The organism is Sphingobacterium psychroaquaticum (genome assembly GCF_900177625.1).
GTDB lineage: Bacteria > Bacteroidota > Bacteroidia > Sphingobacteriales > Sphingobacteriaceae > Sphingobacterium > Sphingobacterium psychroaquaticum.
Map to the genome: position 1 here is coordinate 427,407 of NZ_FXAU01000002.1, position 56,792 is coordinate 484,198.

Consider the following 56,792-nt stretch of genomic DNA (forward strand, 5'->3'; position numbering starts at 1 on the left):
TTGCGATAGTCCATCTTCAATGCTTTCCGAACGAAATAAGACTTCAGTTCCTGAAGCGACAAGGTCTTGGCAGATACCATCTAAAATAGGGCTTTTGTCGTTGATAAATGCGAGAGTGATTTTTTGTTGTGCTGTACCAGTTTCCATAATATTGTCAGATTTTGAGTTAATGGAGTTTCCTGCACAAAAAGAAAGCGCAGGCAACTACACTTACCGCACATTGAGGTACTGGTATACCCGACAACGAATAAGCGAGCGCCCACGCCTATGGCATGAGCGTTCTTCCTTATTGTCCCGTTGTCTAAAAATTACCAGTTTTCAATGTGGGACTTAAAGCAAAAACACTTTAAGTATTTCTATATTTAATAAAGCAAATGTACGAATGTTACAGATTATATACAATTATGAACAAGGGGCAACAGCAATTTTGTAAATTTACAACAAAAGGAAGCAAATGTTTAGACATAAAGGCAAAGGTCGTACTTATACGCACAACCTAAAATTAGCCTCAATATTATCCGGTGTAGCAGGTGTCGTAAACATTACCGGTGTTTTAGAATTACATACGCTAACTACTAATGTAACAGGTCATTTTGCTTTTTTTTCTGAGGAACTTGTTTTAAGAAATTACAGAATGGCTTTTGCATATTTATTTTACATTTTGTTTTTTCTGTTTGGAGCGTTTGTTTCAAGTCTTCTTATGGAGTGGGTTTCAAAATACAAACCACAAACACCTTATATTATACCCATATTCCTTGAAATAATCATATTATTGGCGGTGAGTTTTTCAGCATTTTTACTACCGAATGAATATGCCAGGTTTTCAATTCTATTATCGTCAGCTCTACTTTTTTCTATGGGATTACAGAATGCATTGGTAACGAGGGTATCCCAATCGGTGGTAAGAACTACCCACCTAACGGGTTTGTTCACGGATCTGGGAATAGAACTGTCACAGCTGTTCTTTTACAGAGATCGGCCAGAACGGATACAGTTGAATAAAAGTATATTCTTAAAGCTGGCAATCATCTGTTGTTTCTTTTTGGGTTGTATAATAGGTGGCTTTACTTATTCATATCTTGAATTAAGAACTCTTTTGCTTCCGGTAGGATTGTTAATTTTCGCTTTATGGTATGACCGGTTATTGTTTCGGTACTATTATCTGAAAAGAAAGTTCAGAAACCATCATTGACCGTATTCTTCCCGGTATAGTTCTCTTCCAGTATCCTTACCAGATCTGTTTCATTATAGATTATCTTACCCCCAATTTGTATAAATGGCAGGATATTATCATCACGATATTGCTGTAAAGTCCTTTTGCTGATATGGAGTAGCCTACACACATCTTCGCCCGACAAGTAGATTTCTCCATTCATTACAGGACGATAGTTTTTCAATATTTCTTCAATACGGTTTCTCAACAGCATTATCATTTGCTGTTGTTCGATTACTTCTTCAGCTTCATTCGTCAGTAAATCCATTGTATTTGATATTATACGGTTGTCCGACTCCGAGTAAAGCCTGTACATCCGAGAGTTTGTAATAATTCTTGCGGTTCAGTTTGGAATAAGGCAACAATCCTTTGTCTTTATAGGTCTGCAATGTCCGTTTGGTAATACCCATCATCAGGCACACTTCCTGGTTATCCAGCCACTTTTCTTTGTTGAAAATCGGTACATATTTCCGAGTGGCATTTTCGGTCAATTCCAAAAGTGCTTTCAGTTCCATTTTCATCCCGTCCAATACGGACTTTTGTATTGCGATAACTTCCATTTTTTGCTCATTTTTTCTGTGGAAGTCGAAGATATTAAGGGGTGTTACAGGGTTGGAAAATGTAGTATTGATTGGCGTTGAAAGGTAGTGTTTGGCGTTTTACGTTTGCTACAAACGAAAAATCGGATAACCTTTTGGGCTATCCGATTTATTCAAAATATTGTTAGAAAAAAGTCAGTGTTGAGCAGGTTGCTCTGTCTTTACTTCCTGTTTTTCCTTATCCTTTTTCATTTGGCTGTAAGTCCATATACAGACAATACCGACAACAATTAAAGCATAGGCAATCCATTTGCCGATACGTTCTATAAAACGGGTAAATACAGATGCTTCAAAACTCGAAAATCCCTCTGCACCCATACCATTACGCCTGTAAAATTTCCTGCGGTTTATCCAATAAATAAGCACTATCGCAATAACGATAACAATAATACCAAACACCAATTGAGCCGTAACTGTATCCATACCCGTTAAGATTATAATTCAAGTAAATTTAAACAAAAAACAACGTACACCGAAAGCTGAAAAGCAAAAAACCGACCTGTAACAGTCGGTTTTGCTTTTATATAAGTAGCATTAATCACTACTGTTGAACTGAAAGCTCAACTGCTTTTCGTTACCGAAGTTATCCGAAATCCAAACCTCAAAGGATTGTGATACGGTAGATGACGAAGTGTAATACAACCGGAACTGCTCCGTTGGCAACGAATACAAATCGTTTGGCAAATACGGTGGTTCGTCATAATACCGCAATGTGCCTTGACCGTCAAATTGGAAGTAGCGGAGAAAATATTGCGTGTTGCTGTAATTGCCTGTTCGCTGTATGGTAATCCGTATCTCTACGGTCTGCCCACTGGCAACATCTTTGGGTACAGGCATTACTTTGACCTCAAAAGGGAAATCGTTCTGTATTTCGAGTTCATCGTCTTTGCTACAAGATACCAACGTAACCGAAGCTGTGAGGATTGCCAAGAGTACATATATTGAGCTTAATCCTATCCTGAATTTATTGAATATTGCTATCATTGTTTTTACGTTTTAAAAATTAAACCTTAATCCCACGCCTGCGGACGGTCGGAACTGTTCCAAGTCTGTACCCCACAAAACCTTTGTACGCCCTTGCAGGACTAACACAAAACGGTCGGACAGGTACGTTTCAAATGTGAGCCGTCCACCAGCTCCGTAGATAAAATTATCCTCGCTCAAAATTTTTGCTCCATCATACAACATTGCTTCGCCACGGTTGATACTTTCGTAACCGACTACACCTGTTATTCCGAAGTTCAGCGTGATGTTCTTACGGGCATCGCCCAAGAGGAAGAAGCTGTAACCGCCCTCTGCGGTATAAGTTTCCTGCGGTATGCGGAGGTCTTTATAATCGTGGTATTGATGAGTGTATTCCAACGCCCAAAGCTGATAGTTACCATTTTTGCCGTTTACGGTCATTGCTACATTGATATAATAATCGTTACCGATTTTATCATCGGACAGCACACCCGTACTCACTTCCAATCCTTTCTGTTTAGGTAACATTCTTTGTGCCTGTGTGACCGTGATGGCCATAAAGATGAGCATCACGGTATAGATATACTTTTTCATATTATTTACTTTAAAAGGTTATTAAAATTTCAGGTGCATATCGTTAATCAAACGAGCTTTGATTAAGTCGGAATTTTCTATCTGGAGCGTTTGATGCCTGCCTCCGTTTTTCTCGAAAATCTCAATCAGCAGTACCTTGTCATCGGCAATGGTAAATTGGTCTAACAGGAAGACGTTTTGTTCGATTGTTTTTCCAGCAATGTCGTCCAGTGGCTTGTAAGTCCTAAGCGGTATCATCGGGCGTTCCTGCACTACGGTACGTTTGGCTACCTTTTTATCCACTACCTTGAAATTCATAAAATCAATCTGAAATGGCACATTGGTACGGTTTCTCAATTCCGTATGGAAATAGTATTTGCCGTTGTGTATGTAAATGCCTTTGAGGATAAACTGAATACCGAAGCTCTTAGCCCCGATATGCTTTACAATACGTTTGTCTTTCTTGTAAATCGTTTCCAACAGCAAGCCTGCCAATGACGGAGAATTGTTGCCCAATTCTTCAAAAAGCACATCGTTACCATTGGCTTTATCTACTGCCTTTTGCATCGTGAGCAGGTCATAGCTCATTGCCTCCGGATAGGAACTATAATACACATTGAAGCTGTAAAAACGTCCGTCATTCGTAATGACTGAAAAATTGGTTTCTGGTTCAAAATCCCTTACCGTTGCTTTTACACGCAACACGTTTTCTGCATCTTCTGCTTTTCCTGCAATCAGATATTCGCTGCCTAAATCCACGTAACGGATAGCGGTCGGAAAAATCAGGTGTGAAGTCTTATCATAGGTAACTTCCATTCTATACGGTTGTATCTTGCCCAATGCAAGTTTAGTTCTTGCACTATCCTGTGCGTAAGACTGTACGGCAAAGCCGAGTATCAGGGCAAATGCCCAAAAGGTTTTTAAATGATTTTTCATTGTTTAAATTATTTGAGTTCAATATTATTTTTTAGATACAAGGAAGACCTGATGCCCCGCTTTTAGCGTAACCTTTGGGGTTCTTACCTTTTTGGCGAAATAGCCCGAAACACCCTGTACCACGCCACGGCTTAAATCAGCAGCAACCTGTTGTCCTGCATTCTGCGTGAGCATTATGCTTGTTCCCGAAGTCTGGCTCATATTGCCCGCCATTTCGGTAAGGGCGTTCATTTCGGGCGAATACGGAACGTACAAGCCTTGCTGTCCGTCCAAATCGTAAATGGTTATATCCACCGGAATGATGTTGCCCTCTAATTCTACGGAGGTAATTTTTAGCTGTAATCGACCTCCCTGAAATTTAGCGTTAGCTGTTACAATCGTTCCTTTTGGAATGGTACGTTGAGGCGTTTGGGCTGGCTCTAACAATCGCAATCGTACCCCTGTTTCGCCGATAACCGTTTGTGCATCGTGTACACAGGCTTTGATACTGTTTTTCGGTTGTGCCGTTTGCTCAATAGAACCTGCGGTATAAAAGCCCCGGTTTCTTGTTTCGCTCCAATCGGCTAAAAAGGCACTGTCCGTAGGCTCACGATACAAAGCGGAAACGGTGTTCTTTCTTGTAGGTGTGAATGCCACAAAATGCTCCTTTTGAGTTGAACCTGCGGTAGCCGTACCTGCATCCTTAGCAGGTGGGGCTTCTGTCGAATTTGTACCTGTTGGCAGATACTTTGCCGCCATCTGGTAGGATTTCTCCATTAGGGCAAGCTGGTCATCAACGGTTACAGATTTAGGTACATCTTTCTCGGCTAATTGTTCTTTTAGTTCGTCCAATTGCCTGCGGAGTTCTGTTGTTTCAGAGTTGTTATCCTGATAAAATGAACCCAATGTGCTTTGTGCATTGCGGTAACTGCTCAATGCAGGATTGCCGTTTCTTCCCGAACCTCTGCCAACGCCATAGCTGCTGTTTTCGTCTTCTTCGGGAAATTCATCATTAGGCTCTTTTTTGTCTTCAGTATTCCAATAGTCAGAAAGCGTGGTAAGTGCATTGCGTTTTTCTTGCTCTTTGCGTTCCAGCATTTCCAACTCGTAAGCCTTGCCTTTGTCGGCAGGCATTCCTGCTCCGGTAGCCTCCGGTACTGCATCGTTCAGCCCAATGTTCTCAATTTCCTTTTTGTCTGCGGATGGTTTAAATATGAGGTACATACAACCTACGAAGACAATTCCCATTAAGCCAAAGATGAGTGGCTTTTTGAGCTTTTCGGCTTTGTTCTGTGTACCGTCTTGCAGTCCATCAGTGGTTGCTGCCGGGCTACCCTCGGTTACCCGAACAACCGACTTTTTGTTCTCATTTTCTTTCATAAATCTTGTTTTTTAGAATTGTTGATAATGTGTCCTGCAATCTTGCAGGACTTTCACTTTTTTTGAGGACAGGGTTTTCGATATGCTCGATGACCATATCGTTACCCGACTTTGAGGTATCGTACCATACTTTGCAAATGACACCTGCCGTAAGCAGTAGATACCCCACAAAAAAGTAAAGTGTGTATTGGTGCTGTTTCCGCAAGGGCAATGCCCGCCAGCGTTCGTCCAGCTTGTCAAAGTACCTGTCCATATTTGCTCTTAGTTTTTTCATAACCTTACTATTTCTGTTGTTATAGCTTGAAACGCTTAGGACTTTGACCTGCCTTTTGCTTCGGTTCTTCATTGACCAAAGCGACTGCCTCAACCGCTTTGGGTGCGGATATGACTGACAGGTTTGTCAGTTCCGATTTTTTCAGCAGTTGCCCAAATTGGTCTTTCCTTGCAACCTCCATTCTGTTAAGCGAGAATTTGCCGTTCAGGTATTTTACCCACATACTGCATTCTACACTTGGCTTGTCTTCGCCCGACCATTGCAGGTAGCCCGTCAGCAACAAGTCCTGTTTAGGCAAACTATCTGTACCTTTTTGGCAGTTTTCGAGGTATTCGCCGATACTTTCCTTCAACTTTCCAGCATACGCTCCCTGCGTATGGAAATAGCCGTTATATCCTTTATCGGTAAGGATTTTTGCAAACGTGTTTAAATCTGATAATGCTTCCATAAGATTGTTTTTTTAGCGTTCGATAACTTCTATATCCCTGTTTTCTATCACTGCAAACTTTTCGATGTTGAAGCCTTGCGGGTTGTTGTCCGAACGGACAGAGTTCACGAGATAGCAGGAAGTAATCAGGTTACGCCTGGTCACGTTGCTCGAACGGATAATGAATTGTTTGGCGTAGGTACGCACCGCATAAGGATAGGTGTCGAAATTGCACACGACACTATCCACCTCAATGCGTTGCTGTACATTCCCCGAAATAATCCTGCTGTAATAGCCCTTTTCCGACAGGTCTTTGTAATAATCAAAAGCTGATTTATCGGCAAGGTTGAATGCCCTGCTCATATTGCTTTCGATAGCGTTCTTGTCGGGAGCAAGCGTAAAAAAGAGTTCGTGAAAACGCCTGACGTGTTCCCTTGCTTCCACAGGTCGGTTGATACTTGCATCTTGCGATAAGGCAAGCATCAACGATTTTCCATTATCCAGCACATAGATTTTTTGGCGTTGTTCGTCTGCAAAGCTGTAAGATTTCCAAAGTGAAAATCCTACCACGCTTAGGCAGAGAACGGCAAATACAATGGCATACAGCCGTATTTGCCTAAAACTGTTTTCGATATTTCTTAATGTTTTAAATTCCATTTTTAAATGATTTGATTGTTTTTATTTCCCCATTAACTTGCCACCGATATTTCCAACTGCCGAACCTGTTCCTGCTCCGGCGATATTTCCGGTTTTCATTGCGGCTTGGTTTACGTTACGGGTAAAGTTCCCTGCACCGCCTGCCTGAATAATCCAGCCTGTTACCGTTGGGATAGTGAAGTAGCCCACGATACCGATTATCATAAAGATGATGTACACGGTATTTGAGGTATCAGGAATGTAAGTCGGGTCGGCAAGCATTGCTATATCCTTTTCGATAATGAGGGATTGTATTTTGGCAAGCATAGAGCTGAACAGGTCTGCCACAGGCAACCACAGGTAAACGCTGACGTATCGGGTCAGCCATTGCGTGAGCGTGGACTGAAAACCGTCCCACACGCTTATCGCAAAGGCTATCGGACCGAGTATGGACAGGACAATGAGAAAGAACGTCCTTATGGTATCAATAACCAAAGCTGCCGCCTGAAACAGTACCTCTAACAGATTGCGAAACCAATTCTTAATAGCTTGTTCGGTTTGGTAGGCAAACCTATCCATATACATTCCCGACATCGTAATCAAATCGCCGGGCGACCAGCCCAATTCTTCGAGCTTTTTATCAAATTCCTCATTTGATACGAGATAGGCTGTTTCAGGATTTCGTAGCATAGCTTCCCGTTCGAGCAGGTCTTTTTTCGCCTGCAAATCGTTGAGGTCAAGCACCTGATTTTCGAGGATTGTGTGAGTACCCTGTACCACCGGACTTAACACGGCATTGATTGTTCCCAATACGATAGTTGGGAAAAACATAATGCAAAGCCCCAAAGCGAAAGGACGGAGCAAAGGGTACATATCAATGGGTTCAGCCCTGCTCAAAGCCTGCCATACTTTTATGGCAACATAGAACAAAGCCCCCAATCCGGCTATCCCTTTAGCCACTGCCGCCATATCGGCGGACAGTGGGAGCATCTCATCATATAATGAGCGTAGGACTTCGTGAAGATTTTGAAATTCCATAACTACCAGTATTTTTGGTTAGGAGTTCCATAGAGGTCAAGCACTCTTTTGGTATTGTTCTGCTTTTTTGCTCTTAGAATACTTACAGAGATATTCTTATTGGTATAGTAGCGTACCAAGCTGTGGTATTCCTTTACTTCTTTGTACACTCTATCAATAATATCCATACGCTCTTTGTCGTTCAGCGAAAGGCTTGATGAGGTTACAATCTGTTTGAGTTCTTTCAGCAGTTCGGTACTTTCATTCAGCAATGCCGAATAACCATTGCTGATAGCTGCCAATTCCTGTGCAGAAAAATTCGGGTCGTTCATCATCTTACCGAAGTTGGTAACATACATTTCGGATACGTCACCGACAAGCAATACAGTCTGCTGTACCTTACGTGCATCTTTTACAAGATTATTTACAGCTTGTAGCTTGTCGTAATACTCCTTACCCTGTTTATACACCTTTTCCACTTCCTTGAAATTTTTAATTACATTGGATACCGTGGAAGAAGTCTGTACGATTTCATTCGCACTGTTGAGAATACCTGATGCCAGATTTGTGGGGTCGGTTACTACCCATTGTGCTTTTGCGGACGGTGCTACGGCGAGCATTAGTGCCGTACACACCATAAAAAGGAACTTTTTCATTTTTATGAATTTTAAAATGTTAATGACTATTGATTTGCTTTGTCACGCCTTTGCATTGCGATATGCTTAATGGCGAGTTCTACGTTACCGTCCAATTCGGAAGCTAATTGCATTACCTCCATTTTTTCGGTTTCTTCTGTCGTGTATGCGAGGTATTCCTCCAAACTAACTTCGGTGGCATAGACTGCCGAGTTCGTACCACCTAAGCCAATCCAAACCTCTTTGTACAGTCGGCTTGCATCGTTGTTCATATTGATAGAAAGTACCTGACCTTTTTCCTTATCTGTAAGCCCCAACATTGCCTGTATGTCATCGAATTTATTCATATACTTACGCTGGTCTAAGAGGATTTTACAGTCGGAATTGTTGATGATACTTTCTTTTACAATGGGCGACTGGATAATATCATCTACCTCTTGCGTAACGACAATCGCCTCTCCGAAGAATTTGCGGACGGTTTTAAATAAATATTTTATATACTCCGCCATTCCTTCTTTGGCAATCGCTTTCCACGCTTCTTCAATCAGGATGAGTTTTCGGATACCTTTCAGCCTCCGCATCTTGTTGATAAAAACTTCCATAATGATAATTGTGACTATGGGAAAGAGGATTTTGTGGTCTTTAATCGCATCAATTTCAAACACGATAAAGCGTTTGGAAAGCAGGTCTAACTGCTTATCGGAGTTCAACAGATAATCGTACTCTCCACCTTTATAGTAGGGTTCGAGAACGTTTAAAAAATTTGCTATGTCAAAGTCTTTTTCCCTTACCTGTTTTTCTTCGAGTACCTTGCGGTAATCGCCCCGTACATACTCATAGAAACCGTTAAATGATGGGTAAACATCGTCCGTTTTGATACGTTCGATATAGCCGCTTACGGCATTGGAAAGAGCAACCTCTTCAGAACGGGTTGGCGGTTCATCATCACGTTTCCAGAGTGTCAGTATTAAAGTCTTGACACTTTCACGCTTCTCAATGTCGAACACGCCATCATCGGTATAGAAAGGGTTAAAGGCAATGGGATTGTCTTCGGTGTATGTAAAATACACGCCGTCTTCGCCTTTGGTCTTTCCTTTGATGAGTTCGCATAAGCCCTGATAACTATTCCCTGTATCCACCAACAGGACGTGAGCACCCTGTTCGTAGTATTGCCTTACCATATGATTTGTGAAGAACGATTTTCCCGAACCCGATGGCCCCAAAATGAATTTGTTGCGGTTCGTGATAATCCCACGCTTCATTGGCAAATCCGATATATCCAAATGGATAGGCTTTCCGGTCAGGCGGTCAGCCATTTTGATACCGAACGGAGAGGGCGAATTGTGGTAGTTGGTTTCTTCCGTGAAGAAGCACAAAGCAGGCTCAATGAATGTGTAAAAACTTTCCTCGCTCGGAAAATCGCCTGCATTGCCCGGCATTCCAGCCCAAAACAAAGTGGCTACGTCCGTAGTGTTGTGGCGAGGCTTACACTCCATCAATGCCAATGCACTACCGCAATCGTTCTTTAACTGTTTCAGCTCCGCAGGGTCTTCCGACCACGCCATAATGTTGAAGTGTGCCCTTATGGAAGAAAGACCGAACGAATGTGCTTCGTTCAGGTATTTTTCTATCCACTCTTTGTTGATTTGGTTTGCCCTGCTATACCTTGCCAAAGAGTGCATATTCCTTGCAGACTTTTCAAACTTTTGCAGGTTGTCTTCGCTGTTATCCAAAAACAAATATTGGTTGTAGATATGGTTACAGCTAAGGAGTAATCCCACAGGAGCAGCGAACGACAAACGGCAGTCGCTCCGGTCGGTGGATAGCTTTTCAAAACGGGTATCAGCCGATACCGTTCCGGGCAAATCGTCTGTATCGGACAAGGTGTGCAGGCTCAACCTTTTGTTTCCGATACGGACTTCTTCCGTTCCGAGTGCGATGTCCTGCATCGGTGTTCCGCTTTCCCTTGACAGGGTTAGGTACTGTTCCAACAATCCCTGCTTTTCGTCCGTTCCGATGATTTCATCTTCGGTAAGGCGTTGCAGGGTTATGAAACCGCTATCGTTCACGATACGCTCAAACTGTGCCACGGCTTCCATAAAGCGGTGTATCGTTTCCTTGTTCCTGATTTCCTTTGGTATGAGCGTACCTTTGCAAAGCGAACTGAAGTTGCTTTGCATACGCATTCTTTCCTTAGTGGTCTTGGTCAGGAACAGGTAACAATAATGGTTCAGAAATGGTCGCTCATTAAAATGGCGTTGGTAGGATTTAGCCAAAAAACTTTGGTCTTCCTTTGCCAAATCGGGAGCATAGCTTTCTTTGATGTACCAATCCTGTTTGTGGATGACCGTAAAATCCGGCAAGGTCTTGATAGCCTTATGCCAGGCGGAGTGAATAGCTTCGTATTCCGCCGATGCTACCGTAAACAGTTCCGGCAAACGAACCTCAAAGCAGGCGGTAATGTCCGCATCTTTGGAAAGGATGCAGTTGTTTTCTACTGCCAACAAAGGAAATTTGTTTTCCAGCGTTGTTGTCTTTGCAACGTTTCTCATAGGGCATTCGATTTAGGAGTGAATTTTAAATAGCGGTGTACAGGCTTGCGACAAATGATGTATCGGGGATGTCTTTTTCCTGCCCCGATTTTCATTAGCCCGTGCTCGCCATATTTCCTGTTCAGTGAAAAGGTCTGCCATACAATCAGCGAAGCACCACCAGCACCGAGAAACAGGCAGATGTAAGAGTTTATTCCTGCCATATACAGTATCATCACGAAGATGAGCGTGCCGAGCAGCCCACCTGCGAAAATGAACAGGTATTGTGCTTTCAGACCCTTAAATTCCACCGTTCTTCCTATGCCTTTGTTTATGTTGTAATTGTTCATAAACTAGAGGATTAAAGAAAGAATGAACGCAGGATGGTAGCTGCCACGATTAAAAAGATACACGCACCAAACCAGCTTGCCGCAGTTTTGGATGTATCGGGGTCGCCCGAACTGAATTTGTTGTACACCTTAACGCCTCCGATTAACCCGACTACTGCACCTATGGCGTAGATTAATTGGGTTGCGGGGTCGAAATAAGACGTTACCATTTGGGTAGCCTCGTTGATACCTGCTGTACCGTTTCCCTGTGCGAAAGCACCAATTCCTGACAGCATAGCCACGGCTGCCAGCAAAACTTTTTTTCTCTGTTTTTCCATAACTGAAACACATTAATTTGTTATTGTTATCCCGCACCTTGCGGGCTTTCGGGACAAAGGTGTTTCAGAAATTAGAGCGTTATAAGAAAGTGGCAGTCAGTGGAATTGTTTGGCGGTGGGTGGCGTTATAGAGATGAAAAAAAGAGGATATATATTTATTGGACAATGTTTATTTACTATCTTCGCAAAATGAAATTTATATCTTTAATATTAGCCGTTTATGTATTGCTGTTATCAGCAGTACCGACTTTTATTGAGGATAAATGTATGCAGGAGCATACAACCGAGCAAGGACAAAACGGACAGGAAGACCAAGATTGCAATAAGGGTTGTTGTTCGCCATTTTTTAGCTGTAATACCTGTACGGGATTTGTTTTAATTACTTTTCATTTTTCGGTTACACATTCAGTAAAAGAACCGCAAAGAAAATTAGGAACAATGCCAACACCGCCTGTTTCTGATTTTCCCTTTTCCGTTTGGCATCCCCCACAGCTTGTTTAATATCTAGTGCTTTCAGCACAGTTTATTTCCTGCGGTGCTTAGCACCGCTATAATCCATTTATTCATATTAAGCATCATTTTTACAATGAAAAAAATACTTATTGTGTCATTTTTTATGGCACTAAACCTTTGTGTATATGCACAAAATACGTTCAAAGCTGTAATTAAAGACAGTGAAAAAAAAGAGCTTTTAATGGGCGTAACCGCACAGGTTACGGGAACTACAATCGCAACAACTTCAGATGAAAACGGACAAATCATATTAACAGGTATTCCAAACGGTTTGCAGGAAATTCAATTTAGTTATGTTGGTTTTGCCCAACGTACCGACAGCTTTAATTTTCCGTTAAAAGATACAACCCCGATTGAAATCCTACTTTCTGAACAATCGGAAGATTTGGAAGAAATCGTTATTTCATCAACAAGAAGTACAAGAACTATCCAAAATATCCCTACAAGAATTGAATTTATCGGAGGTGAAGAATTGGACGAAAAAGGCAATATGAAAGCAGGGGATATTCGTATGCTTTTGAGTGAGAGTACAGGTATTCATGTACAAACCACATCGCCCACAAGTGCCAACGCAAGTATTCGTATTCAAGGGCTTGACGGACGATATACGCAAATCTTAAAAGACGGTTTCCCGATTTATTCGGGTGCTTCAAGTGGGTTAGGTTTGTTGCAAATCCCACCCCTTGACTTAAAGCAGGTGGAAGTTATCAAAGGTTCAACTTCCACGCTGTATGGTGGTGGAGCAATAGCAGGTCTGGTCAATCTGATTTCCAAAACACCAACGGAAGAAAGGGATTTACGCTTTCATTTAAACGGAACATCGGGCAGAGGTTTAGACATCAACGGTTTTTACGGACAGAAGTTTAAGAAAATCGGAACGACAATATTTGCTTCGCACAATCGCAACGGAGCTTACGACCCTGCACAAATCGGGCTTTCTGCCATTCCCCAATTTGAAAGGTATGTACTGAACCCTAAATTATTTGTTTACTTCAATGATAAAACAAAAATGAACTTTGGTATCAATACCACCATTGAAAACCGTTTGGGTGGCGATATGCTCTACATCAAAGGCAAAGGAGATAACACCCATCAATATTTTGAAGAAAACAAAACACAGCGTTATTCCACTCAATTTGTTTTTGACCATACTGTAAACGAAAACAGTTTTGTACAATTCAAAAACAGCGTAAGTTATTTTAACCGCAATACGGCTATTCCGAATTACGAATTTGAGGGAACGCAGACCGCTACTTTTACGGAAGCAAGCTATACGCACAGCAAAGAAAAATCGGAATGGGTAACAGGCGTTAATATTTGGACTGATAATTTTAAAGAAAAACAGATTACTGCATTTCCGTTGAGGGATTATACTCATACCACATTCGGGGCTTTCGTTCAAAATTCTTTTAAGGCTACCGATTGGCTTCAATTGGAAGCAGGTTTAAGGACGGATTATGTGATTGATTATGGAGCTGTTTTTTTGCCAAGAGTATCGGCATTGTTTAAGATTGCAAATGGATTGACTTCACGTGTCGGGGGCGGATTTGGCTACAAAACACCAACCATTTTTACCGAAGAAAGCGAACGCATACAATATCAAAACGTAATGCCTATTAACGATAAAACCAATAAATTAGAAAGGAGCTACGGAGCAAATGCAGACATCAACTACCGTACTAATATAGGCGATGATTGGACATTCAGCATAAACCAATTGTTTTTTTATACTTATCTGGATAATCCTTTGTTGCTTCAAAATCCATCTGCTAATCTTTATCAGTTCATCAATTCATCGGGCTACATACATACTAAAGGAACAGAAACCAACGTAAAAATAGGATATGATGATTTGAAACTGTTTCTGGGCTACACCTTTACCGATACCCGATTGATTGAAAACGGAACAACTACCGAAAATCCATTAACCCCAAAACACCGTATTAACTCTGTACTGATGTATGAAATTGAGGATAAATGGAAGATTGGTTTAGAAGCCTATTATTTCAGTCCGCAAAAGCTCAATGACGGAACAATAGGAAACGATTATTGGACATGTGGCTTTATGGCTGAAAAGATTTGGGAAAGATTTTCTTTATATATCAACTTTGAAAACTTCCTTGATACAAGACAGACACGTTTTGATAACATTTATACAGGTACTATAACCAACCCTGTTTTTAAAGATATTTATGCACCATTGGACGGATTTGTAATTAACGGAGGAATAAAATTTAAACTTTAAAAGATGAACAAAACAATATTCAATATTACAAAAATGGATTGCCCAAGTGAGGAGCAGTTAATCCGTATGAAACTGCAAAACTTTGATACGGTAAAATCATTAGAGTTTGATATTCCAAACAGAAAGCTGAACGTTTATCACAATGGAAATCCCGACCCGATTTTAACGGCTTTGGGAACACTAAACCTGAATACTACATTGATTTCAACTGAAGAAAGCAATGCAATTTTTGAAACAGATACAAATAATAACCAACGGAAACTACTTTGGACTGTACTGATTATTAATTTCGTTTTCTTTGGATTGGAAATGGTGTTTGGCATTTTTTCCAATTCAATGGGTTTGGTAGCTGATAGTTTGGATATGCTTGCGGACAGTATCGTTTATGCTTTGGCTTTATTCGCTGTGGGTGGAACAATAGCAAGGAAAAACAACATCGCCAAATTTGCAGGGTACTTTCAAATCCTATTGGCTGTTATTGGTTTTGTTGAAGTTATCAGGCGTTTTTTAGGCTTTGAAAAAATGCCCGATTTTCAAACTATGATTATCGTTTCTGTTTTGGCACTAATGGCAAATATATTTTGTCTTTACCTGTTGCAAAAGAACAAAAGCAAAGAAGCCCACATACAGGCAACTATGATTTTTACATCAAACGATGTTATTATCAATTCGGGTGTTATCGTTGCAGGGCTTTTGGTTCATTGGCTCAATTCAAGCTATCCCGATTTGATTATCGGAGCTATTGTATTCTTAGTTGTGGCAAGGGGGGCATACAGAATATTGAAGTTGGCGAAATGAGTGAGAAAAAATTGAGCCTGAAAAACTAAATTTCAGGCTCATTTAAAATCTTCTATTTTTTTACACAAACTCCCCAATGTCAAAATCACTCAAATCACTTTTCCGCAAAGTGGAAGAACCGGCTTCCGTTTCAGATGAAAGGGTGCTATCCAAAAGCTCGGCTATTTTTCGGGAAGCATCTTCCATGGAATTTTCCAATAGGTTGAATAACTCAGTTCCCTGTATTTTTTGAACTATCGCTATCGCTGTTTCCTTTTGGGCTGGTTCCAATTCTTCTTTTTGGAGCAACACCCCCACGGAGCTTAGTTCTTCAAAGGTAACCCCTTGGGCAAAACCGTTATCACCACCGGATATTCCGTACCTGTTCCATTCTTCTTCCTCTTCATCCAAATCAGGCATATTTCTGAAAACTTCGTCCAGCTCTTCCTGCGGAATTTGAACACTTACGTTTTCATTTTCGTCGTACTCAATGTCTAAATTAGCAGGGTTTATTTCGTTTTCCTGAATTTGGCGTTCAGTGGCAGTGTTTGGCAGGGAAAGGCGTTCTACAGGTTTGGGCTGTCCCATAATATCGGGTAAGTTCGGGTTGACTTTTTTATGCGGAGGGTCTTGTTTCGACCTTTTATGAATTACAATTTTATCCTGCAATAGCAGGACAATGACTATGAGTAGGCATATCACAATTACTATTTCCATAGCTTATAGAATAGGTTTAAAATGTTCGTTGAAATAATCGGTAATATCTTCACGGTACTCCCTGAAATGATGTTCGAGAATGTTGTCAATGTAAGAGTAGAGCGTTGTTCTTTCTTCCCTTGTCAGTTGAACGATGCGGAGCAATCTTTCGTGGTATTCAGGGCGTATGTAAACGACCTTGCCGTTACGCCCCGATGGAAACCGATTGACCAAAAACGTTTCCTCATAGTCCACTTTTTTTGATGAACTGTTACGGGCTTTTTCCCTTGGCTTGGTTTCCTTTGGTACATCCTGCTTTTTGTTATTGCTCGGTGGAGCTACAAGCTCATCGCCGCTTATGATGTTCATAAGGTATTCCTCATCAACATTGGGCTTTTCAAAATCGTTGTTTTTGTTATTTGAAGCCATACTTTACTGTTTTTATAGATGAGTGATTTTTAAAAATTCCTCGACAAACAAATCCATTTTCGTTGCTTTCATCAACTGTGGTTCAGCAGGCAGCAAACTTGATCGGAACACATAACTGCCTGTGTCGTCTGTTTCCTTTCGGAAACGTTTGCTGTCCATTATCCTTGTTTCCATTATGGGCAGATTCAGTGCATTGATGACATTTTGGTATGCCGCGTACAATCCTGTTCTTTCCCTCCCGTCCACTTGGTTCCAAAATAGCCACATCTCTTGTTCGGGATTTCCCTCGTCCGTTTGGGGAAGTCCGAGAAAGGCCTTGGTAAAGCCCAATGTACTTTCCACTACCAAACGATCGGCAGTAATGGGCGAAAAGATAAAGTCCATTTTTTTCAAGGTAGTCAGTACGCCTTTGGTATTGGCTGTTCCGGGCAGATCGAAGAAAACCACATCCGGTTCAACCGCCGACTGGCTTGTATATTCCGATGCTTTATCCAAAGCCGTTTCAGCCTTGCATTTAATAATCGGGTACGCTTTTTTGTTGATGGTTTGAAACTGCTTCATTGCTGCCTTTTTATGGTAGTCGTTCTGCATTATGGTTCTCTTATCCCTTTCACGCATATTTGTCAGGCTGTGTTGTGGAAAGTCGCAGTCCATCACCAGTACATTAAAACCTAAACGGTAATGAAGCACACTTGCCAGCAAGGTGGTCATCGTGGATTTTCCCACACCGCCCTTTTGGGTGGAGAAGCTGATTTTTAAAGTTTTCTTTGTTGTTTCCATTATTTAAAAATTTATTGTTACACACTTTATCTGTTTTGTAGGATTGAATATTGGTTTATCTGATTATTACCTCGTTCATATATTCCTGCATTCCCTTTTGGGTGCTTTCCTGCACAGGTATTTGCTTTCATTTTTGCCTTGTTAGGTACATTCTTTGGCAAGTGGAAAAACTTGCAACAGGTAAATTGCTTTACCGCTTTTATGCTTTTACACTTTTATTGTTTTATGCTTTTAAAACCTTATGCTTTTATTCCAAACTATCTGTTTGCAAACCTGATTTTCTTCTTTGTTTAGATACATTTTTTACTACCTGCACTAAAATTCTACGGCAAATAAAGCGATTGATTTAACCGCTGATTGAGCTGTGGCAGTGTTTGGCGTTCAAAGGCAGTGTTTGGTACTGCTATACAGTACAATGCTTTCGTAAACAGGGCTTTACTTTGTAAAATGATTTTTATTAACGGATTTATGCAAAAGTCTTTTGACAAAATGGAGGGTAACGGGAACGGCTTCTATCCGTTTTTCCCTGTTACATCCAATCCGTCCCGCAGGGCGGATTTTTGTGTTCAACAGAACACGGCAAGTTGTGTTTTGAGGCACTCGAAACCGAGTTAGTGCCTCAAAACAACTTGCCCTGCTGGGAGCTTAAAAAACGTCTTCCGAAGTCAGCGTTTTGTGTGGATTTAAAAATGGATTAGTGATGAACGAGAACAATAACAAAAAACAGAATAAGGGCGGACGGAGAGCTAAGACCGACCCAAGCATCCATCGCCACGTTTTCCGCCTTACAGACGAAGAAAACGCCAAACTTTTATCGCTTTTTGAAGCATCGGGAATGCCCAATAAAGCAAAGTTTATTATTTCCCTGCTGTTTAGTAAGGAAATGAAATCGGTTAAAATTGACAAAGGAACAGTTGATTTTTATATGCGACTGACTTCTTTTCACAGCCAGTTTCGCTCCATAGGTGTAAACTATAACCAGATTGTAAAGCTGTTGTACAAGAATTTTTCGGAGAAAAAAGCCGCAGCGTTCCTTTACAAATTGGAAAAACAAACGGCTGAAATGGCGATGCTATGCCAAAAAATCATTCAGATAACCGAAGAATTTGAAGCAAAGAACCTGAAAAAATAGCAGTACAGATGATAGCAAAGATTGGCAGAAGCGGGAATTTATACGGTGCATTGGCGTACAATCAGCTCAAAGTAGAGAATGAAAACGGGAAAATTCTGTTCGCAAATAAGATAATCGAAACGCCAACTGGAGCATATACTGTTGCACAATTAGCACAATCTTTTGCACCTTACCTGATTGCCAACCGCAATACGGAAAAGCATACGTTGCATATTTCGCTCAATCCCGACCCGAAAGATAAGGTTAGCGATGACAGGTTTCGGCAAATGGCGGAAGAATATATGCGGGAAATGGGCTACGGCGAACAGCCTTTTGTGGTATTCAAACATACCGATATCGACCGCAGCCATATACACATTGTATCGGTTTGCGTGGACGAGCAGGGCAAAAAGATTTCGGACAAATTCGAGAAAATGCGGTCTATGAATGTGTGCCGTGAACTGGAAAGACAACACGGCTTGATACCCGCAACCGATAAAGAACACAAGCAGAACGACAAGATTTTCCGTCCGGTAGATTATCGGGCAGGCGATGTGAAAAGCCAAATCGCTTCGGTTGTCCGCCACCTACCGAATTATTATAAGTTTCAGACTTTGGGCGAATACAATGCCTTGCTTTCCCTGTTTAATGTTACCACCGAAAAAGTGGAGGGCGAATTGCAGGGAAAAATGCGGCAAGGCTTATTATATATTCCTTTAAACGAGAAAGGCGAAAGAGCCGGGCATCCGTTCAAGGCTTCGTTGTTTGGTAAAAATGCAGGGCTTCCGGCTTTGGAACTGCATTTTGCAAAATGCAAAGAGGATTTAAAAGACCACCCAAGTAAGCAGACCCTAAAAGCTGCAATTTCTATTGCTCTGAAATCCACAAATGATGAGCAGGCTTTTAAAAAGCAGTTGAGTGAACAGGGCATTAATGTAGTGGTCCGCCGGAACGATACAGGTCGTATTTATGGTATCACTTTCATAGACCACAATTCAAAGGCGGTTTGGAACGGTTCACGCTTAGCAAAGGAACTTTCTGCCAATACCTTTAATGATTATTGGAACAATAATATCAAACCGGAGATTAAAGAACCTGTCGTACAACTTCCAAAAACATCCACATCAAATGATGCAGATCTTCCTGCGGAAGAACCTCATCATTTGTTCGACTTCCTGAATACTACTGAAAAAAACGAAGACGGTTTGATTGAGGCATTTGGCGGTTTGTTACCCGAAGCACAGGGCGATGATTACGAGGAACAGGATTTTGCTAACAAAATGAAGAAGAAAAAAAAAAGAAGACTGTAAGAGGTCAGATTTTGGAATTAAAAATCTGTTTTTAAAAAGATTTATTGAGCTGTCACTTTATAATTCTGAAAGAATTTGAGTTGTATTTAAGTAATTGCTTAAATAAACAAATTGACTATCTTTGTGCTATGGACAATAATTCTTGCATACGACAACAAGCAGACATTAAACAAATAAACCGCTGTAAAGACCGAGTTTCAGAACTCAACGGTTCTTTTGACTATTTATCGAACGGACTTGAATTAGCGGGAAACAATGTAAGACTGAAAATACTCTTTCTACTTTATGAAGAAAAACGACTTTGTGTTTGTGATATAAGTGATATTCTTGGTATGACAATTTCAGCGGTTTCACAACACTTGCGGAAACTCAAAGACAGAAAACTTATTGAAACCGAACGAGAAGCTCAAACTATTTTTCACTCACTGACTAAAGAGTATGAAAAAATGCTGAAACCATTTTTCAAAATACTTGACGAAAACAAAATATTAGAAACAATATGAAAACTGACAAAAAATTAATTGGTGCAGGACTTTTGACTACAATTGCAGCTTCTCTTTGTTGCATCACACCAGTATTGGCTCTTATTGCAGGAACAAGCGGTCTTGCTTCCACTTTTTCTTGGCTTGAACCTTTTCGACCCTATTTTATCGGGTTGACAATTTTGGTTCTTGGTTTTGCTTGGTATCAAAAGTTGAAACCCAAAAAGCAGATAGATTGCAATTGTGAGACAGAAGAAAAACCAAAATTCATTCAGTCAAAAATGTTTTTAGGAATTGTAACAGCATTTGCAATCGTAATGCTTGCCTTTCCATACTACTCAAGCATTTTCTACCCAAAGACAGAAAAGCAAATTATAGCGGTGGACAAATCCAATATTCAAAAAGTAGAATTTACGATTAGCGGAATGACTTGTGCAAGTTGTGGCGAACACGTAAATCACGAAGTAAATAAATTGACAGGAATAATAAGTTCAAACGCCTCATACGAAAAAGGAAACGCAATCGTGGAATTTGACAACTCAAAAACGAATATTTCTGAGGTCGAAAAAGCAATTAACTCAACAGGATATTCTGTAACCGACAAAAAATAAAACCAAATGGAAATCATATTGCAATCAACAATTACTTGCCCCAACTGCGGACACAAGAAAGAAGAAACAATGCCGACAGACGCTTGCCAATATTTCTACGAATGTGAAAAATGCAAACAAGTTCTTAAACCAAAACAAGGAGACTGTTGTGTTTATTGTAGTTACGGAAGTGTTCCTTGTCCACCAATTCAGCAGGACAAAAAATGTTGCTGACGGACAGAAAACAGAAGAGCAACTAAAAGTATTTTTTATTTGGATGCTTCATAAATGTTACGATACAAAAGGATCATAGAAGCTACAACTCTTATCACTTCGCCAAACACTGCCACGCACCGCCATTGACTGCCACATTCTTATAGCCGCTGTGTAGAGCCTTTAAATTCACGCCCGAACATTAAAACTAAAAAAGAATGCAGGGAGAAGACGATTTAAGAGGTTTAGCCAAAATAATGGCTTTTATGCGGGCAGTCAGTATTCTTTTGGTGCTGATGCACCTTTATTGGTTCTGCTACGGGTTCTTTTTAGAACGTGGTTGGACGTTGGAAATAATCAACAAGATATTAGGCAATTTCGACCGGACGGCGGGCTTGTTTTCACATACCCTTTATACCAAGGCGTTCGCTTTGGTTTTGCTTGCTTTGAGTTGTTTGGGAACGAAAGGCGTAAAGAATGAGAAGATAACCTGGGCTAAAATCTACGTGGCTTTGGGCGTTGGTTTTGTGCTGTTCTTTCTGAACACGCCGTTGTTAAAGCTATCTCCGGTAATAGGCACATTTCTGTATATCCTTACTATCTCGTTAGGTTATATTGCTTTGCTGATGGCGGGCGTATGGATGAGCCGCTTGCTTCGTACCAACTTAATGGACGATGTTTTCAACAACGAGAACGAGAGCTTTCAACAGGAAACAAAGCTGATGGAAAATGAATATTCCGTTAACCTGCCCACCAAATTTTACTACAAAGGCAAATGGAACAACGGGTGGATAAATATTGTAAATCCTTTCAGGGCATCAATCGTATTGGGTACTCCTGGTTCCGGTAAATCGTATGCTATCGTGAACAACTACATTAAGCAGCAGATTGAGAAAGGTTTCAGTATGTATATATACGATTTTAAGTTTGACGACCTTTCAACGATTGCTTACAATCACCTACTGAAGAACAGGGATAAGTATAAGGTACAGCCGAAATTCTATGTTATAAACTTTGACGACCCACGCAAGAGCCACCGTTGTAATCCACTTAATCCCGACTTTATGACGGACATATCCGATGCTTATGAAGCGGCTTATACGATAATGTTGAACCTTAACAGGTCGTGGATACAGAAGCAGGGGGATTTTTTCGTAGAAAGTCCGATTATCCTGTTAGCCGCCATTATTTGGTATCTGAAAATCTACGAAAACGGCAAGTATTGTACATTCCCACACGCTATTGAATTATTGAATAAAAAGTACTCGGATGTCTTCACTATATTAACGTCCTATCCTGATTTAGAAAATTATTTGTCACCCTTTATGGATGCGTGGCAAGGCGGAGCACAAGACCAATTACAGGGGCAGATTGCATCGGCTAAAATTCCATTATCAAGAATGATTAGCCCTCAGTTGTATTGGGTTATGACAGGCGATGATTTTTCATTGGACATCAACAACCCAAAAGAACCAAAGATATTATGTGTAGGTAACAATCCAGACCGCCAAAATATCTACTCCGCAGCTTTGGGTTTGTACAATTCCCGAATTGTAAAGCTCATCAATAAAAAAGGGCAATTGAAAAGCTCGGTAATCATCGATGAGCTGCCCACAATTTATTTTAGGGGGCTGGATAATCTCATCGCAACTGCGAGAAGTAATAAGGTGGCGGTTTGCTTGGGCTTTCAGGACTTTTCGCAATTAACGCGTGATTACGGCGATAAGGAAAGCAAGGTTATTCAGAACACTGTAGGCAATATTTTCAGTGGACAGGTTGTAGGCGAAACTGCCAAAAGCTTATCGGAACGTTTTGGAAAAGTGTTGCAGAAACGCCAAAGTATGACCATCAATCGTAATGATAAATCAACCTCCATATCCACACAATTAGACAGTCTTATCCCGGCTTCCAAAATTTCAACACTTACACAGGGTATGTTTGTTGGATCTGTATCGGATAACTTCGATGAACGCATTGATCAAAAGATTTTCCACGCTGAAATCGTAGTGGATAATGAGAAAGTAGCCGCAGAAACCAAAGCCTACCAAAATATTCCGGAAATTTTATCCTTTGTAAATGAGCAAGGCGAGAACAAAATGAAGCAAGAAATTGAAAGTAACTACCGCAATATAAAAACTGATATTCTGAACATCGTTGAAAGTGAATTGGAGCGGATTAAAAATGACCCCGATTTACAGCATTTGGTGCAAAAGGATTAACTAACAATATACATACTAAATGAAACTACAAAAGTGTAAGCCGAAGCTATAAAAACTTCGGCTTTTTGCTTTTGTATATTTCTAATGTCTAAAAACAATTTGTCTAATTATTTTGTTAGGTCATTCTAACTTATTATTTTTGCTAATCTAATTTATAGAAATTCAGACTATGGACTACGTGATAAAATTATTAGAAGAGAACCAAAGGTATCTTGAAAGACATATCAGAGATAGTAACCTTATGCAGAACAATATGAAGAAAGCTACCGAGGAATTGAGCCACGTCAGTCAATTAAAGCGGGCAATAAAAATTTTAAAACTAAAGAACAATAAGAGATGAGAATTACACAAGCATTACCGGAACTTCCGTACGACAAAAACGCACTTAACCCGATTATTACGGAGGAAACGTTTGATTACCATTACGGCAAGCACCACGCTACCTATGTCAATAACCTTTCAGGCTTGGTAAAGGACACCCCATTGGAAAGTGCATCCATTGAGGAAATTATCCAAAAAGGGTTTGCGGAAAACAACGCCCCGTTATTTAACAACGCTGCCCAGCACTGGAACCACAGTTTTTTCTGGCACTGCCTTTCTCCGAATGGCGGAAAAGCACCCGATGGGAAAATTGCAGAGTTTATAACTCGTGATTTTGGCAGTTTTGAAACGTTTAAAAACACATTTTCTGAAACAGCCGTGAAGCTATTCGGCTGCGGGTGGGCTTGGCTTGCTCAGAATGAACAGGGCATACTGGAAATAGTGCCGATGAAAGATGCACACACGCCACTGACCGAAAACAAAAAACCAATCCTTACGCTGGATGTTTGGGAGCACGCCTATTATATAGACTACCGAAATGCCCGTCCAAAGTTCGTAGAAGGATTTTGGGAAATCGTAAACTGGGATTTTGCCAATCAAAATTTAAAATAAATGAGTGATACCTGTATGAGCCACATAGAACGATATTGGCAAGCGTTAACCGTCGCCAACAATGAACTTTTTAATAAAGGAGATTTTGAAAAAGCACTATCCGGTTACAAAGATGCTCTGTACAGGGCAGAAGTACTGAATAATCATATTCCGGATTGCATCCGTTTGAAAATCCCGTTCATACAGGTGTACATCATTTCCTGCAATAACCTCGCAAACACCTATGAGGAATTGGGAAAGCTTGAAGAAGCTGAAAATATGCTCAAACGGACGGTCTATTACCTCTTGCATCTGGCAGGTAATAAAGAACTGAATATGGATGAGATACAATCGGAACTGAAAAGAGCCACCCTCAGTTACGTACGGTTTGCAGAAAAAACCAACTCCGGAAAAGTAAAGCAGGAGCAGCTATTCAGAACGCTTAAAGAACAATTAGTAGAAAACAATTTAATAAAAATAGATTAAAGATTATGTGCAATTCAGTAAAGAAATTAATGAACAATCAGCAGATGCAATTGGTACAGAAAGGGATACTATCCATTGGCGATAAGCTACCTGATTTTGTAAAGAAAGCCGTAGTGACCACCGATAACGGAATTGAAATTACGGATATTAACCAAGGGCACGCATCACAGCAGGGAAAATGGACCGTGCTGTTCTGGTGGCCAAAGGATTTTACATTCGTTTGTCCAACCGAGATCATCGAGTTCGACAACAGCAACGCAGCATTTGCAGAACGTAATGCAGTAGTAATAGGTGCATCCACCGACACCGAATTTGTCCATTTAGGATGGCGACAAAATCACCCTGGCTTGGCAAACCTTACCATTCCAATGCTGGCAGACACTTCCAAATCATTAGCTGAAGAAATGGGCATTTTGGACTGCAACGAAAAGGTAGCCTACCGTGCTACTTTCATTATAGATCCAAAAGGAATTATCCAATGGGTAAGTGCATATCCGATGAATGTAGGCAGAAATGTAAGCGAAGTAATCCGTGTATTGGATGCCTTGCAGACAGAAGAATTGACAGGTTGTGGTTGGACACCCGGACAACAAACGGTAACGGCAAAATTGAAAGAACAAAATGCAGGATAATTACTTATATATAAACTTTATACCCTACGCAAAAAAAGAAGATGTCCCCGACGAGGCTGATAACATTGTACTTATTGTAACCAAAGAGCAGGCAGACCGATTTGAATTTCAAAGCTCATTAGCACAAAATATAGACAAGGCATTCTCTGAAAACAAAACGACTGTCATTACCACACTTGGAGAACAACGAAACTTTATCGCCGTAGCACCAGACAGAGAAAAAGAAGCATTACGCTTGGCGGGAGCCTCTGTGTATGCTTCCCTAAATAAGCAACAAAGCCAGACAGCAAGGCTGCGGGGATTGGATGAGCTTACAGAAGACCAGCGATATGCTTTTCTGGAAGGAATGCTTTTGAGTAGCTACGATTTTGACAAATACAAAGCAAAGAAGAAAGTACAACCGATAGCGGTTTATATCCGCAGGCGTTCATTTCCCGAAGTCAAGATTGAAGAACTGAAAATGCTTGCAGAAGCCGTTTCGCTGACAAAAACCTTAGTGAACGAACCTGTCAACTATATGGATGCCCTGCGGTTTTCCGAGGTAGCCACCGATGTAGGAAAACAGTTCGGTTTTGAAACAGAAATCCTGCACAAAGAAAAGATACAGGAGCTGAAAATGGGTGGTTTGTTGGCAGTCAACAAAGGTTCGGAAACACCACCTACGTTCAATATTTTCCATTACAAGCCCGAAAATGCCTTTAATGAAAAGCCATTGGTATTGGTGGGCAAAGGCGTGATGTTCGATACAGGTGGTTATTCGCTAAAAATCAGTGGCAATATGCTTACAATGAAATGCGATATGGCAGGTGGAGCAGCCGTTTTAGGAACAGTGGCTGCTATTGCCGGAAACAAACTGCCTTATCACGTAATTGGTCTTGTGCCTGCCACAGACAATAAAATTTCAGCCAATGCTTTGGTGGTAGATGATGTGATTACGATGATGGACGGTACAACAGTTGAGGTGCAGAATACCGATGCCGAAGGGCGTTTGGTCTTGGCAGATGCTTTGACCTATGCCAAAAGATTTGAGCCGGAACTGGTCATTGATATGGCAACTTTAACAGGAGCTTCGGCTGCCATTACGGGTTCGTTCGGCATAGCCGTATTGGGAAACAATCAGGAGAAAATAGATGAACTAAGAGAAGTCGGCGAACAGGTTTACGAACGCCTACTACAATTGCCTCTTTGGAAAGAATACAAAGACTTATTAAAATCTTCGATTGCCGATATGAGCAATCTTGGCGGTCCGATTGGCGGAGTAAGTACATCATCTATTTTCCTTGAACATTTTACGGATTATCCGTGGGTACATCTGGACATTGCAGGAGCAGCATTTGTCAAAGAAGCTAAAGGTTACAGACAAAGCGGGGCTACTGCTGTACCTGTACGTCTGTTGTATGAATTTGTCAGAAGAATGAGCAGGAATGATTGAACCACTATTACAAGATAACAAAGACCGTTTTGTAATCTTTCCCATTCAGCACGATGACATCTGGCAGTTTTACAAAAAAGCTGAAGCCAGCTTTTGGACTGCCGAAGAGGTGGATTTGTCGCCGGATATGAATGATTGGCAAAACAAGCTGAACAAAGACGAACGCTATTTTATATCGCACGTGCTCGCATTTTTTGCAGCAAGTGACGGTATTGTGAATGAAAACCTTGCGGTCAATTTCATACAGGAAGTACAATATCCAGAAGCACGCTGCTTTTACGGCTTCCAGATTATGATAGAGAACATCCATTCAGAGATGTACTCATTATTGATTGACACCTATGTAAAAGACCCAAAGGAAAAAGATTACCTGTTACACGCTATTGAAACTATACCCTGCGTAGGAAAAAAGGCAGATTGGGCTTTACGATGGATTGAGAGCGAAAACTTTGCCGAGCGATTGATCGCTTTTGCTGCGGTGGAGGGCATTTTCTTTTCAGGTAGCTTCTGCTCCATTTTCTGGCTGAAAAAGCGGGGATTGATGCCGGGGTTGACCTTTTCCAATGAGCTTATCAGCCGTGACGAAGGATTGCATTGTGATTTTGCCTGTCTGCTCTATACCAATCATATGCAAAACAAATTGCCGGAAGCAACCGTAAGGGAAATCATCGTAGATGCGGTAGCCATTGAGAAAGAGTTTGTGACCGATGCCTTGCCCGTTCGATTGATCGGTATGAACGCAGAGCTGATGTGCCAGTACATCGAATTTGTAGCGGACAGATTGCTTGTTGCATTGGGCTGTAAAAAAGTTTGGAATGCGACCAATCCGTTCGACTTTATGGAACTCATTTCCTTGCAGGGCAAAACCAACTTCTTTGAACGCCGTGTGGGTGAATATCAGAAGACAGGCGTAGCACAGGGAGCAAAAGAAAATAACAGCTTTTCACTGGATGAGGATTTTTAACAGTATATATAAAAATGAAATTAGCGGTTTACGGATATGGAAATACGGTATTGAAAACCGAGGCAGAGAAAGTCGGGAAAGACTTTCCTGACTTCCATCAGCTTATTGCCGATATGTGGGAAACAATGGAGCAAGCCCAGGGATGCGGATTGGCTGCACCGCAAATCGGAAAATCACTCCAACTCTTCGTAGCAGACAGCAAGGTTTTGTATGATAATATGGATGAAGCCGAACGCAAAGCAATTTTTACAGAAGGCGATACCGGCATAAGGGAAGTTTTTATCAATGCCGAAATCATTCGTCTTTCTGAAAACAAATGGGAAGAAACCGAAGGCTGTTTGAGCCTGCCCTTTCTTTCTGGAAAAGTAATCCGCTCGTGGTCGGTGGAACTGCAATATCAAAATCAGGATTTTGAAACCGTCAGAAAAACATTCAACGGAATGACCGCCCGTGTCATCCTGCACGAATACGACCATACGCAGGGCATACTTTATATAGACCGTGTAAAGCCTTTGAGTAAAAAGCTGATGGAAGCCAAATTAAAACAGGTACTCAAAGGCAAGGTAAACACGCACTATAAAATGAAATTTAGGTAACAACATAATTCAACGCAACTCAATGTATGTAATAAAAAGAAACGGAAAACAGGAAGCCGTACATTTCGACAAGATAACGGCAAGGGTACATAAATTGGTGTACGGGCTTTCTGTAACAGAAAAAGATGTTATCGAGATAGCCAAAAAGGTTATCCAGGGCATTTATGATAATGTAACCACTACCGAGCTGGACAATCTTGCCGCCGAAACTGCGGCTGCCTATACCACGGTACACCCCGATTTTGCAGTTCTTGCTGCCCGTATTGCCGTGAGTAACCTGCATAAAAATACTTTAAAGTCATTTTCTAAAACGGTTAAACTGCTGTATGAATACAAAGATCCGATAACGGATAGCCACGCACCGCTGTTATCAAAAGAAGTGTACGACATCATTCGCAAAAATGCCGATGAGATCGACAGCAGCATCATTTACGACCGGGATTACAATTTTGATTACTTCGGATTTAAGACACTCGAACGTTCCTACCTTATCCGAACCAATGGCAAAGTAACCGAACGCCCGCAGCATCTTTTTATGCGTGTAGCCATCGGCATTCACAAAGAGGATATCAAAGCTGCCATAGAAACCTACAACCTGATGAGCGAGAAATGGTTTATCCACGCCACGCCCACGTTGTTCAATGCTGGCACACCCAAACCGCAGATGTCTTCCTGTTTCCTTTTGAGTATGACCGAGGACAGCATTGCAGGAATTTTTGATACTTTGAAACGTTGTGCTCTGATTTCACAGTCTGCCGGAGGCATCGGTCTGAGCATTCACAATGTAAGGGCAACAGGCAGCTATATCAAAGGAACGGGTGGTATTTCCAACGGCATTATCCCGATGCTCCGTGTGTTTAACGATACGGCACGGTACGTGGATCAGGGCGGCGGCAAACGCAAAGGAGCGATTGCGGTCTATCTGGAACCGTGGCACGCCGATATTTTTGACTTTCTCGACCTCCGCAAAAACCACGGCAAGGAAGAAATGCGGGCAAGGGATCTGTTTCCTGCACTGTGGATACCCGACCTCTTTATGAAGCGTGTTGAAGCCAATGCCGACTGGTCTTTGTTCGACCCCAATGAAACGCCCGGATTATACGATGTGTACGGCAATGCCTTTGAAGAACTTTATGAGCATTATGAAGCTGAAGGGAAATACCGAAAACAGGTAAAAGCCCGTGAACTTTGGAATGCCATCTTGGAAGCCCAGATTGAAACAGGTACGCCCTATATGTGCTATAAAGATGCCGTCAATGAAAAATCCAACCAGAAGAATATCGGTGTCATCCGCAGTTCCAACCTGTGTACGGAAATAATGGAGTACACCAATGCAGATGAGGTAGCCGTGTGCAACCTCGCATCGCTGGCATTGTCTCGCTATGTTTCCGAAAATGGTTTTGACTTTCAGAAACTGTATGAGGTAACTAAAATCGTTACCCGAAATCTGAATAAAGTCATAGACGGCAATTACTATCCCGTACCCGAAACCGAAAACTCCAATTTCAAACACCGTCCGATAGGTTTGGGTGTACAAGGATTGGCAGATGTATTTATCCTGTTGCGGTTGCCATTTGAAAGTGAAGAAGCCAAGCAATTGAATATCGACATTTTTGAAACCATATACTTTGCCGCAATGGAAGCCTCTATGGAATTGGCAAAAGAGCAAGGTGCTTACGAGAGCTTCAAAGGTTCGCCTTTGTCCGAAGGCAAATTCCAATTTGACCTTTGGAACGTAACAGCTTCGGAACGTTGGGACTGGAACAGATTGCGGAGAGAAGTAATGGAATTTGGCGTACGCAATTCGTTGTTGCTTGCCCCAATGCCAACGGCTTCTACCTCGCAGATATTGGGCAACAACGAATGCTTTGAACCCTATACCAGCAACGTGTACAACAGGCGTGTACTTTCAGGTGAATTTGTCGTGGTGAACAAACATCTGCTTAATGACCTTACAGGACTTGGGCTGTGGAGTCCTGCAATGAAAAACAAGCTGATAGCCGAAAATGGTTCGGTACAGAACATCGCCGAAATTCCGGATGATTTAAAAGAGCTATACAAAACGGTATGGGAGATCAAGCAGAAAACCATTGTGGATATGGCAGCAGACCGGGGTGCGTTTATCTGCCAGTCACAGTCACTGAACCTGTTTATGGCGGAACCGAATATGGCGAAGCTCACCTCAATGCACTTTCACGCCTGGAAAAGCGGTCTGAAAACAGGAATGTACTACCTGCGTACCAAAGCGGCGGCAGACGCTATCAAATTTACTGTAGAAAGCGTGCAATCGGCAGAAGAGAAACAGGCAGATATTTCCTGCTCGCTGGACAATCCGGAGGAATGTATCGCTTGCGGAAGCTGATAGTGAATGGTTCACTATCGACTATAAATTTTTACCATTAACACAATAAGTTATGTCAATAACAGCAGAAACCGATATGATCGGGATGCAGGCGGTTAGCAAAGCGGTTGCCCTTACTTTAAGGGCGATGCAGAGCTACGCAAAGCCGGGAATGTCCACCAAAGAGCTGGATGATTTCGGAGCACGGATGCTTTACAGCTTCGGGGCTAAATCAGCTCCATACTCCACCTATAAATTTCCGGGCTGTACCTGTATCTGTGTCAACCACGAAGTGGCACACGGTATCCCTTCAGCATCAAAAATATTAAAAGACGGTGATCTGGTGAACGTAGATGTATCTGCCGAAATGAATGGCTTTTGGGCGGATAACGGAGGCTCATTTGTATTGGGACAAGATATTCATAATCACAATTCCCTTGTAGAGGCATCCAAGCAGATATTGAAGAAAGCCATTAGTAATATCAAAGGAGGTGTACGGATAAAAGACGTAGGGTATATCATAGAAAAGGAAGCCGATAAACGGGGCTACAAAGTGATACACAACCTTACTGGACACGGCATTGGAAAAAAACTGCACGAAGAGCCGTCCATACCCAATTATCGGGATCAAATGAATTTCAGCCGTTTCAGGAAAAATTCGGTCGTTGCAGTGGAAACCTTCATAGCTACGCATTCAACATTAGCCGTATTGGATAACCCAAAACTGGACGAATGGACACTGGTAGGAAACAAAGGAGGCTATGTAGCCCAGCACGAACATACCATTGTCGTGACGGATGGTGCACCGGTAATATTGACGGAAGCCAACGGAATATGGAATTTATAGAAGATTAAGACTGTGCAGCCAACGATAATAAAAAATATAAGTATTGTCAATGAAGGTCAGATTACTATTGCTGACTTACTCATTGAAAATGGAATAATCCAAAAGATAGGTTCTGCAACTGCCTTTCCTGATATAAAAACCATTGACGGCAACGGTAAATATCTGTTACCGGGCATTATTGATGCACAGGTTCATTTCCGTGATCCGGGGCTTACGCACAAGGCAGACCTCTACACCGAGAGTAAGGCAGCAATTGCTGGTGGCGTAACCTCTTTTATTGATATGCCCAACACGAAACCCAATGTGCTTACGCTGGACATTTGGAAAGAAAAATACCGAATAGCACAAAGTAAATCCCTGGCAAACTTCGGCTTTTTTATGGGCGTGAATGCAGATAATATTGATGATATAATTCAGATGGATATCGCACAGTTTTTAGCGGTGTCAGACGACGGCTTGTATTTTACAAAGAAAGGGAATTTGCTTGCAGATAATCCGCAGGTAATGGACAAGTTGTTTGCCAACTGCAAATGTATCATTGCCGTACACGCCGAAAAGGAAACCATCGTTGCTTCAAACGAAGAAGTGTATAAACAGCAGTATGGAGAACAGATCCCTTTTCATCTGCACCCACTCATACGAAGTGAAAACGCCTGTATAGAAGCCACCAAAGATTTTATCGCATTGGCAGAGAGATACAAAGCACACCTTCATATCCTGCATTTGAGCACATCGGCAGAAGCACGCTTGTTCCGAAATGACATCCCTCTGAAAGACAAGAAAATCACGACCGAAGTCTGCGTACAGCACCTGTGGTTTTCGGAAAAGGATTATGACCGTTTAGGGGCATTGATAAAATGGAATCCAGCTATAAAATCTGAAAATGACAGGAAAGGCTTGATGCAAGCTCTTTTGGATGACCACATTGATCTGATTACCACCGATCACGCACCGCACACACTTGAAGATAAAGATGGCAACTATTTTACCGCAGTGTCAGGTGCTCCAATGGTGCAGCATTCGCTGAACATTATGCTGGAATTTTATATGCAGGGAATTATCCCGATAGAAAAAATTGCCGAGAAAATGTGCCACAACCCTGCTATTCTTTATCAGATCAAAGACAGGGGCTTTATCAGGGAAGGTTATGCCGCAGATATGGTGATAGTGGATATGGACAGCAAGTGGAAAGTTAGCAGAGATAATACTTTGTATAAATGTGGCTGGTCGCCAATGGAGGGAACTGTATTTCAATCAAGGGTACCCACACATTTGTAAACGGGCATCTTGTGTATGAAAACGGAACTTTTTATGAAGAAATAAAGGGGCAGGCATTAGTTAAGTATCAATAAATCAAACAGACTATGACAAAATTATTTTTAGTCCGACACGGGCAATCGCAATGGAATCTGGAAAACCGCTTTACGGGTTGGCAGGATGTGGACATCACGGAACTTGGGGAACAGGAAGCCAAACAGGCAGGAATAGCTTTAAAAGATGAAACAGTAGATGTGGCGTTTACATCAAAGCTCATCAGGGCACAGCATACCTTAAAAATTATTCTGAATGAAACAGGTAAAACAGATATGCCCGTTATTATCGACGGTGCATTGAACGAACGTTCCTACGGAATGCTTGAAGGGCTTAACAAAGCCGAAACAGCCGAAAAATACGGAGCCGAGCAGATACATATATGGCGGCGTTCTTTTGATATAGCCCCGCCCGGCGGAGAAAGCCTAAAGGACACTTACGACCGTGTAATACCGTATTTTGAAAACTTCGTACAGCCACAGTTGCAGCAGCATAAAAATGTACTCATTGTTGCACACGGAAACAGTTTGAGAGCTTTAATAATGTACCTGGAACATCTTTCACCTGAAGAAATCTTACAAAGGGAAATCGCAACCGGCGAGCCGTTAACCTATGCTTTGGACGATCAGATGAATGCCGTGAAGCTGGGCAAGAGTTTATACATACAACCCAAAACGGTAGTTTAAAAAAGAACAATGTTTGAAAACAGGATACCGTCACATCATTTTAGGAAATGGCAAAAAGATATATTTTGCTTCGGATATTCACCTGGGAGCACCATCTTATGAGGAAAGCCGCCGGAGGGAACTGTTTTTTGTTGACTGGCTGGATACTGTAAAAAATGATGCAGGAGCTGTTTTCCTGTTGGGGGATATATTTGATTTCTGGTTTGAGTACAAAACGGTCATTCCAAAAGGCTTTGTAAGGTTGCTCGGAAAGATGGCAGAAATAACTGACAGTGGCATACCTGTATATTTTTTTGCGGGCAACCACGATATGTGGATGGACGGTTACTTTGAAAAAGAGCTTAACATTCCAGTTTTTCATAAACCGGAAATATTTATTATTAACGGAAAACGTTTTTTCATCGGTCACGGAGATGGTTTGGGTCCCTATGACAAAGGATATAAACGCTTGAAGAAAGTATTTACAAATCCGTTCTGCATCAGATTGTTTCGCTGGTTGCACCCCGATATAGGCGTTCGATTAGCTCAATACCTGTCCGTAAAGAACAAGCTCATTTCAGGCAACGAAGATGTAAAGTTTCTTGGAGAAGAAAAGGAATGGCTGGTTCAGTATGCAAAAAGAAAACTGGAAATGGAACATTACGATTATTTTGTTTTCGGACACAGGCATCTTCCTTTACAGGTAAAGCTCAATACCAGATCTGAATACATCAACCTCGGAGATTGGATACAGCACTTCACATTCGGTTTTTTTGATGGTACTGAAATGAAATTGAAGCAGTTTGACTGCCCGTCAAGAACCTATAAATTTATCAAAGACAAAAAATGACAAAAAACGATTATCCAATCCTTTTAATTGCCGATAAACTTCAGATTGATGAAGTTTCTGCGAAGCATTCCCAAGAGGAACAGTTTGAAGCATTGGTATTTTACTTAAACCATCTGATACAATCGGACTTCAACAGGTTGCTGAGCATCCTGTACCGCATAGATGTTTCTGAAGATAATGTAAAAAGTGCACTGGCACTGGATGCAGGAAAGCAGTCTTCAGGACATACAATAGCCCGTCTGCTAATTGAGCGGGAAACGGAAAAAATAAAACTTAGAGCAAAATACAGCAAGAAATGAACCTTATTGACACGAAAGGAAAAGTAATCGCCGTTGACTTTGACGGTACTATTGTAGAGCATAAATACCCCGTCATCGGTAACGAAATGATGTTTGCATTTGCTACGCTAAAAGCATTCCAGTCAAAAGGACACCGGTTGATATTGTGGACATACAGAAAAGGAAAAGAGCTGGAGGAAGCAGTTGAGTTTTGCAGGCAAAACGGAATGGTATTTTATGCTGTCAATGAAAACTTTCCCGGAGAAACAGTCGAGGGAGATTTCAGCCGAAAGATTAATGCCGACATTTTTATAGACGACAGAAATGTAGGCGGCTTTTTAGGATGGGATGTTATCTGGCAGACATTGCACCCTGAAAGCGGCGACTATGCCCATCAGTTGAAGAATAAAGATGCACATATCAATTACAGAAATGTAAAAAAGAAACGTTGGTTCGGATGGGGCTAAATATCCCTTTAATCTATCTTTTGTAAAGAATTAGTGCTCGCTTTATCTTTTTAAATAATACAGGTTCATTCAGCGTAATTATTTTTTCTGCAATACGCTGGCTGTCCTCTTCATTCATATCCAGTTTTTGAATTAGAAATTTTCGTGTCAATGTTAGTTGCCTCGAAATAACTGAAGCTATTCGGATGCCTTCCTCCGTCATTTCACAGCCATAATATTTGCTGTACGATACCAAGCCCCTTGCAGCCAGTCTTTTCAGCATATCGGTAGCAGAGGGAGCTTTTACTTCGAGCAGTTTTGCCATTTGTGAGGTGGAAATACGCTTGCTATCTGTTGCTAAAACCCGATACATCTTTAACAGATACGTTTTTTCGGCAGTTGTCAATTCGTTTTTTTCTTCCATATAGTATCAGCATATTATAATTGAACAACTCTTGAAACAGAGTCTGGGGAATTGATTTTATGAATAGCAAATATAGAATATTAGCACCTAATTGTTATATCAGTCTAACTTTTTTATTAACTTTGTCTAAATTTTAGTTTAAAGAATTGAGTCTAAAAATCAGATAGATGAAGAAATACGCATATTATTTAAGCATTTTTACTTTGTTGGTTACCATCATTTCCTGTGAGGATTCCAAAAAATCTGCAACAAAAGGAAAACCCTACATTGTGACTACAACAGGAATGATAGCCGATATAGTAGAGAACATAGCCGGCGATTCTGCAACAGTTGAAGCCATTATGCAACCCGGAGTAGATCCTCACCTGTACAAAGCCAGTCAGGGCGACCTAAAAAAAATAATGGATGCAGATTATATCTTTTATAACGGTCTGCATCTGGAAGGTAAAATGGGAGAAATATTAGAAAAGCAAACACACGTAAAACCTGTGATTGCATTGGGAGATTCTATCACAGTATCCAAAGTATTAAAGGTTTCCGAGAGTACCTATGATCCACATATCTGGTTTGATGTGGTACTTTGGAAAGAGGCTGCGGAAGTAACTTTAAGAAGCCTGATGAAACTTAACCCAGAAAACACCGCTTATTATCAGCAAAATGCGGATAGATACCTGAAAGAATTGGACGAACTTGACCAATGGGTAAAAAAAGAAATATCAACCATTCCAAAAAACAGAAGGGTGCTGATTACCGCACACGATGCATTCAGCTATTTCGGAAAGGCTTATGGAATTGAGGTTAGAGGATTACAAGGTATATCCACTATGTCCGAAATAGGTTTGCGGGATGTGACCGATTTAGTCAATTACATCATCAAAAATGATATTCCCGCAGTATTTGTGGAAAGTTCCGTTTCGGACAAATCACTCAAAGCTGTGGTGGAAGGTGTGAATAATAAAGGGAAAAAACTGACCATCGGAGGCAATCTCTTTTCAGATGCAATGGGTGCAAAAGGCACACCCGAAGGCACTTACATCGGAATGGTGAAACACAATGTGAACACCATCGTAACCGCATTAAAAAAGTAAATAAAATGATTATTCAATCTGAAAATCCTGTACTGGAAGTACACGACCTTACCGTAAGTTATTCCAGCAAACCTGCCCTTTGGGGTGTTGATTTTAGTTTGCCCGAAGGTAGCATTACGGGTATCATTGGTCCGAATGGTTCCGGTAAATCCACTTTGCTCAAATCCATAATGGGTTTAATTCCGTTGTCGAGTGGTTACGTGAAAATATTCGGAAAAGACCTGGACGAAATAAGAAGCCGTATAAGCTATGTTCCCCAACGGGAGTCGGTAGATTGGGATTTTCCGGTGTCGGCACTCGATGTAGTGCTGATGGGACGCTATGCCAAGATCGGAATGCTTCGCAACGTACGCAGTTCGGACAGAAAAATAGCAATGGAATGTCTGGAAAAGGTGGGAATGAGCGATTTTGCCAAAAGGCAGATTTCACAACTTTCGGGTGGACAACAGCAACGGGTATTCATTGCCCGTGCTTTGGCACAGGAAGCCGATTTTTACCTGATGGATGAACCCTTTGCAGGCGTAGATGCGGCTACTGAAGAAGCTATTATTACGTTACTGCGTGAGATGGTCAATGCTAAAAAGAACGTCATTGTAGTACATCACGATTTAGATACCATTACCGAATATTTTGACTGGCTCGTAATGCTCAATATGCGATTGGTGGCTTCTGGTCCTGTAAAACAGGTTTATATCCCCGAATTGCTCAAAAAAACGTATGGAACACGTTTGTCTATATTGGCAGAAGCCGGTGATTTATTGGCTAAAGATAAATTTTCCGAAAAAGGATAATACGCAAGGCAATGGATAATTTAATCAACTTCTTTTCTTTCAATGACCCTAACATCAATTACGTTGTACTCGGGAGCATTCTGCTTTCGGTAAGTGCTGCTATTGTAGGTTCGTTTATTGTATTGAAAAAAAAATCTCTTGTGGGTGATGCCGTTTCGCATTCGGTTTTACCGGGAATCTGTGCCGCTTTTCTATTTGCAGGGACTAAAAATATTTCCGTGATGCTTATCGGTGCATTTGCATCGGGATGGCTATCATTGGTTACTATAGACTACATTACCGCTAAATCAAAAATCAAAAAAGATGCCGCCATCGGGTTGGTGCTTTCCGTGTTTTTCGCCCTGGGTATTGTTATGATGACTTACATACAGCAATCAGGTAATGCTGCACAGAGTGGTCTGGATCGTTTTATATTCGGGAAAGCCGCTACGCTGGTCGGTAGCGATTTGATAACGTTCTCCATTATTGCCGTAGTGTTGATTGTGGCTACACTTGCTTTTTTCAAAGAATTTACCATTATCGCTTTTGATGAACATTATGCCGAAGTATTGGGATTGCCCGTTCGGAAATTAGACCTTTTATTGACCAGCCTTACCGTGTTGGCTGTGGTAACGGGAATTACTGCTGTAGGCGTGGTTTTGATGGCAGCGATGTTGATTACACCAGCCGCAGCCGCACGATACTGGACACATAATATCAGGCGGATGGTTGGATTGGCAGCTATATTCGGAGCTGTATCAGGATTGGCTGGAGCTTATATTTCCTATATCGCTCCGGCGATGCCTACAGGACCGTGGATGGTAGTAGTTTCGTCATTGATTGCCTTTTTTTCTTTCTTTTTTGCTCCCTTGGGAATTGTTCCCAAAACAATGAAGCGAAATAAAAACAGTCGTACAATGATGGATGAAAATATATTGAAACTGTTTTATCAAATCGGTGAAAAAGGAAATGATTTTAGCAAAAAAAGAACTGTAGATGAACTGTTGGATTTCCGAAAAATGCACCCGGCTCAATTGAAATCGGGATTGAACAGACTAAATCGTCAAAATCTGGTGGTAAAGGATAGTTTAAATTGGCAACTGACTGAAAGCGGTCTTGAAAAAGCAAAAAAGATAGTAAGGTTGCATCGCTTATGGGAATTATATCTGACCAATTATATGGACATAGCTCCTGACCACGTACACAATAATGCCGAAGAAATGGAGCATTACATCACACCCGAACTGGAAAAACAATTAGAAAAATATTTGGAGAACCCGGAAACAGATCCGCACGGAACTGTAATTCCGAAATAATAGAAAACTGAAAAAATGATAGCGTTTTGGATTATATTAACGGGGGCATTGGTCGCTATTTCCTGCGGATTGCTGGGTAGTTTTTTGGTGCTTCGCAAAATGAGTATGGTAGGCGATGCTATTAGCCACGCTGTATTGCCGGGTATTGTCATTGCTTTTTTATGGAGTGGCAGTCGAGATACGCTTCCGATGCTTTTGGGTGCGGGAGCCACGGGATTACTGGCTACTTTCATTATTGAATACCTACACCGTAAAGCCCGTTTACAGACGGATGCTTCTATCGGGATTGTGTTTACTTTTATGTTTGCCGTGGGCATTATACTCATCAGCACCTTTGCCGGAAAAATTGATCTGGATCAGGATTGTGTTCTTTATGGAGAACTCGCTTATGTTCCCATTAATCTTTGGATACTTCCAGATGGCACAAGTATTGGTCCCAAACCTGTGTACATACTTTCGGTAGTGTTATTGCTCGTTATACTGTTTATCTATTTCGGGTACAAAGAGTTGAAACTGACTTCATTCGACCCGTCATTTGCATCTGCGATCGGGATTTCTACTGCATTATGGCACTACCTGCTGATGGCGGCTGTGTCTTTTACAACTGTGAGTGCGTTTGAATCCGTTGGTGCGATATTGGTCATTACGTTTCTTATTGGTCCGCCTGCAACGGCTTATTTGCTGACGGAAAACTTAAAGAAAATGCTTTTTATTACTGTCGGTATCGGTATCCTGGTTTCATTTACCGGATATTGGCTGGCGTATTGGCTCAATGCTTCCATTGCCGGATGTATGGCGTTAATGACAGGTGTTGTGTTTGCTGTTGTTTTTGTTTACACGAAGTTTGTGGTAAAATATAAGAAAAGGAAGCTAATTGAAAATGAACTTTCTCAATTACAGGAAAGCAATGTTTAATTAAAATATTTTGAAAATGAATTACAAAATCAGATTTATAGGAATAAGTGCCATTGGAATAATGTTATTGGCGGGATGTAACAATAAAACACAAAAAGAAAACAAGAATCAAACCTCTGAAGAAATAAAAGAAAACAGCATTTTGGTATCTCCCGTGGAACACTCCAAAGCCTTTCCGGGAGCAACACTGAAAATATCGGATATTCAAACAACAGAAACAAGCTCTCCTGATTCAGTTTTATTCAAAGTGAATTATGGTATCGAAAACTTTACGCTTACCGAAGCTACCGAAGACCATAACACACATCATCTGGCAAATTCGCACGACGGACAGCATATCCATTTTATTTTGGACAACTCTCCTTATACAGCTTTGTACAAACCGGCACACGATGTGAAATTGAAAAAAGGTACAGAACATTACCTGCTGTCTTTCCTTTCCCGATCTTACCACGAATCCATAAAAGAATCCGGTGCTTTCGTATTGAAACGTTTTAAAATAACCGAAGACGGTAAGTTTCAGGAATTGGAATTACCCAAAACACCTATGTTGTTTTACAGCCGTCCGAAAGGTGAATATACAGGAAACGACACCAAAGCTGTGCTTTTAGATTTTTATATACTGAACACTGAACTTTCTAAAGATGGAAATAAAGTCAAGGCGGAAATCAACGGCGAATCGTTTATGTTGGACAACTGGCAACCATACAAAATAGAGGGCTTACCACTTGGCGAAAACAGGATAAAGCTGACTTTGGTGGATGCTTCAGGAAATGCTTTAATGGGCGAAAATACTTCGATTGAAAGGACAGTTGTTTTGAAGAAATAAACCGATTGACTTATTGCATTGAATCGTAGCTGAACCGAAATTACAAATGAGGTTCAGCTATTTCTTTTTACGTTTCTTACTCACAAGTAATTTATCGCAAACTTTGCTGCTTAGCATCTCGTTTTCCTTACTACCATAGCTTATAGCCATACTACCATCAAAAGGTTCAATTTGCTTTATTTTGAGTTCAAGCCCTAAAGAAAGTTCACGGCTGGTCAGGAATTTTAATAAATCTTCAGAAGACGGCTGTACTGCCATAAAAGTAACCGTATCACCAACTTTGCAATCGCTTAATTTAACGTAACTATCTGATGCAATATTACCCTCGGCATCGGGGATAGGCGAACCGTGTGGATCTACTTTCGGGAAGCCGAGTAATTCATCCATCTTTTCAAAAAATTCGGGTGCTTGAATATGTTCTATCTGTTCCGCTATATTATGAACTTGTTCCCAGCCGAATCCCATCTTTTCAACCAGATACATTTCCGTTAATCTGTGTTTTCTTATAATGAGTGCTGCCAGTTTTTTTCCTTCATCAGTTAGTTTCAGTGGTTTGTAACTTTCATAAACTACCAATTCCTTTTCTGCCAGCCTTTTCATCATACTGTTTACCGTAGGCATTTTAATATCCAACTGCTTACTGATGTCGTTGACACTCGCTTCTCCTTTTAAGCTGGTCAAATTATATAAAACCTTCAGGTAATTTTCTTCCGTATGTGATATCATAAGGCAAAAGTATCAAATATTAGTGCTACCTAACAACAAAGTTAGAAATTATTTTGTTAGTATCATCTAACTTACTAATTTTGCAAGACTAAATTTTAAATATAGATAGTCAAAACAATATGAGAGATACAAACCTTTTCCATTACCCCAATAGCCCATAAACGTAATCCTACTCTTAACATTTTTAAACTTTTCAATAATCATTTAATAATTAAAATATCAATGAAACATTTACTCAGTATAGTCTTTGCACTATTCTCTGTCTGTGCAATAGCCCAAACAGGTAAAATATCCGGTAAAATATCAGATGTAACAGGTACATCTCTCGACGCAACATCTATCCGTATTCCAAAATTAAAAATTGGAACAACTTCGGATAATCAGGGAAATTATGTTTTGGAAAACGTACCCTTTGGAACTTGGGAAATTGAAGTAAACCATATCAGTTATAGTATTTACAAAGAAACTATAACAGTAAACAGTGAATCTGTTTCTAAAGACTTTACGCTTGATGAAAAATCAAGTGAATTAGGAGAAGTTGTTATTACAGCAACAATGAAAGAAGTATCCAAACTGGAAAGCCCTGTGCCTGTAGAAGTTTATACCTCAAAATTCTTCAAGGCTAATCCTACGCCTTCGCTCTTTGATGCACTCCAAAATATAAATGGTGTACGTCCGCAGCTAAACTGTAATGTTTGTAATACGGGCGATATTCATATCAACGGATTGGAAGGACCTTACACAATGATATTGATAGACGGAATGCCTATTGTCAGTGGTCTATCAACTGTGTACGGATTAAGCGGAATACCGCAAGCCCTGATTGACCGTATCGAAGTAGTAAAAGGACCCGCTTCTACCCTGTACGGTAGTGAGGCTGTTGGTGGTCTGATTAACGTTATTACAAAAAGACCGGGTAATGCTCCTATCATTTCAGCCGATGTATTTGGTACGACTTGGGCAGAGGTAAATGCAGATTTAGCAGCCAAATTTTCCGTAGGGAAAAAAGCTCAATCGCTTTTAGGCGTAAACTATTTCAATTACAGCAACCCTATTGACAATAACAATGACAACTTTACGGATGTTACCTTGCAAAACCGAATTTCAGTATTCAATAAATGGAGCTTTGACAGAAAAGACAATAGGGTTTTTACTCTGGCAGGAAGATACGTATATGAAGACCGTTGGGGTGGAGAAATGAATTGGGAAAAGAAATACAGAGGTGGTGATGAAGTGTATGGAGAAAGCATTTATACCAGCCGTTGGGAGCTTATGGGAAATTATCAGCTTCCTGTAAGTGAAAAGATATTTTTCCAATTCAGTGCTAACGGACACGATCAAAATTCAGTTTATGGAAACACTCCCTATATGGCTGACCAGAAAATAGCTTTTGGACAGTTGACGTGGTTTAAAACATTGGGAAAACACGATTTATTGACAGGTCTTGCATACCGTTACACTTATTATGATGATAATACACCAGCAACCGCTGATGCAGCAGATTTAGACAAAAACAAACCGACACATACCAATCTGCCAGGAATATTTATACAGGATGAGATAACATTTAATGACAATAACAAGGTATTATTGGGGATGAGATATGACTATAACTCGCTTCACGGAAGTATCCTTACCCCTCGTGTGAATTATAAATGGAGTTCTGAAAATAAAAACAATGTTTTACGCTTAGGTTTTGGTAACGGTTACCGTGTAGCCAATGTGTTTACGGAAGATCACGCTGCACTGACCGGTGCAAGGGAAGTAGTTTTTATCAACGATCTTAAACCGGAAACTTCCTGGAATGGTAACCTGAACTTTGTAAAAAAGATAAACGCAGGGAACACCTTTATCGGTTTAGATGCTACTGCTTTCTATACCTATTTTACCAACAAGATTATAGCTGATTATGATACAGATCCAAATAAGATCATCTATGATAACTTAGACGGACACGCTGTATCTCAAGGTATTTCCTTAAACATTGATGTTGTTTTTCCTAATGGATTAAAAATTTTAGCAGGAGCCACGGCAATGGATGTGTACAGTAAAGAAGAAGGTGAAAAAGTAAGACAATTATTTACAGAGAAATTTACAGGAACATGGAACATTGGTTATACTTTTAGAAATATCGGATTGACGATTGACTATACAGGAAACTTATATGGCCCGATGCGTTTACCACTGTTAAGCGATACTGATCCACGTAGTGAATATTCTCCTTGGTGGAGCATACAGAATATTCAATTAACCAAGAAAATCGGAAAGAACATAGAAATATATGGTGGTGTTAAAAACCTTTTGAACTGGACTCCCAACAAAGGAAATCCGTTTATCATAGCAAGAGCCAATGATCCTTTTGACCAAAATGTACAATTTGATGGTAACGGACAGGCGATGGTAACACCGGATAATCCTTACGGATTAACATTTGACCCATCTTATGTATATGGTCCCAACCAAGGAATAAGAGGGTTTTTGGGCTTCCGCTACAACCTTTTTTAATTGAGCGTTCAAGAATGAAGAGATTTGGATTAGTTATTATTATGATTTTCTGTTTGGGTGGTATCGCTACCGCCCAAACAGAATCTTTTGCTATTGAAGATGTCGATAGCATTATGCAAACCAAGCAGAAACCAATACTTATACTGCTTTCCACCGATTGGTGTAAATACTGCCAGATGCAGAAAAACCAATTGGCAAAAAACAAAGACTTTCAGAAACAAGCGGATAACTTCTATTATATAATATTCAATGCCGAAAGTAAGGACTCTATTGTATTTAACCAAAAGACCTTTCAATACAAAGCTACAGGATTATCATCAGGTATTCACGAACTTGCTATTGCCCTGAACGGATCAGAGAATATAGGTTTCCCGACCTGGGTTTTACTGGATAGTAAATATCAGGTTCTATTCAGATATAATGGAGTATTAAAGCCTTTAGAGATTAAGGAATTACTAAAAGCTATTGAAGAGTCCAGATAAAGCTTCTTAAATGCATTGGTCTATTTTCTCACATTTGATAAAAGCTATGGATATAACCTATAACAGAATACTACACAAACTTGAACACGATATTCAGGATATTGAAATTGAATCGGATTATTCCATACAACGTATTGAAATCATCATAGAACTTATTGTTGGCTCTTTGTCTGAAGTAAAAGAGTACGTTTTGAAGAACGGATTTAAGAATACTGACGTTGAAATTCATTTTTTCAAACATCAAAAACCTGCTATTGTAGCAAAGCTCATCTACTACAATGCCATTTACAAAATCGAAACAAAGAAACCAAACGATACAAAAGCTATCAGGAAATACCTCAATGAAGAATTGAAAAAGCTAAAAAGGTATTTTGACAATAATCTTGAATTTTATAAATATTACCGCACTAACAACTCATTTATTGATGAAAAGCTGTTCCTTCGGGGCAGACACGATATAAAACTGACATTGGATACGGTTTACTTTGAAACTGATCATAGATTTTCCACCTCTCACGACTATAAGGCAGCAAAGATTATAGCTAATGACCTGATACAAGTTTATATTGAAGACCAACTGAATAATAACAATCAGCAGAAATCACTTTACCGTTCTTCCTTAAATTGGACAGAAAGCAAAACTGCATTAACCGAATTGATTTATGCACTGCATTCACAAGGTGCTTTTGGAAATGCAGATATAATAGCTATCGCCAAAACATTTGAAAACACTTTCAATATTAGTTTGGGCGATTTCTATCATACATTTATGGAACTTAAATCCCGAAAAATAAACCGGACTAAATTCCTTGACAGCTTACGTGACGCTTTGATCAGAAAGATGGATGAAGATGACGAAAGGATAAACTAAGATCCTTACAATATCCCTCTTGGCATATGAACACCTTTTGTACGGACAATACTTTCTGAAATCTTTGGCGTTTCTTGCTTTTCTTCGGCTTGTTCCGCAGGTTCTCCTTTTGTTTCGGGCGTGAGCGATAATTGTATTTTCCGCTCAACAGCAGCCAGCTCCGTTTTCAATTCGCTCAATCGGCTTTCCTTGCTCCACGCACCGTTCAGCACTTCTTGCAGAACAGGTAAATCCTTTTGAATTTCGGCAATTTTCTTCTGCTCCTCTTCAATGTAGGCAGGCAGTTTTTCCAATGCGTTGAGGAAATTCATAGATGCCAATTTCTCATCCTTAGCGATGATACCGTTGTTGTAGGCGTATTTGATATTGCCCTCGCCCTGTATCAGAAAACGGTTTACCCGAATATCCACGCCCTCTTTTTGCGACATTTCCGTTTTTACCAAAAGCTGAAAACCGTAAAGGCTTCCGATTTCTTCATAATCCCCACCTGTACGGGATTTGTCCGCAAGCTGATTGAGTTTTGCTCCGATTTGTTTTATATCCGCATTGGGTGACAAGCTGTCCAATTTAATAAGGTTGGCAATAGTGCCATCATAACGTTTTTGGATACGCCCTTGTAGATTATTCCAATCGAGGCTCATACGGTCAAATCGGGATTGGGCTTTGTTCAATTCTGCCGTATAATCTTCCAATTTATATCTGGCACTTGATTTTGAACGGTTGAACGATTGCCGTTCGCTCTCCAATCCCGCAATCTGCTTTTCTATTTTAGCTTTATCCAACAGGTCTGTATTTCCCATAAGGATAGCCACGTATTCCGAGAAGTTCATACCCGATTTTTCGTCCATACTGCCCTCGTCAATTGTCCGTTTGCCGAGATTGTTGGATTTTAGTTGGTTAATGAATAGCTGTTTGTTGTACAGCAGGTTGAATTTGTAGCTGTCCAATGATTTTTCTACTGCATATATAATTATATCCACTTTGTTATTGTTAAAATGTTTAGCGATTTCATTGCCTTTACGGATAGCCCGACCGTCCCTTTGGGCAAGGTCAGACGGTCGCCACGGCGTATCCAGATGATGTACGGCAACGGCTCTTTTTTGTGCGTTTACGCCTGTGCCTAACATACTCGTAGAACCGAACAGCACACGAATTGTACCGTCATTCATTCCCTTTATAAGTGCCTTTCGTTGCTTGTCGTTTTTCGCTTCCTGTATAAAGCGGATTTCGTGTGCAGGTATGCCGTGGTCTTCTACCAGCTTACGTTTGATTTCGGAGTAGATATTCCATTCGTTAGGCTTGTACGTTCCCAAATCAGAGAAAACGAATTGCGTTCCTTTCTGTGCGTTGAATTTGTGGTAATACTTGGCAATACTATTGGCACAATGCGAAGCCTTGTTATCGGGGTGGTCTTTGTAATGGGGGCTTACCATTCGCATATCCAAAGACATCTTACGGGCATAGTCCGTAGCAATGAGCATCTTTGCTTTTTCCTCCTTTTTGGATAGCGGTTCCCTGCCTAATAATTCGCCTTTGCCCGTTTTGGCAAACTCCATCAGCTTTTGAATGAACACTTCCTGGTCAGGCGTAGGCGGTATGTTATAGAATATCTCGTTCTTTTCGGGGCGATCTATGCCAATCATTTCAGCAGTACGGTAATCCGTAATTTCGGAGTAAAATTGAGCCAGTTCCGGCACTTTGATAAAGTAGCGGAAACGCTCTTTTGCGACGATATTGTTAGCCACCGAAAATTCATAATCGGTTGTTTTCTTGGCATAAATCGCTGCCCACGCATCAAAGGAATTAATGCCCTGTTTTGCCAATGCCCGTGGTCGCAGGTATTTAAAGAGTAGGTATAATTCAGTCAGCGAATTGCTAATGGTTGTACCTGAAAGAAAGGTCGCACCCATATCCGCATCAATACGCTCTTGTATAGTACGTATGGCAAACAGCAGGTTCAGTGCCTTTTGGCTTCCCTGTTGATTGCCCAATCCCGCAACCCTTGAATGCCTTGTGTTGAACGTCAGGTTTTTGAATTGGTGGCTTTCGTCCACAAACAAATGGTCTATGCCCATCATTTTGAAGTCCACAATATCATCTTTGCGGTTCTCAATGTCGTGTTGCAGGGTTTTCAGCTTTACTTCGAGGTTTTCCTTTTGTTTTTCCGCTCCCTTTAGCATCCATTGCGTTATGTCTTCGCCTTGACTTCGCATAACATCAAGGTTTTCCTCTACGCTGTCCAATTCGATTTGCAGAATTTCCTTTTGTATTTCGGGCGATTGGGGTATCATTCCGAATTGGTCGTGTGTTAGTATCACGCAATCCCACTCGTTGTTCTTAATATCGCCGAAAATCCGCAGACGTTTTTCGGGCGTGAAATCATCAATGCCGGGGTATAAAATTTTGGCGTGGGGATAGGCGGTGCGGTAGGCTTCGGCAATTTCGGGTATATTGGCTTTCAGTCCGATTATCATCGGTTTGTGGGCTAAGCCCAAACGCTTCATTTCCTGTGCACCCGTACACATTATCAACGTCTTTCCTGCACCTACTTCGTGGTCGCAGATAGCACCGTTGTTCAGCTTTATCATCCAAACGGCATCCTTTTGGCTCGAATACAGGTCTTCAATTTCCAATCCCTTACGGTCTAATCCCGGAAACTCCTGATGTGAGCCGTCATAGTTCGGTCGGACGAAGCAGTTAAAGGTATCGTTGTATTGTTCGGTAAGCTTTGTTTTAAACTCATCGTTTTGGGCGTGGAGCCAATCGGTAAAGGCGGTTCGGATTTCGTCTATTTTGGTATTCGCCATTTGTATGGCTTCCATATCCCGCACCTTGACCTCTTTGCCATCTACATCTACTGTCTTTGAAATATCGGGCGTGGTATTGACAAGGGCGTGTTTCAGCAGAGCAATCCCGTCATACGTCCGGCTTTTGGCTTTGACCGCATATTTATCCCAGATATGTACGTTCTTCTGTTTGCAGGTGACGGAAAAGTCATCGGCACTATCCGAATAATGTACACGGACTTCCGCATCGAACAGGTGCGATGCAAATCGGGCATAAATACCTGCGGGTATCCAGCGTTCACCCAGATTAAAATCGAGTTCCTCAAATTCGATACGTCTTGGTCGGGCTTCCTCTAATACGATAAGGCTTTCTTTGGCTTCGGTATCATCGGGATTGCTTTCGAGGTAATCTCTTAATTCATTGGCTTTCTCCACTACATTGCCCGCAACCCAGCGTTCAGATATTTCATATTCCTTTTGCAATGGATTGTAGTAGATGCGACCGTGTAAGGCTTCTTTCAAAGCATCAGCAGGCATACCGCTGATTTCGGACATAAAGTCCAAATCCACGCTTCCATATTTGTTCAGTGAAGCCGATAACGCTTCTTCGGGATTGTCCGTTGCAATGGTTGCGGTAGAAAAACTTACAGGACGGTTGAATATATCTGCTTTATGGATTACACCGCCAACGACACGCTCCAGATAGGGTATTTCTTTACCTGCACTGTCCGTTTTGATGAGCTTGATATTATCCGCACTATTGAGATTTCCGTACCTTTTGACAAAGGCATCGTAAAGGCGGTTAAGTGTTTCCCTTTCTTCCTTATGTTCGGTCTGAAGCTCCGCTTCTTTATTGTAAAGCTGTTGGTAAACATCACGCACTCCGATATACGCTTCGGCTCTTGCTTTCTGCAAGGACGACAGTTGCAAGGGATGAAAAACAGCCGTACCGTCTGCGGTATCTACTTCTTGCAGATGACCGACCCAACCGTTATCCACGACAAGGCAGTCGTTTCGGTGGAACGGTTGCAGTTCGCCACTGTACGGAGCAGGTTCGGGAATGGTGTTAATTGGCATTTTGGGAATGGCTGGCGTGTCCGCTTGGACATTCCCGTTTGCTTGTGAAAACAAATCGCCGATAGCTTCCTGTTTTTTGCCATTTACTGGTGGTGTACCGTTAGATTTTGGCGGTATATAAGGTTGTTGCATCCCACCGCCGAACAGGTCAGTTTGGCGACCTATTGTACCACCTCTTTTTTTAGCGGTTTGTCTTTTGGCTTGCGTGGCTTTTTTGGGGGGAGCAACCACCATTACAGGATCACCCGCATTTTCAAACAGGTCAAAGATGCTTAACTGTTTCAGTTCCTGCGGACTTTCCTGATGAATTGTCGCAGTTGGTGCAGGTTGTGGCTTTTGCTGAATGATTATGGGTTCAACAACCGGAGGTGTTACCTTTGGCTCAACCGGAATTTGTATTATAGGTTTATTTTTGCGTTCGCCTTTGTACAAAGCCAAATTCAGGTGCTTTCCAAAATCTTCGGAAAGCATTTGCTTCAAATCTTTGGCAATGCCGTCCACACCGTCTTTATGGGTATAGATGATTGCAGGTTGTCCGTAGGGGTCGGTGTCAATTTTACGGTCGGTATGGATTACTCTCGTTCCATTCCGAAAGAAAGCATTGCTTGGCGTATTGTATTTGGTCTGTTTGCTTTGGCAAAACAGTTCTTCTGTTTCAGTCAGACTTTGTTTTTCCGTATTCTTTTGCAGGATTATCAAATCGCTTCCGACTTCCGTACCAGAATAATCTGTAAACAGGTTGTTGGGCAACCGCACAACCGAAACCAAATTATTGTTCTCCATTAACGCCCTCCGTATCGGCTCATTCTTCGGGCTGTTTAAAACGCCTTGCGAGGTAATGAACGCTTGTAAACCACCCTCACGGAGCATATCATTTCCTTTCAGAAAGAAATAGTTATGGATGCTTCGGGAAGCCTGTACTTTTGCATTGTCCTTACTTCGGGAAAAGGATAAATCGAATACGGAGGTATCGCCAAACGGAATATTACTTGCGACTACATCATAGCTGTTTTGTTCCTTTTCGGGGATTTCCTCAAAACCGCTTATACGGATAGTGCTTTCGGGATAAAGCTGTTTTAAAACCTTACCTGTCAGCAAATCCTTTTCATAGGCAGTAATTTTGGGTTGTTGGTTTTCCGAAAAGGATTGTATAAACGAGCCGATACCAGCGGAGGGTTCGAGAAATTTATCAATCTTCACACCGCTTTCACGCAAAGTTGCGGAAATCGCATCTATGACCTGTGGCGGTGTATAAAAAGCCGTCAGTACGGAGCTTTTCATACTGTCCACATACCTGCGGTATTGCTTTTCGTCTTCTGAATTTTCTTTGAGTAGTTGGTGGAGTTCCTGCGTAATCGGGAAAAGGTCGTGTTCTGTTTTTCTCCAATTATTGATGTCTATTTCGTTCGCTATGGGGTTCAACACGAATTTAAGACCGCCAAATCCGCTGTATTGCATCATTAGCAATCTTTCGCCTACGGTGGCTTGTCGTTTCTCCTTTTCCAGTTTAAAAGCAATTTGCAGGGCATCAATGTTCTGTTGGAGATGTTGCTTTTTACTGAAGCCCATTTTCGGTTATCCATATTGCGATGGTTCCGGTTATTTCGGTATAGAGTAAATCAAACTCATAACCGTAGGCGAAATCATCGGTTAGTGTATATCTTAAAAAAACAGGCTCGCAGACAGGGAGCATATTAAGGGCGAACGGTCGCAATTCCTCGTCTGCCATCAGGGTATCAAACTCATTGCAGACCACTTGGAAAACCGTATCAAACTTGGAAAAGTGAAGCCCCTCGAAAAGTATGTAATTGGCTATTTCGTTGCATTGGTCGATAGCATTTCCGGAGCGGAACGCACCCTCGTAGGCATTGGCAGCCCACGATGAACGCTGCTCAATAAATTTCTGGTCGTGTGCCTTTTCGGGGAAGCTGCTGTTTAGTAGTTCTTGCAGTCGTAATCTGAAATACGATAGGTCTTTTTGCTGTGTATCCATACTATAATTTTGTTTTGAATTTTGCGTAAAGCCTAAAATTATAGCAGTAGGTAAGACCCTTTAAAGATGTGGCAGGGTTTGGCTTTGAGAGGTAGGATTTGGCGTAATGGTTATTCGGGGATTTCTATGGAATTATCTATTTCATTGCCGAATACGTCCCAACCCTCAAAAGTATTATCGTTATCCTGCATCGGGCTTTGCCTTGCAAAGAGCTCCACTCTGTCCACTTCTCCAAACAGGCGGACAATACGTTTTCTTATCTCATCGGGCTTCTCTGAATGCCTGCCCCGTGGAGATACAAGTACCTGCGGGACATCTTTTGCCTGACGGGTAAGGGGCTTACCTTTGGTAAACAACAGAACTATTTCCGCATTGGCACGGGTGTAATAACCCATTCCGGCAAAAATGGTTGCATTGTTCCGGTTTGTCTTTATCCACGTAAAAGCGACGGTCTTGTAGGTAAATCCCCAGGCTTTTCCGAGTTCCAATGCCTGCTCCAAACAGGGAAAAGTAGCCCACATAAAAAGTATACAATTGGTTCCGGCAATAGCCTGTATATTCATCCCCTTTAAAAACTCAGGACTTTGGGTCTGATAATGACTTTCCGCACTTCTTCCGGCTCCTTTCTTGCTCCATACCTTGTATTGCCACGGTGGGTCGGCATATATGACATCGTATTTCTTTGCTTTCACATGCATTGCTTTCCAACTTTAATAGATACTTTTTCAATTACGATGGCTAAAGTATCAAAGGGAAAAAGAGAAGCTATGAATGTGGCAGGGTTTGGCTTTGAGGGGCGGTATTTGGCGTAATGGATAGTATATTATAGCGTTAAAAGAGTATTTTTGTGCCTTACAAAATTTAATTCACCATCATAATGAATGAACTAATCGAAAAAATCAATGCAAGCTATGAAGCGTTGAAAGCTGATGCAGAATTACAAGCAGAAAAAGGAAACAAAGCGGCTGGTACGAGAGCACGCAAAGCATCCCTTGAATTGGAGAAACTTTTAAAAGAGTTCAGAAAAGCCTCTTTAGAAGCATCTAAAGGCTAAAACAAAACCCTCCTAAATCTGGAGGATTTATTTAGTATAATTGTAATGATGCAGCAAAATGAACAGGTAAAATGAACTATCAACAAATATATCCAACAGCACCCCTGCGGAAATACGTTCGCTATTTTTGGATATTGGAAGACGATAGTTTAGACTTTTCTCAAAAAACGTTCAAGATAATGTCGGACGGCTTGCCCGGACTTATTTTTCAGGAAAGCAAAAAAGCATTCCATGATAAAGACAATCAAGAGTTACCGCAATTGTTTTTATATGGGCAGACTACACGATACACAGAACACAGAGCAATAAAAAGTTTCCGAAACATTGGCGTTTATTTTGAACCGACCGCATTAAAATCCATTTTTGGAGTAGATGCTAATGAGTTGACAAATCAACATATTAGCATAGACGAACTGGTTAATACCAATATAACTGACCAGCTTTCCGATACGACTTCTTCCAACCAGAGAATAGAGTTGCTGTCTTCCTTTTTGATACATCTTGCTGAACAAAGAAGTACCGAAAATGAAAAAGTAAATTTTGCAACCGCACAGCTTCAAAAAGGAGTGAGTTTACCAAAAATACAGAGTGAACTGAACCTATCCGAACGTTCATTAGAACGGTATTTTAAACAGCATATAGGTATATCCCCCAACCTATATGCAAGGATAAACCGCTTTCAATTAGCTTTAGAAAATATACGCCAAACCCAATTTGACAAGCTGACCGACATTGCCTATCAATGCAATTATTACGACCAATCGCACTTTATCAGAGAGTTCAAAGAATTTTCGGGAACAAGTCCGAAACGCTTCTTACGTCAGGCGAACGAGCAGGTAGCGAACTTTCCCGAATGGAAGATTTAATCGCCTTTCGGTTCTGCTAAGCAGGTGTAAAGTGAAAAAGTTCCGATTTTAAAATAATAAGTCCCCGCTTAGGGGACTTAAAATAGCTATTTCACCTGTTTGTAGTAAAACTCATAAAGCGATTTTACATCCCCAGTGCAGATTAAAGGAATAGCTTCTGCCAAAACTTTTTCCTCCCAGTTCCACCATTCAATTTCTAAGAGCATTTCGATTTCATCGTCTGTAAATCTCTTTTTTATTGGTTTTGCAGGATTACCCCCGACTATTGTATAAGGGGCAACATCTTTGGTAACTAAGGCTCTGCTACCAACGACTGCACCATCCCCAATCGTCACACCGGGCATAATCATGGCTTCACTACCAATCCAAACATCGTTACCGACGACCGTGTTCCCGACACCTGCAAATCCATCAACAGCTCCTTTGAAACTATCGACCTGCTCCATCATGTAAAAGAAAGGGAAACTGGATATCCAATCGTACCGATGACCTTGGTTTCCCGCCATGATAAAACTGGCTCCGCTTCCGATAGAACAAAACGAACCTATAATCAGTTTATCAATATCGCTTCTGTCAGGGAATAGATAACGTGCGCAATCATCAAAAGAATGTCCGTGGTAGTAACCCGAATAGTAAGAATATTTCCCGGCAATAATGTTCGGGTTCGTGATGTGGTCTTTGATTATTTTGCCTTTAAAAGGGCTTTCGAAAAAATTCATCATTTTAGCATATTTTTAAAAATAAATACAATAGAAAAACAGGGCAATAAGATATTGCCTCAATAAGAAACTATTTTCTTTGTATATGCTAATCTGACTTTTCCATACTGCGAATATAAGCAATTTACGGATATCCTCGAAAATGACGATTGAAGTTGTCGTACTCAAATTTACTAAACTCCTCTTCCTCGCAATTCCTCCGGTTGTCGGTTTTATCCAATTTTCAGTAAAGCAAGGCTGTTAATTTTACAGAAAAATTAAAGTTATGATAGCCATTACAGGAGCAAACGGAAATTTAGGCAAATCGACCATTCAATTTTTGTTACAGAAAGTCGCACCGACCGATATTGTTGCCATTGTCAGAAACCCCGAAACGGTAAATGAATTTAAGGAAAAGGGCGTAACCACCAGACAAGCGGATTACAACGATTACAACACACTTAAAGAGGTCTTCAAAGGCGTAGAGACAGTATTGCAAATATCTACTATTGGGGTGGATACAGAAACAGCCAAACAACAGGAAAAAAATGTAGTAAACGCAATCGTGGAAAACAACGTAAAGCACATTGTTTATACAAGTATGGTGCAAGCCCGACCAAATACCGTTTTTCAAGGAACGCAAACACAATACTATACGGAAGAACTGATAAGGAGAACAAATATCCCTTATACCTTTTTCAGAAACAGCATGTATATGGAAGCCATACCCGAACTGATTGGAAATGCCTTGCAAACGAACGAAATCCGTTATCCATCGGGAAGCGGAAAAGTAAGTTTTGTATCACGGACAGACATAGCGGAAGCCATTGCAAACGTATTAACGGGAAATGCACATGGAAACCAGACCTATGAAATAACAGGTAACACAGCATATTCATTTGATGAATTGGCAGGGGTGATAAGTAAAGAAAAAAGTATAACCGTAAACCACGTTGATATTTCGGATGAAGTTTTCAGAGAAGAACTGATTAGCTATCAAATACCTGTCGAAGTCGTGGATTTATTGGTCAGTATGGCCAACGGGATTAAGATAGGCGAATTTTCACATGTGGACAGTACACTTGAAAAATTGCTTGGTAGAAAGTCATTTGATTTGAACAAGTATGTAAAAGAATTATAATTATGCTATTTAAGGGAGTACACCTGCAAGGTATTAAATCGGGAGAAATCACTTTGGCATTTCGTAAGTGGCAAAAGGTTTCCGTTAAAACCGGAAGCCTTTTGCATACATCTGTTGGTTTGCTCGAAATCGGCAAGATTGAAGCTGTAAGCGAAAATGATATAAGCGACAAAGAAGCAGTACAGGCAGGCTTTACGGAAAAAAAGCAGTTGCTAAAATCATTTACCCACAACAGCACAGGAACTATTTTTAAAATATCCGTTCGTTATCATGCCGAAGACCCACGAATTAAGTTGAGGGAGCAAACAGGATTGTCAGAACAGCAATTTGAAGAGTTAAAAGGTAGATTAGAGCGTTTAGACCTTTACAGTAAACAAGGTCATTGGACTGAAAAAATCCTGTTGACGATAAAAGACAATCCCAATTTACACGCCATAGGTATTGCAAAATTGACAGGCTTTGAAAAAGAATGGCTAAAACTAAATATCCGAAAACTGAAAAATTTAGGCTTGACCATAAGCCACAATGTAGGTTACCGGCTTTCTCCATTAGGAGAACATTTCATCGAAGAGCTAAAAGGCGAACAATAAAAACTTCCGCTAACATACAAGTCCGAATTAACATAGCAAGACAGTGAAATTATTTTTTTCTATTTTTGTGTTGAAATTTTTAATCCATTACCATAATGAATGAACTAATCGAAAAAATCAATGCGAGCTTTGAAACACTGAAAGCAGATGCTGAATTACAGGCAGGAAAAGGAAACAAAGCGGCAGGTACAAGAGCACGCAAGGCTTCTCTTGAATTGGAAAAACTTTTAAAGCAGTTCAGAAAGGCATCTTTGGAAGCATCTAAAGGCTAAAGCAAAACCCTCTTGAATTTCGGAGGGTTTTGTTTTATGTGTTGTTGAGAATTTGGAGCATCCTGCCTACCTCAATATCCATTCTCGAAAAGGCAAACCATTTTTTGCCCAGGTCTTTGAGCGATGCTCCGATATGGTACAGTTCTGTTTGGTCTATTATCAAAAAGCGGTCGTGTGCATCGGAGAAAATCTTTACGTCGATAGGGGGATATTGGCTGTTGTACCGTTGTACATCCAACCGTAGCTGACTGCTGATGGTTTTGGTGTAGATAGTTGCGGTCACATTAGTGTTGCGTTTCCCCAATAAGGTCAGTACGGTATCATCTACATAATTATCGAGCAGGATAATGGAGCTTTTGGCACTTCGGACAATATCCGCAACAAAGGTATAGGCATCAAAGACCTGCCCGTTGTAAAAAACACCTTTTTCGCTGTAGAGTTTGTCGCTTTCCAAAGCCTTGAAAATCTCCTCAATCTTCTGATCGGCTTTTAATTGTTTCAGCTCAATTTTATCCAAGCGATGAAAGAGGGAAGCATTGCTGATGAGCATTCTACGCATTTCTACAAACGCATCCATAATTTCAATACTGACCTTTACAGCCACATCGGATCGAAGCACAGTACTCAACATTGCTATTCCTTGTTCGCCGAAAACGTAGGGAAGATAACGTCTTCCACCTCGCCCCACGTTTGAGGTTCCAAATTGGAACCTCAAAAAATCGACTTCCTCAACGGTCAGTTGAAAACAAAATTTTTCAGGAAACCTATCAATATTCCGTTTTACAGCTTTATTAAGGTTTTTTGTTTCTACTTGATACAAAACCGCAAGGTCGCTGTCCAACATCACTTGCTTGTCACGTATGGTATAAATCAGGTTCTTGATTTCCTTTGGACTAATGGCAGGCTTATTTTCCATTACTTTTTGTAGCTTTTATTTTTAGCAAATTCAAAGGAGGTATTGTAATCCTCATTCAACACGATGAAAGCATCGAATTTCTTACCCGCCTTGCTTTTCATTCCTTTTATGAGTGAAGTTTTTCCTTTACTGACAAGGCTTTCAATATCGGCTAGACCAATTTGTACGCCGCACACATTGCGGAACTGCACCCAATTACAACCCTCATCTGGACACTTCACGATTTTATCACGGATAATGAGTTGTTGGCTTTTGCATTTCGGGCAAACCAATTTGGGCAGGTGGTTTTGGGCGATGGAAGTTTGCAGTAATTCATTGGTAATAGATGAAGCATAATTTTCCATTTCCTTTTGAAATGCATCTGCATCCGCTTCGTTGTTCTCAATTTTCTGCAATGCGAGTTCCCATTCGGCAGTCATTGCCACGTCCGCAATCTTTCGGTCTTTGACCAATTCATAGACCTGCAATCCCTTTTCGGTAGGGATTAAGGACTTCTTTTCTCGTTGGATATAATTGCG

63 protein-coding genes (2 of these 63 cut by a window edge) are annotated in these 56,792 nt (G+C 41.0%); 36 read left to right on the forward strand and 27 right to left on the reverse strand.

All coding sequences use genetic code 11. From position 1 onward, the window contains the following. Positions 1-147, reverse strand: partial view of a response regulator gene (locus tag B9Y69_RS07245; protein WP_034727237.1) — the start only. 315 nt of this gene lie to the left of the window's left edge; the window shows 147 of its 462 coding nt (coding positions 1-147); it begins with the start codon at positions 145-147; the stop codon falls past the left edge of the window. Positions 148-454: 307 nt separating this feature from the next. On the opposite strand from B9Y69_RS07245, the gene B9Y69_RS07250 reads away from it, so the two are divergent. After that, positions 455-1,192 (forward strand): YoaK family protein, encoded by a 738-nt coding sequence (locus B9Y69_RS07250; protein WP_034727234.1) that lies wholly within the window; start codon positions 455-457, stop codon positions 1,190-1,192. Here the strand turns inward: B9Y69_RS07250 and B9Y69_RS07255 are convergent. The 15 genes from B9Y69_RS07255 to B9Y69_RS07325 form a co-directional block, all read right to left on the reverse strand. Then, complete coding sequence (locus tag B9Y69_RS07255) at positions 1,176-1,481, reverse strand: helix-turn-helix domain-containing protein (RefSeq protein ID WP_034727231.1); 306 nt, start codon at positions 1,479-1,481, stop codon at positions 1,176-1,178. The two genes, B9Y69_RS07250 and B9Y69_RS07255, sit on opposite strands and share 17 nt — an antisense overlap. Further along, positions 1,462-1,773: a helix-turn-helix domain-containing protein gene (locus B9Y69_RS07260; protein WP_034727230.1), complete on the reverse strand. Its 312-nt coding sequence runs from the start codon at positions 1,771-1,773 to the stop codon at positions 1,462-1,464. The genes B9Y69_RS07255 and B9Y69_RS07260 overlap by 20 nt, the downstream gene beginning before the upstream one ends. A 174-nt stretch (positions 1,774-1,947) precedes the next feature. Further along, on the reverse strand, positions 1,948-2,235 hold the full coding sequence (locus B9Y69_RS07265) for a hypothetical protein (RefSeq protein ID WP_034727228.1): 288 nt from the start codon (positions 2,233-2,235) through the stop codon (positions 1,948-1,950). A 111-nt stretch (positions 2,236-2,346) separates the two neighbouring features. Continuing rightward, positions 2,347-2,796 (reverse strand): DUF3872 domain-containing protein, encoded by a 450-nt coding sequence (locus tag B9Y69_RS07270; RefSeq protein ID WP_034727225.1) that lies wholly within the window; start codon positions 2,794-2,796, stop codon positions 2,347-2,349. A 12-nt stretch (positions 2,797-2,808) separates the two neighbouring features. After that, positions 2,809-3,369 (reverse strand): conjugal transfer protein TraO, encoded by a 561-nt coding sequence (locus B9Y69_RS07275; protein ID WP_034727223.1) that lies wholly within the window; start codon positions 3,367-3,369, stop codon positions 2,809-2,811. 21 nt (positions 3,370-3,390) lie between these two features. Continuing rightward, the gene (gene traN / locus B9Y69_RS07280) at positions 3,391-4,284 is read right to left on the reverse strand and encodes a conjugative transposon protein TraN (RefSeq protein WP_034727220.1); all 894 of its coding nucleotides are present in this window, start codon (positions 4,282-4,284) and stop codon (positions 3,391-3,393) included. A 24-nt stretch (positions 4,285-4,308) separates the two neighbouring features. After that, positions 4,309-5,643 carry a conjugative transposon protein TraM gene (traM, locus tag B9Y69_RS07285; protein WP_034727217.1) on the reverse strand — a complete coding sequence of 445 codons (1,335 nt, stop codon included), beginning with the start codon at positions 5,641-5,643 and terminating at the stop codon, positions 4,309-4,311. Further along, positions 5,630-5,917, reverse strand: a complete 288-nt coding sequence (locus tag B9Y69_RS07290; RefSeq protein ID WP_019974903.1) for a hypothetical protein — start codon at positions 5,915-5,917, stop codon at positions 5,630-5,632. The genes traM and B9Y69_RS07290 overlap by 14 nt, the downstream gene beginning before the upstream one ends. 19 nt (positions 5,918-5,936) lie before the next feature. After that, positions 5,937-6,365, reverse strand: a complete 429-nt coding sequence (locus B9Y69_RS07295) for a hypothetical protein (protein ID WP_019974902.1) — start codon at positions 6,363-6,365, stop codon at positions 5,937-5,939. A 12-nt stretch (positions 6,366-6,377) separates the two neighbouring features. After that, positions 6,378-7,001 carry a conjugative transposon protein TraK gene (gene traK / locus B9Y69_RS07300; RefSeq protein WP_026357463.1) on the reverse strand — a complete coding sequence of 208 codons (624 nt, stop codon included), beginning with the start codon at positions 6,999-7,001 and terminating at the stop codon, positions 6,378-6,380. 21 nt (positions 7,002-7,022) lie between these two features. Beyond that, positions 7,023-8,018: a conjugative transposon protein TraJ gene (gene traJ, locus B9Y69_RS07305; protein WP_034727213.1), complete on the reverse strand. Its 996-nt coding sequence runs from the start codon at positions 8,016-8,018 to the stop codon at positions 7,023-7,025. 2 nt (positions 8,019-8,020) lie between these two features. Beyond that, positions 8,021-8,653, reverse strand: coding sequence for a DUF4141 domain-containing protein (locus tag B9Y69_RS07310; RefSeq protein ID WP_019974899.1), 633 nt, complete (start codon positions 8,651-8,653; stop codon positions 8,021-8,023). Positions 8,654-8,679: 26 nt separating this feature from the next. After that, complete coding sequence (locus B9Y69_RS07315) at positions 8,680-11,184, reverse strand: TraG family conjugative transposon ATPase (RefSeq protein WP_034727207.1); 2,505 nt, start codon at positions 11,182-11,184, stop codon at positions 8,680-8,682. After that, positions 11,181-11,513: a DUF4133 domain-containing protein gene (locus B9Y69_RS07320; RefSeq protein WP_034727204.1), complete on the reverse strand. Its 333-nt coding sequence runs from the start codon at positions 11,511-11,513 to the stop codon at positions 11,181-11,183. Before B9Y69_RS07320 ends, B9Y69_RS07315 begins: the two co-directional genes overlap by 4 nt. Positions 11,514-11,524: 11 nt before the next feature. Next, positions 11,525-11,830, reverse strand: a complete 306-nt coding sequence (locus tag B9Y69_RS07325) for a DUF4134 domain-containing protein (RefSeq protein ID WP_026706465.1) — start codon at positions 11,828-11,830, stop codon at positions 11,525-11,527. Between the two features lie 189 nt (positions 11,831-12,019). On the opposite strand from B9Y69_RS07325, the gene B9Y69_RS07330 reads away from it, so the two are divergent. From B9Y69_RS07330 to B9Y69_RS07340, 3 genes are all read left to right on the forward strand, one after another. Further along, positions 12,020-12,331: a hypothetical protein gene (locus B9Y69_RS07330; protein ID WP_026706464.1), complete on the forward strand. Its 312-nt coding sequence runs from the start codon at positions 12,020-12,022 to the stop codon at positions 12,329-12,331. Between the two features lie 85 nt (positions 12,332-12,416). After that, positions 12,417-14,588, forward strand: a complete 2,172-nt coding sequence (locus B9Y69_RS07335) for a TonB-dependent receptor (protein WP_026706463.1) — start codon at positions 12,417-12,419, stop codon at positions 14,586-14,588. Positions 14,589-14,591: 3 nt separating this feature from the next. Beyond that, positions 14,592-15,386 (forward strand): cation efflux transmembrane domain-containing protein, encoded by a 795-nt coding sequence (locus B9Y69_RS07340; RefSeq protein WP_026706462.1) that lies wholly within the window; start codon positions 14,592-14,594, stop codon positions 15,384-15,386. A 60-nt stretch (positions 15,387-15,446) separates the two neighbouring features. Here B9Y69_RS07340 and B9Y69_RS07345 read toward each other — a convergent pair whose 3' ends face one another. The 3 genes from B9Y69_RS07345 to B9Y69_RS07355 are packed head-to-tail and all read right to left on the reverse strand — an operon-like array spanning position 15,447 to position 17,270. After that, the gene (locus B9Y69_RS07345) at positions 15,447-16,082 is read right to left on the reverse strand and encodes a hypothetical protein (protein ID WP_034727198.1); all 636 of its coding nucleotides are present in this window, start codon (positions 16,080-16,082) and stop codon (positions 15,447-15,449) included. Between the two features lie 3 nt (positions 16,083-16,085). After that, a complete protein-coding gene (locus B9Y69_RS07350; protein ID WP_034727195.1) occupies positions 16,086-16,490 on the reverse strand; it encodes a DUF3408 domain-containing protein in 405 nt (134 codons plus the stop codon). A 12-nt stretch (positions 16,491-16,502) separates the two neighbouring features. Beyond that, positions 16,503-17,270 (reverse strand): ParA family protein, encoded by a 768-nt coding sequence (locus B9Y69_RS07355; RefSeq protein ID WP_034727193.1) that lies wholly within the window; start codon positions 17,268-17,270, stop codon positions 16,503-16,505. Positions 17,271-17,970: 700 nt separating this feature from the next. On the opposite strand from B9Y69_RS07355, the gene mobA reads away from it, so the two are divergent. The 19 genes from mobA (at position 17,971) to B9Y69_RS07450 (ending at position 34,976) form a co-directional block, all read left to right on the forward strand. Further along, on the forward strand, positions 17,971-18,402 hold the full coding sequence (mobA, locus tag B9Y69_RS07360; protein ID WP_034727191.1) for a conjugal transfer protein MobA: 432 nt from the start codon (positions 17,971-17,973) through the stop codon (positions 18,400-18,402). Between the two features lie 8 nt (positions 18,403-18,410). Further along, positions 18,411-19,691 (forward strand): conjugal transfer protein MobB, encoded by a 1,281-nt coding sequence (mobB, locus tag B9Y69_RS07365; protein ID WP_034727188.1) that lies wholly within the window; start codon positions 18,411-18,413, stop codon positions 19,689-19,691. A gap of 128 nt (positions 19,692-19,819) precedes the next feature. Further along, positions 19,820-20,194, forward strand: a complete 375-nt coding sequence (locus B9Y69_RS07370; RefSeq protein WP_002978466.1) for an ArsR/SmtB family transcription factor — start codon at positions 19,820-19,822, stop codon at positions 20,192-20,194. Next, positions 20,191-20,784, forward strand: a complete 594-nt coding sequence (gene merTP, locus B9Y69_RS07375) for a mercuric transport protein MerTP (RefSeq protein ID WP_002978464.1) — start codon at positions 20,191-20,193, stop codon at positions 20,782-20,784. The genes B9Y69_RS07370 and merTP overlap by 4 nt, the downstream gene beginning before the upstream one ends. Before the next feature lie 6 nt (positions 20,785-20,790). Then, the gene (locus B9Y69_RS19390; protein ID WP_002996045.1) at positions 20,791-20,997 is read left to right on the forward strand and encodes a GDCCVxC domain-containing (seleno)protein; all 207 of its coding nucleotides are present in this window, start codon (positions 20,791-20,793) and stop codon (positions 20,995-20,997) included. 197 nt (positions 20,998-21,194) lie between these two features. After that, on the forward strand, positions 21,195-23,195 hold the full coding sequence (mobC, locus tag B9Y69_RS07385) for a conjugal transfer protein MobC (RefSeq protein ID WP_034727185.1): 2,001 nt from the start codon (positions 21,195-21,197) through the stop codon (positions 23,193-23,195). A gap of 336 nt (positions 23,196-23,531) precedes the next feature. Beyond that, positions 23,532-24,128, forward strand: a complete 597-nt coding sequence (locus tag B9Y69_RS07390) for a superoxide dismutase (RefSeq protein WP_034727182.1) — start codon at positions 23,532-23,534, stop codon at positions 24,126-24,128. Between the two features lie 15 nt (positions 24,129-24,143). Then, positions 24,144-24,593 carry a tetratricopeptide repeat protein gene (locus B9Y69_RS07395; protein WP_200811759.1) on the forward strand — a complete coding sequence of 150 codons (450 nt, stop codon included), beginning with the start codon at positions 24,144-24,146 and terminating at the stop codon, positions 24,591-24,593. Between the two features lie 5 nt (positions 24,594-24,598). Beyond that, the gene (locus tag B9Y69_RS07400) at positions 24,599-25,225 is read left to right on the forward strand and encodes a peroxiredoxin (RefSeq protein ID WP_051891231.1); all 627 of its coding nucleotides are present in this window, start codon (positions 24,599-24,601) and stop codon (positions 25,223-25,225) included. Next, positions 25,215-26,657 carry a leucyl aminopeptidase family protein gene (locus tag B9Y69_RS07405; protein WP_034727178.1) on the forward strand — a complete coding sequence of 481 codons (1,443 nt, stop codon included), beginning with the start codon at positions 25,215-25,217 and terminating at the stop codon, positions 26,655-26,657. The genes B9Y69_RS07400 and B9Y69_RS07405 overlap by 11 nt, the downstream gene beginning before the upstream one ends. Next, on the forward strand, positions 26,650-27,621 hold the full coding sequence (locus tag B9Y69_RS07410) for a ribonucleoside-diphosphate reductase small subunit (protein WP_034727177.1): 972 nt from the start codon (positions 26,650-26,652) through the stop codon (positions 27,619-27,621). Before B9Y69_RS07405 ends, B9Y69_RS07410 begins: the two co-directional genes overlap by 8 nt. Positions 27,622-27,635: 14 nt before the next feature. Continuing rightward, positions 27,636-28,217, forward strand: coding sequence for a peptide deformylase (gene def, locus B9Y69_RS07415; protein ID WP_034727175.1), 582 nt, complete (start codon positions 27,636-27,638; stop codon positions 28,215-28,217). A 22-nt stretch (positions 28,218-28,239) separates the two neighbouring features. Beyond that, positions 28,240-30,579, forward strand: coding sequence for a ribonucleoside-diphosphate reductase subunit alpha (locus tag B9Y69_RS07420; RefSeq protein WP_034727174.1), 2,340 nt, complete (start codon positions 28,240-28,242; stop codon positions 30,577-30,579). Between the two features lie 52 nt (positions 30,580-30,631). Further along, positions 30,632-31,405: a type I methionyl aminopeptidase gene (map, locus tag B9Y69_RS07425; protein WP_034727172.1), complete on the forward strand. Its 774-nt coding sequence runs from the start codon at positions 30,632-30,634 to the stop codon at positions 31,403-31,405. A gap of 12 nt (positions 31,406-31,417) precedes the next feature. Further along, a complete protein-coding gene (locus tag B9Y69_RS07430; RefSeq protein ID WP_232789358.1) occupies positions 31,418-32,683 on the forward strand; it encodes a dihydroorotase in 1,266 nt (421 codons plus the stop codon). Positions 32,684-32,769: 86 nt separating this feature from the next. Further along, positions 32,770-33,402 carry a 2,3-bisphosphoglycerate-dependent phosphoglycerate mutase gene (locus B9Y69_RS07435; protein WP_051891230.1) on the forward strand — a complete coding sequence of 211 codons (633 nt, stop codon included), beginning with the start codon at positions 32,770-32,772 and terminating at the stop codon, positions 33,400-33,402. A 13-nt stretch (positions 33,403-33,415) separates the two neighbouring features. Beyond that, positions 33,416-34,231, forward strand: a complete 816-nt coding sequence (locus B9Y69_RS07440; protein ID WP_232789357.1) for a UDP-2,3-diacylglucosamine diphosphatase — start codon at positions 33,416-33,418, stop codon at positions 34,229-34,231. Beyond that, positions 34,228-34,530 (forward strand): hypothetical protein, encoded by a 303-nt coding sequence (locus B9Y69_RS07445; RefSeq protein ID WP_034727169.1) that lies wholly within the window; start codon positions 34,228-34,230, stop codon positions 34,528-34,530. The genes B9Y69_RS07440 and B9Y69_RS07445 overlap by 4 nt, the downstream gene beginning before the upstream one ends. Continuing rightward, positions 34,527-34,976, forward strand: a complete 450-nt coding sequence (locus B9Y69_RS07450; protein WP_034727168.1) for a BT0820 family HAD-type phosphatase — start codon at positions 34,527-34,529, stop codon at positions 34,974-34,976. The genes B9Y69_RS07445 and B9Y69_RS07450 overlap by 4 nt, the downstream gene beginning before the upstream one ends. A 13-nt stretch (positions 34,977-34,989) precedes the next feature. Here B9Y69_RS07450 and B9Y69_RS07455 read toward each other — a convergent pair whose 3' ends face one another. Beyond that, positions 34,990-35,379, reverse strand: coding sequence for a metal-dependent transcriptional regulator (locus tag B9Y69_RS07455; RefSeq protein WP_034727167.1), 390 nt, complete (start codon positions 35,377-35,379; stop codon positions 34,990-34,992). A gap of 167 nt (positions 35,380-35,546) precedes the next feature. On the opposite strand from B9Y69_RS07455, the gene B9Y69_RS07460 reads away from it, so the two are divergent. Genes B9Y69_RS07460 through B9Y69_RS07480 form a run of 5 tightly spaced genes read left to right on the forward strand, consistent with a single transcriptional unit; the run spans position 35,547 to position 40,297 of the window. Next, positions 35,547-36,467, forward strand: a complete 921-nt coding sequence (locus B9Y69_RS07460; protein WP_034727166.1) for a metal ABC transporter solute-binding protein, Zn/Mn family — start codon at positions 35,547-35,549, stop codon at positions 36,465-36,467. A gap of 5 nt (positions 36,468-36,472) precedes the next feature. Beyond that, on the forward strand, positions 36,473-37,258 hold the full coding sequence (locus tag B9Y69_RS07465; protein ID WP_034727163.1) for a metal ABC transporter ATP-binding protein: 786 nt from the start codon (positions 36,473-36,475) through the stop codon (positions 37,256-37,258). 11 nt (positions 37,259-37,269) lie between these two features. Next, entirely contained in the window at positions 37,270-38,553 is a 1,284-nt protein-coding gene (locus B9Y69_RS07470; protein ID WP_034727160.1) for a metal ABC transporter permease, read from the forward strand. Positions 38,554-38,568: 15 nt separating this feature from the next. Continuing rightward, a complete protein-coding gene (locus B9Y69_RS07475; protein WP_034727157.1) occupies positions 38,569-39,468 on the forward strand; it encodes a metal ABC transporter permease in 900 nt (299 codons plus the stop codon). A 16-nt stretch (positions 39,469-39,484) separates the two neighbouring features. Next, entirely contained in the window at positions 39,485-40,297 is an 813-nt protein-coding gene (locus tag B9Y69_RS07480) for a hypothetical protein (RefSeq protein WP_228384045.1), read from the forward strand. Positions 40,298-40,354: 57 nt separating this feature from the next. Here B9Y69_RS07480 and B9Y69_RS07485 read toward each other — a convergent pair whose 3' ends face one another. Further along, positions 40,355-41,023 carry a metal-dependent transcriptional regulator gene (locus B9Y69_RS07485; protein ID WP_034727153.1) on the reverse strand — a complete coding sequence of 223 codons (669 nt, stop codon included), beginning with the start codon at positions 41,021-41,023 and terminating at the stop codon, positions 40,355-40,357. A gap of 222 nt (positions 41,024-41,245) precedes the next feature. On the opposite strand from B9Y69_RS07485, the gene B9Y69_RS19370 reads away from it, so the two are divergent. Genes B9Y69_RS19370 through B9Y69_RS07500 form a run of 3 tightly spaced genes read left to right on the forward strand, consistent with a single transcriptional unit; the run spans position 41,246 to position 44,881 of the window. Continuing rightward, entirely contained in the window at positions 41,246-43,528 is a 2,283-nt protein-coding gene (locus tag B9Y69_RS19370; protein WP_034727151.1) for a TonB-dependent receptor, read from the forward strand. 14 nt (positions 43,529-43,542) lie between these two features. Beyond that, the gene (locus B9Y69_RS07495) at positions 43,543-44,010 is read left to right on the forward strand and encodes a thioredoxin family protein (protein WP_034727149.1); all 468 of its coding nucleotides are present in this window, start codon (positions 43,543-43,545) and stop codon (positions 44,008-44,010) included. Positions 44,011-44,056: 46 nt separating this feature from the next. Beyond that, positions 44,057-44,881, forward strand: coding sequence for an RteC domain-containing protein (locus B9Y69_RS07500; protein WP_034727146.1), 825 nt, complete (start codon positions 44,057-44,059; stop codon positions 44,879-44,881). 5 nt (positions 44,882-44,886) lie between these two features. On the opposite strand, the gene B9Y69_RS07505 is transcribed toward B9Y69_RS07500, so the two are convergent. From B9Y69_RS07505 to B9Y69_RS07515, 3 genes are all read right to left on the reverse strand, one after another. Next, positions 44,887-50,313: an N-6 DNA methylase gene (locus B9Y69_RS07505; protein WP_034727143.1), complete on the reverse strand. Its 5,427-nt coding sequence runs from the start codon at positions 50,311-50,313 to the stop codon at positions 44,887-44,889. Continuing rightward, entirely contained in the window at positions 50,300-50,737 is a 438-nt protein-coding gene (locus tag B9Y69_RS07510; protein ID WP_034727139.1) for a DUF1896 domain-containing protein, read from the reverse strand. The genes B9Y69_RS07505 and B9Y69_RS07510 overlap by 14 nt, the downstream gene beginning before the upstream one ends. 110 nt (positions 50,738-50,847) lie before the next feature. Further along, a complete protein-coding gene (locus B9Y69_RS07515) occupies positions 50,848-51,435 on the reverse strand; it encodes an MT-A70 family methyltransferase (RefSeq protein ID WP_034727136.1) in 588 nt (195 codons plus the stop codon). Between the two features lie 179 nt (positions 51,436-51,614). On the opposite strand from B9Y69_RS07515, the gene B9Y69_RS07520 reads away from it, so the two are divergent. Then, positions 51,615-51,791: a histone H1 gene (locus tag B9Y69_RS07520; protein WP_034727134.1), complete on the forward strand. Its 177-nt coding sequence runs from the start codon at positions 51,615-51,617 to the stop codon at positions 51,789-51,791. Between the two features lie 71 nt (positions 51,792-51,862). Beyond that, complete coding sequence (locus B9Y69_RS07525; RefSeq protein ID WP_085472333.1) at positions 51,863-52,657, forward strand: helix-turn-helix domain-containing protein; 795 nt, start codon at positions 51,863-51,865, stop codon at positions 52,655-52,657. Positions 52,658-52,743: 86 nt separating this feature from the next. On the opposite strand, the gene catB is transcribed toward B9Y69_RS07525, so the two are convergent. Further along, positions 52,744-53,379, reverse strand: a complete 636-nt coding sequence (gene catB, locus B9Y69_RS07530; RefSeq protein WP_034727129.1) for a type B chloramphenicol O-acetyltransferase — start codon at positions 53,377-53,379, stop codon at positions 52,744-52,746. Positions 53,380-53,641: 262 nt separating this feature from the next. Here catB and B9Y69_RS07535 point away from each other — a divergent pair, with 262 nt between their 5' ends. From B9Y69_RS07535 to B9Y69_RS07545, 3 genes are all read left to right on the forward strand, one after another. Further along, positions 53,642-54,496, forward strand: coding sequence for an SDR family oxidoreductase (locus B9Y69_RS07535; protein ID WP_034727128.1), 855 nt, complete (start codon positions 53,642-53,644; stop codon positions 54,494-54,496). Positions 54,497-54,498: 2 nt separating this feature from the next. Then, positions 54,499-55,086 carry an ASCH domain-containing protein gene (locus tag B9Y69_RS07540; protein WP_034727126.1) on the forward strand — a complete coding sequence of 196 codons (588 nt, stop codon included), beginning with the start codon at positions 54,499-54,501 and terminating at the stop codon, positions 55,084-55,086. Positions 55,087-55,181: 95 nt separating this feature from the next. Then, positions 55,182-55,358, forward strand: a complete 177-nt coding sequence (locus B9Y69_RS07545) for a histone H1 (RefSeq protein WP_085472334.1) — start codon at positions 55,182-55,184, stop codon at positions 55,356-55,358. A gap of 34 nt (positions 55,359-55,392) precedes the next feature. Here B9Y69_RS07545 and B9Y69_RS07550 read toward each other — a convergent pair whose 3' ends face one another. Together B9Y69_RS07550 and B9Y69_RS07555 are read right to left on the reverse strand one after the other, a co-directional pair. Next, positions 55,393-56,274: an ORF6N domain-containing protein gene (locus B9Y69_RS07550; protein WP_034727122.1), complete on the reverse strand. Its 882-nt coding sequence runs from the start codon at positions 56,272-56,274 to the stop codon at positions 55,393-55,395. Next, positions 56,274-56,792: the end of a type IA DNA topoisomerase gene (locus B9Y69_RS07555; protein ID WP_034727120.1), read on the reverse strand. 1,566 nt of this gene lie beyond the right edge of the window; only the last 519 of its 2,085 coding nucleotides appear in the window; its start codon lies beyond the right edge, outside the window; the stop codon is at positions 56,274-56,276. Before B9Y69_RS07555 ends, B9Y69_RS07550 begins: the two co-directional genes overlap by 1 nt.

Bases quoted from the DNA above. Each gene is read 5' to 3' on its own strand.
- B9Y69_RS07250 (WP_034727234.1), top strand. From the start codon at position 455: ATGTTTAGACATAAAGGCAAAGGTCGTACTTATACGCACAACCTAAAA.
- B9Y69_RS07255 (WP_034727231.1), bottom strand. From the start codon at position 1,481: ATGGATTTACTGACGAATGAAGCTGAAGAAGTAATCGAACAACAGCAA.
- B9Y69_RS07260 (WP_034727230.1), bottom strand. From the start codon at position 1,773: ATGGAAGTTATCGCAATACAAAAGTCCGTATTGGACGGGATGAAAATG.
- B9Y69_RS07265 (WP_034727228.1), bottom strand. From the start codon at position 2,235: ATGGATACAGTTACGGCTCAATTGGTGTTTGGTATTATTGTTATCGTT.
- B9Y69_RS07270 (WP_034727225.1), bottom strand. From the start codon at position 2,796: ATGATAGCAATATTCAATAAATTCAGGATAGGATTAAGCTCAATATAT.
- B9Y69_RS07275 (WP_034727223.1), bottom strand. From the start codon at position 3,369: ATGAAAAAGTATATCTATACCGTGATGCTCATCTTTATGGCCATCACG.
- traN (WP_034727220.1), bottom strand. From the start codon at position 4,284: ATGAAAAATCATTTAAAAACCTTTTGGGCATTTGCCCTGATACTCGGC.
- traM (WP_034727217.1), bottom strand. From the start codon at position 5,643: ATGAAAGAAAATGAGAACAAAAAGTCGGTTGTTCGGGTAACCGAGGGT.
- B9Y69_RS07290 (WP_019974903.1), bottom strand. From the start codon at position 5,917: ATGAAAAAACTAAGAGCAAATATGGACAGGTACTTTGACAAGCTGGAC.
- B9Y69_RS07295 (WP_019974902.1), bottom strand. From the start codon at position 6,365: ATGGAAGCATTATCAGATTTAAACACGTTTGCAAAAATCCTTACCGAT.
- traK (WP_026357463.1), bottom strand. From the start codon at position 7,001: ATGGAATTTAAAACATTAAGAAATATCGAAAACAGTTTTAGGCAAATA.
- traJ (WP_034727213.1), bottom strand. From the start codon at position 8,018: ATGGAATTTCAAAATCTTCACGAAGTCCTACGCTCATTATATGATGAG.
- B9Y69_RS07310 (WP_019974899.1), bottom strand. From the start codon at position 8,653: ATGAAAAAGTTCCTTTTTATGGTGTGTACGGCACTAATGCTCGCCGTA.
- B9Y69_RS07315 (WP_034727207.1), bottom strand. From the start codon at position 11,184: ATGAGAAACGTTGCAAAGACAACAACGCTGGAAAACAAATTTCCTTTG.
- B9Y69_RS07320 (WP_034727204.1), bottom strand. From the start codon at position 11,513: ATGAACAATTACAACATAAACAAAGGCATAGGAAGAACGGTGGAATTT.
- B9Y69_RS07325 (WP_026706465.1), bottom strand. From the start codon at position 11,830: ATGGAAAAACAGAGAAAAAAAGTTTTGCTGGCAGCCGTGGCTATGCTG.
- B9Y69_RS07330 (WP_026706464.1), top strand. From the start codon at position 12,020: ATGAAATTTATATCTTTAATATTAGCCGTTTATGTATTGCTGTTATCA.
- B9Y69_RS07335 (WP_026706463.1), top strand. From the start codon at position 12,417: ATGAAAAAAATACTTATTGTGTCATTTTTTATGGCACTAAACCTTTGT.
- B9Y69_RS07340 (WP_026706462.1), top strand. From the start codon at position 14,592: ATGAACAAAACAATATTCAATATTACAAAAATGGATTGCCCAAGTGAG.
- B9Y69_RS07345 (WP_034727198.1), bottom strand. From the start codon at position 16,082: ATGGAAATAGTAATTGTGATATGCCTACTCATAGTCATTGTCCTGCTA.
- B9Y69_RS07350 (WP_034727195.1), bottom strand. From the start codon at position 16,490: ATGGCTTCAAATAACAAAAACAACGATTTTGAAAAGCCCAATGTTGAT.
- B9Y69_RS07355 (WP_034727193.1), bottom strand. From the start codon at position 17,270: ATGGAAACAACAAAGAAAACTTTAAAAATCAGCTTCTCCACCCAAAAG.
- mobA (WP_034727191.1), top strand. From the start codon at position 17,971: ATGAACGAGAACAATAACAAAAAACAGAATAAGGGCGGACGGAGAGCT.
- mobB (WP_034727188.1), top strand. From the start codon at position 18,411: ATGATAGCAAAGATTGGCAGAAGCGGGAATTTATACGGTGCATTGGCG.
- B9Y69_RS07370 (WP_002978466.1), top strand. From the start codon at position 19,820: ATGGACAATAATTCTTGCATACGACAACAAGCAGACATTAAACAAATA.
- merTP (WP_002978464.1), top strand. From the start codon at position 20,191: ATGAAAACTGACAAAAAATTAATTGGTGCAGGACTTTTGACTACAATT.
- B9Y69_RS19390 (WP_002996045.1), top strand. From the start codon at position 20,791: ATGGAAATCATATTGCAATCAACAATTACTTGCCCCAACTGCGGACAC.
- mobC (WP_034727185.1), top strand. From the start codon at position 21,195: ATGCAGGGAGAAGACGATTTAAGAGGTTTAGCCAAAATAATGGCTTTT.
- B9Y69_RS07390 (WP_034727182.1), top strand. From the start codon at position 23,532: ATGAGAATTACACAAGCATTACCGGAACTTCCGTACGACAAAAACGCA.
- B9Y69_RS07395 (WP_200811759.1), top strand. From the start codon at position 24,144: ATGAGCCACATAGAACGATATTGGCAAGCGTTAACCGTCGCCAACAAT.
- B9Y69_RS07400 (WP_051891231.1), top strand. From the start codon at position 24,599: ATGTGCAATTCAGTAAAGAAATTAATGAACAATCAGCAGATGCAATTG.
- B9Y69_RS07405 (WP_034727178.1), top strand. From the start codon at position 25,215: ATGCAGGATAATTACTTATATATAAACTTTATACCCTACGCAAAAAAA.
- B9Y69_RS07410 (WP_034727177.1), top strand. From the start codon at position 26,650: ATGATTGAACCACTATTACAAGATAACAAAGACCGTTTTGTAATCTTT.
- def (WP_034727175.1), top strand. From the start codon at position 27,636: ATGAAATTAGCGGTTTACGGATATGGAAATACGGTATTGAAAACCGAG.
- B9Y69_RS07420 (WP_034727174.1), top strand. From the start codon at position 28,240: ATGTATGTAATAAAAAGAAACGGAAAACAGGAAGCCGTACATTTCGAC.
- map (WP_034727172.1), top strand. From the start codon at position 30,632: ATGTCAATAACAGCAGAAACCGATATGATCGGGATGCAGGCGGTTAGC.
- B9Y69_RS07435 (WP_051891230.1), top strand. From the start codon at position 32,770: ATGACAAAATTATTTTTAGTCCGACACGGGCAATCGCAATGGAATCTG.
- B9Y69_RS07445 (WP_034727169.1), top strand. From the start codon at position 34,228: ATGACAAAAAACGATTATCCAATCCTTTTAATTGCCGATAAACTTCAG.
- B9Y69_RS07450 (WP_034727168.1), top strand. From the start codon at position 34,527: ATGAACCTTATTGACACGAAAGGAAAAGTAATCGCCGTTGACTTTGAC.
- B9Y69_RS07455 (WP_034727167.1), bottom strand. From the start codon at position 35,379: ATGGAAGAAAAAAACGAATTGACAACTGCCGAAAAAACGTATCTGTTA.
- B9Y69_RS07460 (WP_034727166.1), top strand. From the start codon at position 35,547: ATGAAGAAATACGCATATTATTTAAGCATTTTTACTTTGTTGGTTACC.
- B9Y69_RS07465 (WP_034727163.1), top strand. From the start codon at position 36,473: ATGATTATTCAATCTGAAAATCCTGTACTGGAAGTACACGACCTTACC.
- B9Y69_RS07470 (WP_034727160.1), top strand. From the start codon at position 37,270: ATGGATAATTTAATCAACTTCTTTTCTTTCAATGACCCTAACATCAAT.
- B9Y69_RS07475 (WP_034727157.1), top strand. From the start codon at position 38,569: ATGATAGCGTTTTGGATTATATTAACGGGGGCATTGGTCGCTATTTCC.
- B9Y69_RS07480 (WP_228384045.1), top strand. From the start codon at position 39,485: ATGAATTACAAAATCAGATTTATAGGAATAAGTGCCATTGGAATAATG.
- B9Y69_RS07485 (WP_034727153.1), bottom strand. From the start codon at position 41,023: ATGATATCACATACGGAAGAAAATTACCTGAAGGTTTTATATAATTTG.
- B9Y69_RS19370 (WP_034727151.1), top strand. From the start codon at position 41,246: ATGAAACATTTACTCAGTATAGTCTTTGCACTATTCTCTGTCTGTGCA.
- B9Y69_RS07495 (WP_034727149.1), top strand. From the start codon at position 43,543: ATGAAGAGATTTGGATTAGTTATTATTATGATTTTCTGTTTGGGTGGT.
- B9Y69_RS07500 (WP_034727146.1), top strand. From the start codon at position 44,057: ATGGATATAACCTATAACAGAATACTACACAAACTTGAACACGATATT.
- B9Y69_RS07505 (WP_034727143.1), bottom strand. From the start codon at position 50,313: ATGGGCTTCAGTAAAAAGCAACATCTCCAACAGAACATTGATGCCCTG.
- B9Y69_RS07510 (WP_034727139.1), bottom strand. From the start codon at position 50,737: ATGGATACACAGCAAAAAGACCTATCGTATTTCAGATTACGACTGCAA.
- B9Y69_RS07515 (WP_034727136.1), bottom strand. From the start codon at position 51,435: ATGCATGTGAAAGCAAAGAAATACGATGTCATATATGCCGACCCACCG.
- B9Y69_RS07520 (WP_034727134.1), top strand. From the start codon at position 51,615: ATGAATGAACTAATCGAAAAAATCAATGCAAGCTATGAAGCGTTGAAA.
- B9Y69_RS07525 (WP_085472333.1), top strand. From the start codon at position 51,863: ATGAACTATCAACAAATATATCCAACAGCACCCCTGCGGAAATACGTT.
- catB (WP_034727129.1), bottom strand. From the start codon at position 53,379: ATGATGAATTTTTTCGAAAGCCCTTTTAAAGGCAAAATAATCAAAGAC.
- B9Y69_RS07535 (WP_034727128.1), top strand. From the start codon at position 53,642: ATGATAGCCATTACAGGAGCAAACGGAAATTTAGGCAAATCGACCATT.
- B9Y69_RS07540 (WP_034727126.1), top strand. From the start codon at position 54,499: ATGCTATTTAAGGGAGTACACCTGCAAGGTATTAAATCGGGAGAAATC.
- B9Y69_RS07545 (WP_085472334.1), top strand. From the start codon at position 55,182: ATGAATGAACTAATCGAAAAAATCAATGCGAGCTTTGAAACACTGAAA.
- B9Y69_RS07550 (WP_034727122.1), bottom strand. From the start codon at position 56,274: ATGGAAAATAAGCCTGCCATTAGTCCAAAGGAAATCAAGAACCTGATT.